Raw genomic sequence first — 57,671 nt, 5'->3', positions numbered from 1 at the left:
GACCGCTCGTAGTAGGCCATGTTGTGCGGGTCCAGCGAATCGTGGTCGTGGTCGTGGAGTTCGTGGAACTGGACGATCACGCGGGCGGTGTGGAGCGCCCAGGCATGACCATCGGAGCCTGGTACCCCCGCCACCAGGGCGTGGGCCGCTCGCGCCCGGTCGCACCAGGCCCGCCTGTGTGACAGGGCGCGGAAATGACGCGTGTGCGCAGGCATCTCGCCTTGCGGTCGCAGGTCGGCGTAACAGGACTCCAACTCGTCCAGCAGCTCAGGTGCGGCTCGGCGCACGTAGTCGGCCACCGTGTCGTATGCCGATGGACCCGTCTCGTGGGGGCTGACCCCAACGAAGCGGACGGGGTCGTGCGGGTGGGCCTCGTTGAAGGCGCGCATCCACCGGACGAGGGCCAGCACCTCAGCGGTACGGCAGAAGGGCTCCGCGGACATCAGCAACGCCACGGGATCTCCGGCGCCGGTGCGTACGTAGGTGTCGAGCCGGACGCCGAGCGTCCAGTCCTGGTCGAAGGCGACGGCGCGAAATCCGGCCTCTCCGACCAGAAGCCTGGCGATGCGCACCTGGAGTGCGAAGAGTTCATGCGCTCCACGTGTTCCGGCCCCGTATCCCACCACGGCCGTCCGCTCATCGAGCATGCCCAGGAGTGGCCTCAGATCATCCAGCGGTGCCGAGAGGCCCACGGTGGTCAGGGGGTGCGCCGTGCTCCTGATCCAGTTCTGCATCGCAGTGTGCTGTTCCGGTGAGATCGCCATGGGGCCACCTTCTGACCTCAAGTCCAGTTGAGGTCAAGCACGCTGTCGGACCCGACTGGGGCGCCCTGCTCGATCGCGACCGCCGCCGCGGGGGAGTACCGGAGCTGACCACCGCGCGCCGTTGCTGACAGCATCGTGGCTCGCAGACAAAACGGCTGATCACTGGTTACGTTCTCGGTATGGAGCGGATGCGCAGGATGCTGGGGACTGAGGACATCGTCGCGAAGGTACGCGGCGATATCACCGAAGGGGTGTACCGGCCGGGTGACGCGCTCCCCAGCCCGGAGAGCCTGGCTGCGGAGTTGCGCGTACTCACGCGGGCGGTTGAGGCCGCGTACCGGCAGCTTGCCGATGGCGGGCTCTTGATGGCGAACCTGCTGGGGCCGGGTGTCGTCGTGGCCGACCCGGAGCTTGACCCCACGATCCGCGCCGTCGTACAGGCCGTGCACACGATGCAGCACCAACTGGAGCGGTTCGAGAAGCAGCTTGACCACCTCAGCGAACGGGTAGACACCGTGCGGCGCATGGGCGAGGCCGGCCGTGCAGCCGAGAGCCAAAAGACCCAGCGGTACTGAGGACACTGAGGACACGAGCTCTGCCGGTGCCGGAAGGCCGCAATGACCGCTGTGCCGGCGAAGCGGCTCACCGGCGCTATCTCATCGCTGCAAGTTAGGTTAGCCTCACCTACACATTCCGCTCTGATGAGAGATGCACCGCTATGGGCTCCCCTCGCGCTGACACGCCGTTGACCTCCCGCCGACACCTGCTCGCCCTCGGCGGCGCCCTGGCCCTGAGTCCGCTGCTCGCCGCCTGTGGGAAGGACGACGCGAACGGCGACTCGAAGAGTTCGGGGTCCGGACAGAAGGGTGACGATGGCGCCTGGCACTTCAAGGACGACCGCGGCCGTACCGTCACCTTGGACCGGCGACCGCAGCGCATCGTCGCCTTCGTCAGCGCCGCCGCGGCCCTGTACGACTACGGCATCGAATGCACGGGCATCTTCGGGCCCAGCAAGCCAATCGACGGCAAGCCCAACCCGCAGGCCGGACGCCTCGACCTGGACAAGCTGACCAGCGTCGGCGAGCAGTGGGGTCAGTTCAACATCGAGAAGTACGTGGCCCTGCGGCCCGACCTGTTGGTCAGCACGATGTTCCCGCCGCCAGCACTGTGGTTCGTACCCGGGGAGAGTCAGAAGAAGATCGAAACCCTTGCGCGCACGGTGGGCATCGCGGGTGCGCACCGCTCCCTGCTGAAGCCGCTGGAGCGCACCGCCGACCTCGCGGTGGCGCTCGGCGCCGATCTGCGGGCCCAGCAGCCGGCCCAGGCCAAGGCCCGCTTCGAGCGCGCGGCCGAGACCCTGCGCGAGGCGGCCCGGGCCAATGGGGGGTTGAAGGTGATGGCCATGACTGGTTCCCCCGACCAGATGTACGTCGCAGTCCCCGATGCGTACTGCGATCTCCACTACTTCAAGGACCTCGGGGTGGAGTTCGTGGAGGGAAAAAAGAGCGATAAGTGGGGCTTTTGGGAGTTCCTGAGCTGGGAGAACGCCGACCGCTACCACGCCGACCTCATCATGATGGACAACCGCGCAGCCGCCATGCGCCGCAAGGACCTCGATCAAAAGCCCACCTGGCGCCAACTCCCCGCGGTCCGGGCGGGGCAGATCGTTCCGTGGTCGATGGAGGAGCGGTACAGCTATGCCGGGTACGCGCCGGTGATCGAGCACCTCGCGGCGGCCGTGCGGGACGCGAAGAAACTGCGATAACACACCACACCGGGCCCACCTCTGTGACCTAAGTCGCTCACGCGGCGCTCTTGTTCATCCCTTGGTTGTCAGGCCGTGGACCATCGGCTGATGCCCCGCCGCGCCGCTGCTTTCCACACTGGAGCCAGGTCGCACCGCCCGTAGGCGCGACCACTGGATATCCGACACGTGGGAGGCGCGGTGCGCAACGAAGGATTCAGCCGGGCACGGTTCTTGGCCGTGGCAGGGGCTGCCGGGGGCGCTGCGGCGACGGGGTCGCTCTGGGGAGCGGGCCAGGCGGCGGCGAGGCAGCCGGCGCCCGGCGCGGCGCAGCCAGCGTCCGGCGCGGGCAGGCGGCGCGGCCTGACCTACCGGGGGGTGTGCTACGAGGTCGGCGAGGGCATGACCGACGCGGGCTGGACCATGGCCACGATGCGTCAGGACATCCGGGCGATCAAGGACGAGCTGCACGCCAGCTCCGTCTCTGTCTGGGGAGATGGCATCGACCGTCTCGGGTCCACCTCCACCGAAGCCGCCGAGCGCGGGCTGCACGTCTGGCTCCAACCAAGGCTCGGGGACTGCCCGCCGAGAGAGATCCTCGACCATCTCGCGGAGACGGGCCGGCACGCCGAACAGTTGCGTCGGCAGGGCGCTCGGGTGCACCTCAGCGTCGGCTGCGAGTTCGTGCTCTACGTACCGGGGATCGTGCCGGGCGCCGATGTCCTGGAACGCATCGAGAACCTGCTCAGCGGCGCGTACGACCCGGAGCTCATGGCGCGGCGACTGCACGCGTTCATCGCCCGTGCGGCGGCCGTGGGCAGGTCCGTCTTCCGTGGCGAGCTGACGTACGGAGCGGCGGCCGATGAGGAGGTGGACTGGAATCTGTTCGACATCGTCAGTGTCAACTACTACGCGTACTTCCGTGACCGGGCCGACTACGTCCGGGAACTGCTGACGTTCCAGCGCTGGGGCAAGCCGGTGGCCATCTCCGAGTGCGGCACCTGCACCTTTCAGGGCGCCCCCGAGCAAGGCGGTATGGGCTGGAACGTCGTGGATTACGGCAAGGAGCCGCCGCAGATCAAGGGCGGTCTGGTCCGCAGTGAGCGCACTCAAGCCGCGTACCTCAGCGAAGTCTTCGACGTCTTCGAGTCGATGAATCTCTACGCGGCCATGGTGTACAGCTTCGTCAGCCCCGACTCTCCGCACGTCGCGGACCCGCTCTACGACCTGGACATGGCGAGCTACAGCATCGTCAAGACCATCAGGAAACGGCCCGACGACAAGGAGTCCGACTGGCACTGGGAGACCAAGGAGTCCTTCCACGCACTGGCCCGGCACTTCGAGCGTGCCTGCCGCGACCGCTGACTCCGGGGGGCTGCCCCACGGCCCCCCACGGCCCGGCGTGGCATGGGCGTCATGTCACCCGTTTGGCCTCTACGTCCCGTGCGTGGTTCGCGGTAGACAAAGGGATGCGCCCGCCGATGGTGTCCGATTGTCGATTGGGTGGCCGATCTTGCTCTCCTCCCGAACTTCCCCGAGCGCACGGCACGAGGGGCATCAATGAGTACACCGGCACCACTTCGCGTTCTGCGCGGCACCGACTTGCTGGACCTCACGTTCAGTTTCGTCGGACTGGTCTTCGACAACCGACTGGGGCGCCGCTATCTGGTCCGTGCTGACGAGGCCCTAGACGGGCTGTTGACCGTTGCCTTCGGACCGCAACACATCATCGAGGAGGCGTTCCAGGAGGAGAGCCCCACCCCGCCGGCGAACGCCCCCGTGGGCTCGTTGATCAGCGGCCGAAGCGTCCTCGTCTTCGAGGTCCGCGCAACGGACGCCATCTTGTACTCCGAAACGGGCCTGCTCGAAGCCATGCGGGACCTGCCGCTGCGCATCGTGGACGCGGCCCGCGAACCGGATACCACCACGTCCATCCAGCTCGCGGGCCCCGCACCAGCGCAGGCAGCCACCGAGGACGACAATCGCCTCGACGCAGACGCCCCGGCCAGGGCCACCGCGCTGGTGCGGCTGCTGCGTACCACCGCCGAGCTCAGTGCCCGCTACGGCACCGACGCGACACTCGCCGCGGCAGCAGCGGCCGGCGCCGTCATCGAGGTCACCGCACATGATCGGACTGTCACCGCACCCGAACCACCTGCCGCCGCACCCGAATCGTCCGTCAGCACACCCGAATCACCTGTCATCACAGCCGAACCGGCTGCCACACCCGAAGCGTCCGTCAGCGCCCCGGCGGCGGTCCGGCGCAGCCCGCAGGACCCGTTCGGCGACCCGGTCCACCCGTACACCGGCATCGAACTGCCCTATCGGCTGCTGCTCTCCCCCTCGCAGCGGGCGCAGTGGATTCACCGCGGAGCGATCGACCCGGAGCCGGGCGAGCGGGTCGAGCTGTGGCACACGCGGCTCACGCACCGGGCCGGGCTGCCGCAGGACCGGACCGTACGCGCGGTGTGGAACCGGGACCGCGGCCCCGACCCGGGCGCGCCCGAGACCTTCACCGCCTCGCTCAGCGCCGCCCACCGCAACGCGATCGTCGAACTGACATCCAACGACGGGCTGACCACCCCCGAGGGGCAGCCCTTTACGCCGCTACCTGTGGCGGTGGACACCCTCATGCTGTCGGCCGTGGGCGGCTGGCTCGACAGCCTCGGCCAGTGGCCGAGCCGGCCCAGCGGTATCACGCTCTCGGAGTGGCGGCACCGCGCGGCGATGGGCCGCGACCACTACGTCCGGGTGATGTTCTCCGGCTTTTTGTGCCCCTTCGGGCACCGGGCGGACCTCATTCAGGTCACGGAGCGAAAGTTCGACGACGCGCGCGCGGCCTATCTGTTCCAGCGGCGGTTCATCGTCGTACGGCAACCGCTGCGCACCTACGACGTGAAGCGCGCACTGCCCATCGGCGCGGCGGAGACCAGCCCCCTGGCCAATGTGCAGTTCCCCTTCACCTCCGTGCGCATTGACACGCTGGTCACACCGAACCTCACCAACGACATCCCCACGCCCGAGTCCTGCCATTTCTTCCCCGCCACGCGGGCCGAGACCCCCTTCCGCTTCAAGGTCACCGCCGTGGACCACGAGGGCCGGACCGTCGAGTTCCGTACGCCGCTGCTCTTCCTCACCGAGGACCGTGGGTCTCAGGGACAACTCGCCGCCATCGTCGCCGAGTACAACGCACTTGCCCCGATGCCGCTGGCGGCATCCGACGCCTCGTTCGAACCGGCCCCCGAGACCACGGCCGACCTCCTCGGCCAGGCCGTGGCGCTCGCCCCCAGCTTCAAGCCGGACGACACCAGCTTGGACGTGGCTCAGATGGTGTGGGGAGTGGAGGCGCCACCGGGGCTGCACACCCCCTCGCTCAGCGACACCCATTTCTTCCCCCAACTGCGCTGGGCCGCCGTCACGGTGCCCGCGGTCAGCCAGCTCAGCGGCAACGACTTCACCGTGCCGGTGACCTACGCCAAGCGGTTCACCGAGTCCGGCTTCAGCCAGATCGACCAGGGGCTACGCAAGGCCAATCTGGGCGAGGTCTTCGTCAACGTGCTTCCCGTACTGGGTGCGCCGGATCTGCCACTGGCCATGAACTTCGGCAAACAAAGCGACCGATCCGGCGGACTGGTCGCGCCGAGCTTCGACGTGGCCGGCCTGTCCCGTAAGACGGGGCCGGTCTCCGGCGTCGTGGCGGGCGGAGCCGACGCGCTGGAGTCGATCGCCAACGGCACCTTCGAACCCACCGACTTCTTCCACGCATCCGACGTCCTTGGCCTCCTGGGCGCCAACTTGCTCGGCATCCTCCCGCTGGCCGATCTGGTCAAAAAGGCCGGGCTCGACCAGCCCCTGAAGGTGCCCAACTTCTTCACCGAGAGCATCAACGCCGTCACCGGCTTCCTGTCCGAGCTACGCCGCATCCGCGACCTCATCGAGAACGAGGCCGAACGCTATTCACCGGCGGGCCGGCGGGTGCTGCAAACGGCGGAGGCGCTGGTCAAGGTGATCGGCGCCTATCTGGCGCAAGCCCTCTCAGGCAAGCCAGGACCCATCGACCTGGCCCAGATCGACACCGCCTTCAACGCTTTCGACGCCGCCCTCACCGAGCTGCTGAACACCCTGCCGCCCGGCGCCGACCCGGGGGTACGCGCCCTGCTGGACCGGGTACGGCAGACGGTCGCCACCTGGAACAACTCGGCCGGGCAGGTGCTGTCCTTGCGGCAGGCCGTGGAGAAGGCAGGCAAGGGTGCGAAGCTACCCGAGACGATCAACGCGCGGCTGGAGTGGAACCCGGAGATCAAGCCCTTCCCGCCGGGCGATCCCATCTTCGTTCCGCACGCCGAGCCGGGCAAGCCCACCGGGCGCTTCTCACTCGTCGTGGACCTACGCGGCTCGCTGCGCCCTGACCTGTCGTCCGGCGCCGATGTCACCTGTAGCCTCGAAGAGTTCGATCTGGTCCTGGTGCCCAGCTTCAACGCGATGCGGTTGAACTTCGAGCGCATCCGCTTCACGGCCCGAGCGGGCAAGAAGCTCGACGTCGAAGTGGCCTTCCGGGGCGTGGAGTTCATCGGCCCGTTGTCCTTCGTGGAGACCCTGCGCCAGCTCATCCCCTTCGACGGCTTCAGCGATCCGCCCGGCATCCAGGTCAGCAGCAGCGGCATCGTCGCCTCGTACGCGCTGCCGCTGCCCAACTTGGCGGTCGGCGTGTTCAGCCTGGAGAACCTGCGCCTTGCCGCGTATCTCAACCTGCCCTTCATCGGTAAGTCGCTGGAGGTCGGCTTCTCCTTCTGCACCCGGCAGGCCCCCTTCCGGCTGACCGTGTCCATGCTCGGCGGCGGCGGGTTCTTCGGCATCGTGCTCACCCCCAAACGGGTGGCGGTCCTAGAGGCGGCGCTGGAGTTCGGTGCCGCGGTCTCGATGAACCTCGGCGTCGCCAGTGGCAGCCTGTCGGTGATGGCCGGGATCTACTTCCGGCTGGAGCTCGACTCCGGAGAGGCCCGGCTGGCCGGGTACTTCCGGGCCCGCGGAGAGGTCGATGTGCTCGGCATCGTCTCGGCCTCCATCGAGCTCTACCTCGAACTGACCTGGCAGCCCGGCAAGGTCTCGGGCCGGGCCAAGATCACCATCAGCATCCACATCGGCTTCTGGTCCCAGTCCGTCACGATCGAGTGCGAGAAGACGTTCGTGGGCGGCGGCGAGAGCCAGGACGCGCTGGCGGGCCCGGCCCCAGAGGCCGTACGGCCGCCCACCTTCGCCCAGATGATGAGCCCCTACCCCGACCCGGTCACCGGCGCGCGGCGCGACCCCGTCGATGAATACTGCACCGCCTTCGCGGAAGTGAGCTGAGCCATGCCCGAGTCGATCCGGTGGACCGTCCTGCCCGACGGGCTCACGCCCGACGCCAAGCTGCGGCTGACCGTGCTGGTCAGCCCCCGACTGACCGGAGGAACCCAACTCGCCTCCTTCGGCAACTTCATCGACTGGCCCGCGACGCTGGCCCGGTACGCAGCCGCCCTCCAGGTGGAGTTCCGGGCACCGGGCGCCGCCGGCGTCGCCGTGTCCACCGCCCCGCAGCCGGACCGCTACCCGCCGGCCGACAGCGCGATCTGGCAGGAGTTGTTCCGTACCGACACCAAGGTCAACGCGCCCACCACGGCGGCCATCGTGGCCAGTGCGGAGCCGCTCACGCTGCGGTCGTTCCCCAGCAAGGCGGTCCACACCCAGGTCACCGGGTTGTACGAGACGGCCGTGACGGCGACCGCCGCGCGCAGGGCGTTCCCCGACCCGGGCGGCGAGGAAGCGCGCGCCGGCGGCCCGCCGAACCAGTCCGCTCCCCTCGCCGACGCCCCGCGAGGGCCAGCCGGGGCCGAGCCTGTCGAGAGCCCCAACGGCTTCGAGCCGCCGCAACCCCTGCCGAGTTGGGACCACCCATACCCGCATGATCTGACGGCGCCCCTCACCGAGCCCATCAGGGCACTCGCACGCTCCGTAGGAGCCTCGTACCGCCGCCTCGATGGCCTCATCGGTCGCCCCGCGGGCGGCGGGGGACCGGCCGCCACCGGCGGTGCGGCGGGCACACCAGCCGCCGACAACCCCTACCGGCCCCGCTACATCGACCGCTCGCACCCGGACTACGAGCCCTTCCACGCAGAACTCGGTTTCGCCGAGGCGTACCGGTTCTACGACCGCCGCTCCGGGCCCCCCACGCCGGGCGCAACCGCAGACCCACCACCACCCCCACCGGAGAAGCCCGACCTCGACTTCCACTCGGCCTGCGCCCTGCTCGCCGACTACCCGGAACTGCTGCGGCGCTTCGGCCTCGCCATCGACCTCCTGGTCACCCCGCCGGCCGGGCTCGCCGACCAGTGGCAGGCCCGGGTGTCCTTCGTCCCGCCCCACGACGGGCTCAACGCCGGCGAGGGGCTGCGGCCGTGGACGAGTCTGCGGTACGCCGCGGGGCAGCGGTTCGAGGCGTACGCGCAGGACAGCGGGCCGTACGGGCGCCGGATGCTGGGCCTTGGGGACAGCCGGGTGCACGTTACCGACCTCGATGTGGATGGCGCGGCGATGAAGTTCGTCGAGTTCTCCCGGATCTTCGACCAACTGGTGACGATCCCCACCGACCCGGCGAGCGCAACCGCCCCGGACAGCACGGCGCTGCCCGCCCTGCACGGCGCCGGGATCACCGTGCTCATCGAGGGCCGGGACGCGGCGCTCGCCGACCAGTTGGAGGCCGACGCCCGGCACACGGCCGGTGTCGGCGCGGATGGCGCCGCGGTCCCCGCCGCCATCTTGGACGCCGCGCACCTGGTCCGCGGCTACCGTGTGGACGTCGGTGTGGTGGACGACGCGACGGGCCAGGTCACCCGTTGGCAGTCGCTGTGCGCGCGCACCGGCAGCTATACGATCAGGCGGCAGGGCAGGCCCCCGCTCCCGATCCAGGCCGGGCCAGATGAGGGCCACGTCAAGGCCAGCACGGTGACCCAAGACCAGCTCGACGCCCGCCAACACTACGTACACCAGGCGCTGTTCGGCTGGCACGGCTGGAGTCTGGCCGCGCCCCCGCCTGGCCGCACCATCGGCGAGGACAATCAGCCGCACATTCCCGCACCCGAGATCTCGCCGGAATTCCCGCTGGACACCACGTTCAGGCCGCAGCGCGGCAGCCTCCCGGCGCTGCGCTACCAGCACACCTACCGGCTGCGTGCCCGGCTCGTCGATCTGGCGGGCAACGGCCTTGGCCCTGACACCGGCACCGTCGAAGGAACCTCGACGGGCCCGCTCACCTACGGTCGCTGGGAGCCGGTGCCACCGCCCGCGATCGTGCCCCGCTGGCCCTTCCTGGAGGGCGAGTCGGAGCCCCGGTTGGTGATCCGCAGCACCGTGTCCGACGAGGGAACGCCGATGCGCCCGGACGAGTGGGCCATGCGTCGCAACCGCGAGGTTCCCGACCATGAGCCCGATTCGCCGGTGGACGGGCTCAACCGGCAGTACCGGTCCTTCGACGAGCGGCACCTCAGCCCGCCCAAGACCTCGCTCCAGATGGCCGAGCAACACGGCGTATACGACGCGGTCTTCGGGCCGGACAAGCCGGCAGCACTGCGGCGGCAGTTCTTCGCCGCCGCGTCCCGCGAGGCGGGCAGCTACCTCGACACCAAGGTCAGCCTCCCGGAGAACCCGGACCGGGTGATCGACCTCAAGGCCACCCGGCAGATCCATGTCGCCAAGCACAACGCGCGCGACACCGAGCCGCTCACCGAGCTGCCGGTGCTGCGCGGCGACGGCCTGTCCCCCGGCGAGTACGTCGTCCACGACGGCCGCCAACTGATGCTGCCTTATCTGCCCGACGTCATGGCGCGCGGCCTCTCGCTACGCGGGTTGCCCGGCGCCAAGCCCAACGAGATCTACTCGTTCCCCGGCCCGTGGCCGCAGGCCAGGCCGCTGCGGTTGAAGATCGAGGAGGGCAGCGGCCCACCGGTTTGGCGCGGGCTGCTCGACCGCGAGCTGACCGTGTTCTTGCCCAAGGCCGAGTTCGCCACGGTCCGGATGAGCTGCCACATCCACCGTGACGATCTGGAGACCTTCCACAACTGGCGGCTGCTCACCGGCTCCTGGCTGTGGAATGACCCGACGAGCGGCCTGCCGCCGGCCAAGAAGGAAGAGATCACGGCCGCGTCTGCCGACGGCGAAAACTGGATGATCACCCCCTGGGTCGCACTCACCCTGGTGCACGCCGTGGAAAAGCCGCTGGAGCGCCCGGTCCTTGGCGAGTTGACGTTCCACCGCCGTGCCGAAGCAACCTTCGCCGACCTGAGCGGCAGTGTGCGCTTCCACGCCAAGAGCACGGGTCGGATCGATGTGAACGCCACCTGGCAAGAGTGGAGCGACGACGTCACCGAGTCAGCTCCGGAGCGCATCACCGGTCATGCCCACGTCGGTGATGTCACCGTGGAACCCGGGCAAGACAGCCGCTCGCTGTCGGGCGTACGGCACGAGTTCCGCGACACCCGGCACCGCAACGTCACGTACACACCGACCGCGACCACCCGGTTCCGGGAATACTTCCACCCGGCGATCACCGCGCGCACCGAACTGATCACCAGGGGCGGGCTGGACAGCACGAGCCCATCGGGCCAGGGCTGGTCGGTGCCCAGCACCCGCAGGCCGGAGCCACCGGAGCTGAGCCATATCGTGCCCACCTTCCAATGGGAGCGCACGGTCGATCACCGGCAGCACCGGGTGACCCGCACTCGCAGGCGCGCCGGGGTGCGCGTGTACGTCAAGCGACCCTGGTTCTCCTCGGGGGACGATGAACTGCTGGCGGTCGTGCTCGACCCGGGCGCCACCACCGGACCCGAGCTGCCGGACCAACTCGTCACCCGGTACGGCACCGACCCGGTGTGGTCCGATACCACCGCTTCGCCCTCGCTCACGGCAGCCAACTTCCCGAACGCGGAGGTCGCCGCAACCGGCCGAGTGCTGGCCGAACTGGTGGGAGGCCAGCCGGCGACGGTGGACATCGCGGCCTTCGTGCCCGAGTTCGATGAGCGGGTGGGGCTGTGGTATTGCGACATTGACGTGGCTTTGGGCGATACGGCGGACGGCACCGCCTACTTTCCCTACCTCCGGTTGGCCGTCGCCCGCTATCAGCCGCACTCCGTCGAGCCGCTGCACCTGTCCAAGGTGACGACGGCCGAGTTCACCCAACTGGTGCCCGACCGCACGGTGTCCGCCGCGATGGCCACCGGCGGCACGATCCAGCTTGAGCTGAGCGGCCCCGTCGCAGCCAACTCAGTCGGCGAGCGGGTCGGCGCAGGACTGCCCGGCATGGCGGCCAGCCGGCGGGTGCTGGCCACGTTCCAGCGTCGTGAAGTCGCCGGCTCTGACCTGAGCTGGGCCGATATGGGGTCCGCCGTGACCATCGACTGCGCTGTACGCGGTGGCGGCTTCGCCTGGTCGGGCCTGCTGACGCCGCCTGCGCCGCAACTCCTGCCGCCCTCGGTCTACCGGCTGCGGATCGAGGAGTACGAGACGTATCTGACTGACCGGACGACGGCCACCGGCACGATCACGGTGAACGGCACGGCGTTTCCGGTGGGCCGCCGGCTGATCCACGCCGACCACTTCGGGCTGGCTGTCTCACTGCTGGGGAAGATCGTTCTTGATGAGTGACCTGGAGGCTGCCGGGTCGGCGCTGGTTGGCAGCTGTGCGTTCCGGCCTGGCGTCCTGCGCCCGGCGGTGTGCAAGACCCTGACCGCGGGTGATCAGGGCAGCCAAGGGGGCCGGGCTGGCTCAGCTGGCTCAGGTGGCCAGGGCAGCCAGAGCGGCCAGGTCCGTGCTGGGTGAACGGCTTGCGGCCAGGCCCGTGGTGGACGGGGCAGGCCCGGCGGGAGGCGTGCCGGGCCTGCCCCAGCGGGAGGCGTGCTAGGCGGCGGCTCCGAAAGGGCCCGGCCCAGCCGCTGCTGCCGTCGAGGGTGGACGGGAGCGAACTGCAAGATCAGCCGAACCGCACGCCCTGCGCCACGGTGAACGTGGGAACACCGTCCCAGGTGCCGCCGCGCGCCGCCACCGTGGCGATCGCTCCGGAGGGGCGACAGTCGGCGAACCGGTTGACGGTGGCCACGGTGTCCGTACGGTTACTGGCGTTGGCGGCACCACCACTGATCGCCCGACAGCCGTTGGGCGGATCGGAGATGGTGTCCGGCCTGTTGTTGTCTGCTCTCAGGTACTCGAACTCTCCCGTAGCCGCCTGGGCGCTGAGGGACATGGAGCCCAACAGCAGTGACGCCATCGCCGAAACCAGCGCGGACCGACCCATGCGTCTCGGGATCTTCGGCGTCTTCGCCATGGGGGTATCTCCTCGTCTCGTCGGTGTCCGTCCCCTCGCGAGGCGCCAGCCGGCGGCAACAGGTGCTGCGAGATAGCCCACAAGGGATGTGAAGCTCGATGCCCTCTCAAAATGGCATCAATCCGTACTCACTCCAATGGACCACTGCATAGGTGCGCGAGCGGCTGCCGCGACACGCGTGAGTGAACGGGCTCGTTCCCCGCAGGCGAGTGAACCGGGTCCACTCCCCAAGCCAGCGTGCGCCAGGCACCAGCCCATCGCCACCCGGGCCCCGCGCGAAGGGCGAAGGCGGCTCCGTGTCTCTCGGCGACTTTCACAAGTACGCACTCTTATGTGAAAGGCGGTTCGGTAAACGGTCATCGCGCGGCCTACGGGAGTTTGCGCGGGAGTCGCAGGTCCGCGCACTCATCGGCATCCAGCGGGGATCGCGTGAAGGGGAGACGCTCCCGCGCAGGCGCGCATCACTGTGGAAAACGGCTCCCCGGTGCGCCCTTGTGTCATGTACGCGGAATACGCCAAGGTTCAGCAACGGCAGTCCGCCACCCCCGCGCCGACCGCACACCATGCGGTCGGACTCCCCACCGGACCCGGCGGTCTCCGTGTGATGTCACAGCACCCACCGGTGAGGGCCCCTGCTCTCCACCCTCGCCATGACGCGGCAGCACGGCTCAGGGACGAATCCCCTCGTGGCCCCACAGATCCGCCACTCCGTCCCGGAGCCAGCACAACAAATGCGCACGCATACCCCCGCACCCCCCATGCGCGTGTACCGCAGCGCGCCCCGATGAGGAGGACCCCTCACCATGGCAACACCCACCCGCAGGACCCGACTGGCCACGGCGATCACCGCGGTGGCCGCCGTTACCGCGCTCGGAGCGATCACCGCGCTCCCCGCCGAGGCCCATGAGGCCAAGGCGGCCGAGGGCCGGATCGTTGACGCGGACAAGGCCGGTGCCATCAAGGGCAGTTACATCGTCACCCTGAACCAGGCCACCGGACTCAAGTCCGCCTCCGTTGAGGGCAAGAGACTGATAGCCGAGTACGGCGGCACGGTGAAGTTCACCTACACCGCGGCGCTCAACGGCTACTCCGCTCAGCTCAGCGAGCGCGAGGCCAAGAAGCTTGCTGCTGACCCGGCCGTTGACCAGGTCATCCAGGACTCCACGGTCCACGCCACCGGCACCCAGAACAACCCGCCGTCATGGGGCCTGGACCGCGTTGACCAGGCGAACCTTCCGCTGGACCAGAAGTACAACTACCCGGACAGCGCGGGCAGCGGTGCCACGGTCTACGTCATCGACACCGGCGTACGCATCAGCCACCAGGACTTCGGTGGCCGCGCCGTGAACGGTTTCGACGCGGTGGACAACGACAACGTCGCCCAGGACGGTCACGGTCACGGCACCCACGTCGCCTCGACCACCGCCGGCACCTCCTACGGCGTCGCGAAGAAGGCCAAGATCGTCGCGGTCCGCGTGCTCAACAACCAGGGCTCGGGCACCAACGCGCAGGTCGTGGCGGGCATCGACTGGGTCACCAAGAACCACAGCGGCCCCTCGGCGGCCAACATGTCCCTCGGCGGCGGCGCCAACACCGCCACGGACACCGCGGTGCGCAACTCCATCCGCGCGGGCGTCACGTACGCCGTCGCGGCCGGAAACGACAACCGCGACGCCCGCAACACCTCGCCGGCCCGAGTTGGCGAGGCCATCACGGTCGGCTCGACCACCAGGACCGACGCCCGGTCGAGCTTCTCCAACTACGGTTCTGTCCTGGACCTGTTCGCTCCGGGATCGGACATCACCGGCGCCTGGCGGACCAGCGACACCGCCACCAACACCATCTCCGGTACCTCGATGGCCACCCCGCACGTAGCGGGCGCGGCTACCGTCTACCTCGCCGGCCACCCCGACGCCACCCCGGCACAGGTGGCCGCCGCGCTCGTGAACGGTGCCACCTCTGGCAAGGTCACCGGCCCGGGCAGCGGCTCGCCCAACAAGCTGCTGCGCATCGTCCCGTAATTCCGTTAGCCACTAGGCACATCGGCACTTCTTCCCCCACACAGCACGTCGAGCACCACACGGCGCACCGCGCCCGCGGGTCACGCCCGCGGGCGCGGTGCGCCGTCGCGTACGCGGTGCACACCGCGGGCGGCAGCTCAGCGCTCAGCCAGCTCAGCGCTCAGCCAGCTCACGCTCGGCTACCCGACTGGCACAGCTAGCTCAGTTACTCGGCCAGCGCAGTGCCGCAGCGACCGCAGTAGCGGGCGTCGGTCTCGGGGGCCAGGCGTCCGCACGCGGGGCAGACGCGGTGCAGCAGACAGGCCGCCTCACCACCCTCCCGCTCGGCGGCGACGGGGGCCGGTAGTGCTGCGGGCGCGGGGGAGCCGATGGTGAGGCCGGGGCGCCGGCGGTGCACGGTGAGGTAGGTGAGACCGGTGGGGCCGGCGGACACGGCCCGCCGGGCGCCGTGCGGCAGCCACACCACGGCACCAGGCCGCAACGACTGGCCGCGCTCGCCGTCTAGCACACCGCTTCCGTCGTCCCGCTGCCCCGCGCCATCGCCCGCCAGCACGCCGCCGCCCAGGCCCGGCTCGTTGCCCGGCGACTCCGGTTGGCCGCTCTCGCCCTTCGTGCCCTCGCGCTCGTTCGCCGGCAGGCCGACCTCGCTCGCAAGGTGTCCGCTCCCGTCGATGACGTACAACAGCACGTCCAGGCGCGCTTCGAGGTGCGCGGCGACATGCGCTCGCGGCGGCAGGTGAATGACGTTGGCATCCAATTGTCGCTGGTCAGCGGAGAGCCGCCAGAGTGCTCCGCGGTGCTGTTCTGGCATGCCACGGATCAGCTCGCCGACCCGGGTCAGCACACGGGGCTCAGAAACCGGTCCCACGGCAGTCCTTTCTGTTCTTGCTCCGCGCCGCGCCGTACCGCACGGAGCACGCTCCGAAGCAGTGCTCAGCATGAGTCCGGATCGTACGAAGAAAGCGGATGCTACCCCCGTCCTGGCGCCCGCCGAGTCGCACCACGGCACCCACCGAGCGCCGGCCATCGCTGCGGCTGGCGCGAGCGCCCCGACCGCTGCCGCCCGACCCCGGCATCGAGATCGCCAGGGTCGGGCGCGTGCCGGTGAGTTTCGGGGACCGGGTGGCGCAGCGCGCGAGGGCCTGTACGGGTGGTGGGTCGCTGGCCAGCCGCCGGGTTCCGCGGCCCGGCGGCCAGGAGTGCCGCATGATCACAGCGCGGTGATCGCGGTCGGCGGTGACTGGCGACGAAAGATCGGGGCATTCGTCCAGCGGCGACGACAGCCGCCGGACGGTGCGCCAAAAGGGCGGAGGCTGACGATGGTGGACGAGGACCGGATCGCCGCGCCGTGGGGTGCCCGTACGCCGTATGCGCCGGGTGAGCCGTGGCCGGTGCGCGTGGACGGCCAACTCCAAGACGGCATCGGCCCGGACGACGTTGAACGGTGGGTGCCAACCGCCTCGCTTCTCCACTCCAATGGCGACGCCATGGACATCGCCGTACGCGACGGGCGGATGGTCGGTGTGCGAGGGCGTGCTGGCGATCGCGTCAACCACGGGCGCCTGGGCCCCAAGGACCTGTTCGGCTGGCAGGCGGGCGCCTCGCCCGACCGGCTCACCCGGCCGCTGATCCGGGAGGGCGGTCGGTTGGTGGAGTGCGATGGGGAGACGGCCATGGGGCGGGTCGTCGCCCGGTCCAAGGAGTTGCTGGACCAGCGTGGCCCCGGCTCGATCGGCTTCTACACCACCGGCCAACTCTTCTTGGAGGAGTACTACACCCTCGCTGTGATCGCTCATGCCGGGATCGGCACCAACCATCTGGACGGAAACACCCGGCTGTGCACCGCCACCGCGGCCGAGTCGCTCAAGCAGACATTCGGCTCGGACGGCCAGCCCGGCTCCTATACGGACATCGACCACGCCGACACGATCGCGTTGTTCGGCCACAACATGGCCGAGACGCAGGCGGTGTCGTGGATGCGCATTTTGGACCGGCTGGCAGGGGCGAGTCCGCCGCGCCTGGTGTGCGTGGACCCGCGGGCCACCCCCGTGGCCCAGCGGGCGACCGTACATCTGGCGCCGCGGGGAGGCACGAACGTGGCCCTGCTCAACGCCCTGCTCCACGAGATCATCCGCACCGATCGGGTGGACCATGCCTACGTGCGTGAGCACGCCGTCGGTTACGAGGAACTGACGAAGTGCGTCGCGCCGTGCACCCCGGCCTGGGCCGCGGAGATCTGCGACGTCCCGGCACGTGCCATCGCCGAGGCCGCCGAGATCCTGGGCGCGTCACAGCGGCTGCTGTCCACGGTGCTCCAGGGCGTCTACCAGTCCCACCAGGCGACGGCTGCCGCGGTCCAGATCAACAACCTGCACCTGTTGCGCGGCATGCTGGGCAGGCCCGGCGCGGGCGTGCTCCAGATGAACGGTCAGCCCACCGCCCAAAACACCCGCGAGTGCGGCGCCAACGGCGACCTGCCGGGCTTTCGCAACTGGCAAAACGAAGCCCACATCGCCGACCTGGCCAGGGTATGGAACGTCGAACCACTCTCCATCCCGCACTACGGACCGCCCACCCACGCCCTACAGATGTTCCGCTACGCGGAACAGGGGTCGATCGGCATGCTGTGGATCAGCGGCACCAATCCGGCCGTCTCGCTGCCCGAACTGGCCCGTATCCGCGCCATCTTGAGCGGCGAGGGACTGTTCACGGTCGTGCAAGACCTGTTCTTGACCGAGACGGCGCAGCTCGCCGACGTCGTGTTGCCCGCCGCCACGTGGGGCGAGAAGACCGGCACGTTCACCAACGCCGACCGCACGGTCCATCTGTCGGGTAAGGCTGTCGAGCCGCCCGGCCAGGCCAGGCCCGACCTCGAAATCTTCCTCGACTACGCGCGCCGCATGGATTTCCGCGACAAGGACGGCGCCCCGCTCGTGTCCTGGCACGACGCCGAGTCCGCCTTCGAGGCGTGGAAGCGGTGCAGCGCCGGACGGCCCTGCGACTACACCGGGCTGAGCTACGCCAAGCTGCGTGGCGCCGATGGCATCCAGTGGCCATGCACCGAGCAGGCTCCCGGCGGTACCGAGCGCCTGTACGCCGAAGGCTTCACCTGGGCCCACTCGGAGGCCGCCGAAAGCTACGGCAAGGACCTGGTCACCGGCGCGGCCTTCGAGGAGGCCGACTACCGGGTCCGCAACCCGGACGGCAAGGCCATGCTGCGGGCCGCTGAGTACGTCCCCCCGCACGAGGAGCCGACACCGCAATTTCCGCTGCGGCTGACGACGGGGCGTACTCTCTACCATTTCCACACCCGCACCAAGACCGGCCGCGTACCGCAACTCAACGCCGCAGCCCCCGAGGTGTGGGTCGAACTCTCCGCCGCCGATGCCGCTCGCGATGGCCTCGGCGAGGGCGACCTGGTCGAGGTGGCCACGCCTCGGGGACGGGTGCACGCTCGATTGCGGATCAGTGGCATCCGCGAGGGCGTGGCGTTCTTGCCCTTCCACTACGGCTACTGGGACACCCCGCTTGGCCACCGGCCTCCCGATGGCGCGGGGCGGGCCGCCAACGAGACCACCATCACCGACTGGGACCCGGTGTCCAAACAGCCGCTGTACAAGACGAGCGCCGCCCGCGTCACCCTCATCGCCCGCAGCGAAGGCCAACCGTCCCCGGCCCCGACCGCCACGGCATCCGCGCCCGTCCGCGCCCACCGCACGCACGGGGGCCAGCGATGAACGGCGTCACCCTGACCCTACGCACGCTGTACCACGGTGAAAGCGCACTGGCCAGGGAACTGGTCGCCGCGGCCGATCGCCACCGCGCCGAGCACGAGGTGCACCACGTCGCCACCGACCTCGCCGGCTGGTCCCGTGAACACGTCGGGCTTTTGGCGCGGACCGGCCTCGACTACGGCCTTGACCTGGCCACCGACGCGCAGCCCAGCGCGCCGGGGCTGCCGTTCGCCGACCCGCAGCGGGCCACCGGCGACCGCACCGTACGCGATGTGGCCGCCGAGGTCATCGGGCCGCACCCCGAATCCGGGCCGCTGCTCCTGCTCGACCTCCGCGCGCTGTACCTCACTGCATCCGGCAACTTCCTGTCCTGGGAGATGCTGGCGCAGGTGGCGCAGGCCCGTAAGGACGGCCGTCTGCTGGGGCTGGCCACCGCTTGCCACCCGCGTACTCTCCGGCAGCTTCGCTGGGTCAATACCCAGCTCAAGACGCTGTCCCCACAGATCTTGAGCAGTCTGTGACCACGCAGATCTTGATCAGCCTGTGACGATTTCGGGCGCGGCACTTGGGTAGTTGACGCAAAGCGGCGCCGGTGCGCCTGCGGCGGCTCATCGGTCTGGGCCCGGCTGGTTCTTGCTGCCGCGGCTGGCCCAACCGGCCATGCCGCGGTGCGGCGACCCGTCAGCCGCGGTCGGTACGCAGCACCCGCAGCACCTCGTCGTCGGTGAGCTGAGCGAAGTCCTCGTACCAGGAGCCGACCGCGTGGAATGAGGGTGGCTGCTCCAGGCAGACGATGTCGTCCGCCTCGTCGCGCAACGACCGCACCGCATCGGGAGCACACACCGGCGCGGCGAGCACAAGCTGGTCCGGACCCTGGCGCCGGGCGAACCGCAGCGCGGCGCGTGCGGTCGAGCCGGTGGCGAGGCCGTCGTCCACGACGATCGCGGTGCGGCCGGCGAGCTCGGCCTCGGGCCTGCCTTGGCGGTAGAGCGCGGTACGCCGTTGCAGTTCCTGCCGCTCACGGGCGAGAATCGGTGCCAGATCGTCCTCGGTCAGCCCGAACTGCACCAGCGCAGCCTGGTCATACAGCGGCGGGTCATCGCCCGCTACCGCGCCGAGGCCCACCTCCTCGGCAAACGGCGCGCCGATCTTGCGGACGACGATGACATCCAGCGGCGCGTCAAGCGACCGGGCCACCTCGTCCCCGATCGGCACCCCGCCCCGGGGAAGCGCAAGCACCAGCGGATCGGGACACCGACCGCCCTTGCGATAGGGCAGCAGGTGCTCCGCCAACGCGCGTCCCGCCGCTCGGCGGTCTTGAAAGCGCATCATCGGTCGCACTCCTTTCCACGGCCGCGGTCCAAGGCACCGGGACACCCCCGAAACACCCAGGCCAGGCAGCCACCGGGACATCCGCGGCGCGCTCGATGGCCGCGCGGATCATCCCTACCCCATTCCGCCTTCCCACCGCGCCGGCGTCCGGGTGGTGCACTGGCCGAAGCCGCGAACCGTAGCCAGGCCCGGCCGTGGCAGCAGATCAGCCGGATGGCACCGCGCATGTCGCGGCGCCATCCGGCTGTGGAAGTGGCCTGATCAGTTGCCGCGTAGGCGTTCCAGTTCTCGCCGGTCGCGCTTGGTGGGGCGGCCCGTGCCCCGGTCGCGCACGCCGAGCACCGCGACCTCCTCGCGCGGCGGCGGGGGCGGGCTCTTGTCCACGTAGCACTCCGCGGCGACGGCAGCGCCGACCCGCTTACGGACCACGCGCGAGACAACAACGATGCGCTCACGCCCCGCATGGAACAGCCGCACCTCGTCCCCCGGGCGCACCACAGCGGCGGGTTTCACCCGGTCGCCATTGACCCGGACGTGGCCACCCCGGCAAGCCGTGGCGGCCACGGAGCGGGTTTTCGTCAGCCGCACCGACCAGATCCAGCTATCGATTCGTACGGTCCCCTCGTCTGCCGTCATGCCTGCGACTGTAGCGCCGGGCCTGGGATCACCGAGGTGGGTTTTACGCCAAGGCCACGCGCCACCCGGTGGCTCGGCGCCTGGCCGGCGCGGTTCCTGGCCGTCTCGACCAGGTGGCATGCATGCGATCGGGCGGGCACGGTACCCGCGTCCTATGGGGTGCGTATGGGGTGCGTATGGGGCGTCACAGGTCATAGCTCGCTGGATCTGCTGGGTGGAATCCACCAGGACGGCCCGCCAAGACCACGCACCAGGGGAATGTAGGGATGCAGGGGATGCAGGGGAATGTTGAAGGGCAACTCGCCAAGGAGGTGAGCCGATGAGCGCACGGGCGATACGGCGCGGCCTGCGGCGTTGGCTGTGGCGCTGGCGACGCAATCCGCTACGCCGCCGTACGGACGTGATCGAGGCGTGGACCGTATTGCTCACGGCCGTGATCATGGTGGTGGGAGGGGCGGCGTTGGGGGCAACGACGGCTGTGACCGTGCAGGAACCGCTCATGGAGCAGCACGAGCACCGGCACCAAACGCAGGCCGAACTCGTCAAGGACGTGCCGGCGCGCCCCACCGAACTGGGTGACCCCGGCGTCAACCGGGTGCACGCCACCGTCCGCTGGACGACCCCAGATGGAGCCACCCATACCGGAAAGGCGCGGGTGGAGGAGGGGCGTAAGGCCGGTGCGAGGGTCACCGTGTGGACCGACGCGCGCGGCGAGCTAACCTCGACGCCGCTTAGCCCCGAGCAGGCGACCACTCGGGCGGCGGTCCTTGGCGCGATGGCGGCGACCGGGTTCGGCTGCGTCACGCTGATCGCCCGCCACCTGGTGCAGCGCAGGCTGGAGCGGGATCGCAACGAGCAGTGGGAGTGCGCATGGGCCGAGATCGGTCCGAAGTGGAGCGGTCGGGTCTGAGGCGCGCGAGATGGCGTAGGTCAAGCAAGCCGGGCTAGCTCAGTCATGAAGAGCATGGAGAGCCATGAACGGTCATGAACAGCCATGAACAGTTCTGCCCGTGCGGGTCGTCCACGGCATGCAGACCACCCACAGCGCGCTGGACGAGAGGCAGCGGACAGGACGCGACCACCTGCCCGCCATTCCGTGCGTCTCAGTGCCAGCCCGCCGTTCCGTGCGTCTCAGTGCCAGCCCGCCGTTCGGTGCGCCTCAGCGCTTGCCCGCCGTTCCGTGTGCTTCAGCGCCTGCCCGCCGTGCCGAAGAGTTGTGTCCAGTACGTGCCAGCCAGGCTGCCCGTGGCGTATCCGATGCCGATCTCGTCGAAGCCGGCGGCCAGAATGTTGGCGCGATGGCCCGGGCTGTTCATCCAGCCGCGGACGACGTCAGTGGGGCTGCGCTGGCCGCAGGCGATGTTCTCGCCGATGCCCCGATGGGGGCACCCGGCCGCCGCTGCTCGGTCCCAGGGCTCGCGACCATCGGGCGTGGTGTGGGCGTAGAAGCCGCGGGTGACCATGTCGGCACTGTGCGCTTGCGCGGCCATCGTCAGGCGCGGATCGACGGCCAGCGGGCGCAGTCCGGCCGCGACCCGCTCGGCGTTGGTGAGCGCCACCACCTCCGCCGCCGTGCGCGCCAGGCCCGCCCGCGAGAACGGCTCGGCCCACAGCACTGTCCAGTAGACATCGCCCGACGCCGCTCCGATGGCCTGGCCAACTCCGGCGTGGGCGACCGACGCATCGCGGAACGGAGCGCCGCGCCTGGCATCGGACTGGCAGTAGTCCACGAATTCGGCCGCCGTGCGCGGCCCGGAGACCAGGTGCTCGGCGATGGTGAGGCAGACATAGCCGGTGCTCGATATCCGGTGGAAGACCGAGGTGCCGTTGGGGGCTTCGATGCCCAGGCGCTCCTGCGCGGCCATGGCCGCGGCATGTGCTTGCGCCGCGCTGCTCAGGCGCCCGTCGAGCGTGACGAGGCGGGCGCCGACACGTGACCGCAGGGCGTTGACCCGCGTGAGGACGTCACCGCCCGCGCTCGGTCCGCCGGCCACCGGCGATCCGAGCGCAGGGCGGGCGCCCACCGCCCACGCCCCGGGTGCGGGGCTGCTCGCCGCCGGGGCGAACGGAGCCGAAGGCCGCCGAAAGGAACCGCCGGGCGGCGCCGGCGGGGGAGCGGGGGCCGGCGGTGGTGGGGCCTCGTCCAGCACGTCTACGCCGAAGTCGCGGGCCACGCCGGCCAAGCCATCCGCGTACCCCTGGCCCAACGCCCGCACCTTCCAATGCCCGCCGCGCCGATAGATCTCTGCGAGCAGCAGCACCGTCTCGGGACCCAGGCGCGGTGGGGTGAAGCGGGCGAGGGGTGCGCCGTTGCCCTGTGCGATGCTCAGCGCGGGCACCGGCAGGCCGCCGAGCGGGGCGCCGGGCTCGGCCGGGCTGACGGCCACCGTGACCCGACTGGCGCCCGGGCGAAGCTGCTCAGGCGACAGCGTGACGGTGTCGCCGTGCAGTTGGGCGCCGGGTGCGGACGGCTGGTTGAAGAAGACGAAGTCCGCGTCGCCGCTGACCTTCCCGCTGTCGTCGGTGATCAGAAGCGATACGTCAAAGGGTCCGCGGACCCGGACCGTCAGCGCCCCCGCGGGCAGGACCTGATTGCCACCGGAAACCAATTCGTTCATTGCGCACCCCCGCTACGGCCGTCGCCGTTCATGGGGGCAACGTGCGCGCCGCGTGGCGGGTTCCAGCGGCTGCGAACGGGTGGACCCCATCACCCGAGCGTGTGCCGGGCGCGCGTCTATGGACCGGGCCCGGCTCGTACGGGGTTGGCTGCTGGGGCACGTACGGCCAGACCACGGTCACCTGCGCCGGCACGGTCGGACGCGTTCGCCCGCGGCATGCCGTGCGACCAAGGCCACCAGCGAAGCCAGGCCCGCGACGGCCGGACCAAGCCGGACCGCTCCGCGCGCCCTGCGGACAACGGGAAGAAGAGGCCGACCTCGCCCCACCCCTTGACCGCTTCGGCGCAGAAAGGCACAAGAAGGCGAAGGCACAAGAAGACGAAGGGCTTCAGCGTCTTTCGAAGAAAACACGTCGCACAGTCAGTCAACTTCGTTCAGAGGATGCATGGTATGGACGGCATGCGAAGGCGCACCGTGCTCGCGGTCATCGGCGGCACGGTCGCCGCGGGCGGCGCGACGGGAGGCCAGTTGGCCACAGGACAGTCGGCTCAAGCGGCTGCGGGGCAGGGCACGGCGGGCCACGAAACGGCGAACCAGCGCACGGCGGGCGCGGTCCCACCGGCGGCCCGGCGCACCGGCCCCCACGAAGGCGGCCCCCACGAAGGCCAGATCAAGAAGCTACTTCGCCGGATGACGGTGGAAGAAAAACTTGGCCAACTCCAGCAACTCTCCTGGAACGGGGACACCGGCCCAGGCGGTGGCCAAAACGAGGAAGCCGAACGGGCCGCACGCAGCGGCCGACTCGGCTCCGTACTCAACCTCTACGGGGCGGCCCACACCAACGCCCTTCAGCGGCTCGCCGTCGAGAAGTCCAGGCTTGGCATTCCGCTGATCTTTGGACTCGACGTCATCCACGGCTTTTGGACGACGTTCCCCATCCCGCTCGCGCAGGCCGCCAGCTTTGACCCATCGATGGCCGCCAAGGACGCCCGAGTGGCCTCCGCCGAGGCGCGTTCCAACGGGGTGCACTGGACGTTCGCCCCCATGATGGACGTCACCCACGAACCGCGCTGGGGCCGCATCGCCGAAGGCGCGGGCGAGGACCCGCATCTGACCGAGCGGTTCGCGGCGGCCAAGGTCACTGGGCACCAGGGCCGGGCCGATGGCAGCGACCTGGCGGCCAGGGACCGGATGGCCACCTGCGCCAAGCACTTCGTCGCGTACGGAGGGGCCGAGGGCGGGCGCGACTACAACACGGTGGATGTCTCCGAGGCCCGGCTGCGCAACCTCTACCTGCCGCCCTTCAAGGCCGCCGTGGCCGCAGGAGCCGCCACCGTCATGGCGTCCTTCAACACCATCAGCGGTGTGCCCGCACACGGCAACGCGCACACGCTCACCGATGTCCTCAAGCGCGAGTGGGGCTTTTCGGGGTTCGTGGTCAGCGACTGGGCCGGCGTGCAGGAGATGATTCCGCACGGCTTCGCCGCGGACGGCACGGATGCGGCCCGGCTCGCGCTGAACGCCGGTGTGGACATGGAAATGGTCAGCACCCACGTCCGCGACCAGGGGCCGAAGCTGCTCGCGTCGGGCGAGATCAGCCGAGAACGACTGGACGACGCCGTCGCCCGCATTCTGCGGATCAAGTTCCAACTGGGGCTCTTCGACCGTCCTTACGCGGACGAGGACGCCGTCCTCAGCGGGCCCACCGCAGCGGCGCGCACAGCGGCGCGCGAGGTCGCCGGCCGCTCCATGGTCCTGTTGAAGAACGAGCGCCACACGCTTCCGCTGCACCGCAGCACCTCCTCGGTCGCGGTCGTTGGACCCTTCGGCGACTCGACCGATCTGCTCGGGAGCTGGGCCGGTCCCGGAGCCAAGAAGTTCCCCGCCACCACCGTGCTCGACGGCATCAAGAAGGCCGTGCCCAAGGCCAAGGTGACGCACGCCCAGGGCGTGCCCCCGCAAGGCGGCGACACCGGCGGCATCCCGGCGGCAACGGCCGCGGCACGGGCCGCCGATGTGACGGTCATCGTGGTCGGCGAGCCTGCCGCGCTCAGCGGCGAGGCCAGCTCGCGCAGCGACATCGGGCTGCCCGGCGCACAGGCGAGGTTGATCGCCGCCATCGCGGACACCGGAAAGCCGTTCGCCGTTGTCTTGTTGGCCGGCCGGCCGCTGACCAGCGGCGACTGGGTGGCCTCCGCGCCCGCCGTAGTGGCGGCATGGCAACCGGGCATCGAGGGCGGAAACGCCATTGCCGATGTGCTGTTCGGCGCCGTCAATCCCGGCGGCAAGCTGCCCGTGTCCTTCCCCCGCGCCGTCGGTCAGATTCCCATCCACTACAACCACGAGAACACCGGGCGCCCCTACGATCCGGACAACAAGTACACCTCGAAGTACCTCGATCTGCCGCCCGGCCCGCAGTTCCCCTTCGGCCACGGCCTGAGCTACACGACCTTTGAGATCGGCGCCCCAAAGCTGAGCACCGACCGGATCGGGGCGGATGCGCTGCGCGATGGCGCGACCGTCGAGGTGACGGCCACCGTCCGCAACACCGGTGATCGCTCGGGAGATGAGGTCGTGCAGCTCTACATCCACGATCCGGTCGCGAGCATCGCGCAGCCCGTCCGAAGGCTGCGCGGCTTTCATCGGATCACCCTGGGCGCGGGGGAGAGCCGCACCGTACGGTTTCGGATCGGCGCCGATGACGTGGGCTTTTGGACCAACGACACCGCGGGCCGATTCATCGTCGAAAAGGGTGACATCGAGGTCTACGTAGGCGGCGACTCGACGGCCCGCGGAAGGGCGCTGCTGCGGGTCACCTGACGGCTCGTGTCACTGGCCCCAGGGTTGGCCCGACCCGCCGCCCCTGGGGCGCGCCCGTGAACCGCCAGGTCACCGCAGGTCAGCTCAGGTCGCTCAGGCGCTGGCCAGCCGGGCCCGGCAGCCCGTTGGGCGACGGGCCAGGGCCCGAGCCAGGGTCCTGGCCCGAGCCGGCCAGGCTTGGGCCGAAGTGGCCTGGCGCCGCCCAGCGGGCCAACTCTTCGGGCGTACGCGGTGCCGCCGCGCCCTTGGGCAGCAACCCGCCCGCCGTCAGCACCTCGGTGACGGCCATGCTCCAGGGTTTACGCAGCCGGGCGGCGTCGAGCAGCTCCTGCCGGGCCAGCAGCGTCGCCACCGACCCGGTGCGCAATCCCTCGTCGGTCAGCACCGCCGCGTCGTCCGCCCAGCGCAGGGCGAGGTCCACATCGTGGGTGGCCATCACGATCGTGGTGCCCGTGGTGCGCAGCCGCGCCAGCACGTCAAGGAGCCGTTCTTGCCCGTGCGGATCGAGGCCGGCTGTGGGTTCGTCCAGCACCAGGACCCGAGGTCGCATCGCCACCGCGCCAGCGATGGCCGCCCGCTTGCGCTGCCCATACGAGAGCAGATGCGTGGGCCGATCCCTGAGCCCCGCGATGTCCAGTGCCTCAAGGGCGTCGCGCACCCGGGCGCGCACCTCCTCCTCCGGTAGCCCCAGGTTCATCGGCCCGAACGACACGTCCTGCTCAACGGAGGCCGCGAAGAGTTGGTCGTCGGGGTCCTGGACGACCAGTTGCACCGTCGTGCGCAGCCGGGTCAGCCCCTTGCGGTCGTAGCGAACCGGGCTGCCCTCCAGCACGAGTTGGCCCGGCGCGCACCGCAGGCCACCGCTCAGCAGCCGCAGCAACGTGGTTTTGCCTCCACCGTTGCGGCCCAGGAGCGCCGTCGCCCGGCCCTCGTGGATGGCGAAGCTCACCGCGCTGAGCACGGGCGGCCCGTCCTCGTACGCGTAGTCCGCCGCCACCAGTTCGACCACCGGCGGCCCAAAGCCCCGAGCGGTGTCGGGGCGCTGCGAGGTCATGGGAGGAACCTTTCGAGTACGAGGGTGAGCACGGTGAGGGCCACCAACAGCGCGGCCGTCGCGGCCAGAAAGCGGCGGGACATCGTCGTCTGGGGCACCAGCACCCGCAACGTGCCGTCGTAACCGCGCCCGGCCAGCCCGTCTTGGAGTCGGGCCGCCCGATCGAAGGCGCGGACGAAGGTGGTCGCACCGAGACCGGCCAACGACCGCCAGGCCGCGCCCCGCGTGGTGTGGCCGAGCCGGGCCGCTTGTGCTTGCCGAACCTGAGCCATCGAGTCGAGCAACAAAAAGCTCATCCGGTACGTCACGAGCGCGACATCCACTACCGCCGGCGGCACCTTGGCTCGTACCAGCCGGGGCAGCACATCGGACAGGGGCGTGGTGAACGCGAACAGCAGCACGCCGAGCGAGGCGGCCGAGGTGCGGGCCAGCAACTGGCCCGCGATCACCGGGCCGCTCGGGGCGAACGAGACGAACCCGTCTGCCCCACCCACCGCGAACAGCAACGGCAGCGCCCCGGTCACACAGAACCCGAGCGGTACGCGCCACGCCCGCCACAGCCGTCGCGGTGGCACTCCTGCTGGGCCGAGCAACACCACCAGCGCGGCGATGCCCACGAGCGGGGCACCCGGCCAGGCCGGGAGAGAGATCGCCAGGATGGTCAGTCCCAGTCCCAGGCATGCCTTGTCCAGGGGATGGCGGCGGCGCCAGCGACTGCTGTGCGCCGCCGCATCAATGGGCAGCACCGGCGGCTACGTCCCGGGCCGTGACGGATCGGGAGTGACGCCCGGGTCGGCGGCGGCGTCTTCGGCGGCCCGGTGCACGCTCAGGCCGATGGCACTGCCCTGGCCCGCGGCTGTGCCTGTGCCTGCGCCCGCGGCTGTGCCTGTGCCTGTGTCGAGGTTGAGGCCGATGGCGTCGGACTCGTCTTGGACCGCTGTCAGCCGTTCCTCGCCCTGGCGGCGGCCCTTGCGCAGCCCGAAGTAGTACGCCAGGACCCCTGCGCCGATCGCCGCCTGTAGGGCGAAGAGCGCCGATTCGATCTCCCCGGACGCCGGTTCGTACAACGGCGTGAACCAGGGGTCGTAGTCCGGTTTCAGCTCGATGATGGCGGTCTCAGCCTGGGCGTCCGCGCCCGCGAACGGCTCTTCCTCGTCGTCGCCGAGCCCGAGTATCACCGGCAGCGCGGCCAACGCCGCGACGATCAAGAGCAGCAGTGCGTTGATCTTCGTATTGCGCTTCATCCGGTCACGGCACCCTTGTTCGTGTTGTTTTCCGTGCCGCTGCCCGCGTCCGCCCGGCGCGGCACCAGGACACCGAGCCGCGTCAGCTCGCCCCGGCTCGACTGGGTGAGCAGCCGCATGACGAGCACGGTGAGCAGCCCCTCGCTGACCGCCAGCGGAACCTGCGTCACGGCGAAGATGCCGCCGAACTTGCCGAGCGCCCCCAGGAAGCCGCTGTCCGGGTCGGGGAAGGCGAGGGCGAGTTGGACGCTGGTCATGCAGTAGGTGCTCAGGTCGGCGGCGAAGGCACCGACGAACACGCAGGCCATCAGCGGTGCGCCGAACCGGCGGAGCAGGCAGTAGCTCGCGTATCCGGCCCAGGGGCCGACAACGGCCATCGAGAACGCGTTGGCGCCCAACGTGGTGAGCCCGCCGTGGGCCAGCAACAGGGCTTGGAAGAGCAGCGTGATGGTGCCGAGCACCGCCATGATGGGCGGCCGGAACAAGATCGCGCCGAGCCCCGTACCGGTCGGATGGGAACAGCTCCCGGTCACCGAGGGGATTTTGAGCGCGGACAGGACGAACGTGAAGGCGCCGGACGCGCCGAGCAGCAGGGTGCTCTCGGGATGTGCCTTGACTTCTCGGGTCAGGGCCCGGACCCCGTGGACAACGAAGGGAGCGGATGCGGCGCCCCAGGCGACCGCGTGCAACGGGGGTAGATACCCCTCAGCTATATGCATGACGAGCGGGACCTCTCCAGCACCTCGTGGATGGACGACGCGCCTTGGCCGGTCTCCTGGCTTACGGGTGATGCCGTCCGTGCTCCGCCTTCCCAGACCGTCCTTTCACAGACGGTCCAGTGGCTTCGCGGGGGATGGAGCTGGACTTCCCGATCACAGTGGCGAGGGCCGCACCGGTACTGCACCGGTTTCCCGTCACCAAGGCGTTGTGACAGTAGCGGGCACTCCGGCCTGCGACAACCCGCGTGCGTGGGGGCGCCCCGGTTCGTTACCGGGCGCCCCTCGCTGGCCCTCGCCCCCGCGCGGCCACAGGCCCATGGGTTTACCAGCGCCTCCCGTGTGGCACCCGATGCCCTACGGCCAGGCAGGAGGTGGGCGCCCACCCATCCGCGCTGGTCAAGCGCTGTGGTGAGCACTGCTCGGGGTGGGCACAAGATGAGCGGAGCCAAACGCAGAGGATGGGAGCGAAGGCGGGCGCCACGGGCGATGAACGGGGTGGGGCACCACGCTGTACGTGCGCGACCGCCAGGGAGTGAGGCACATGAAGATCGGCTACAAGCTGGCCGCCGAGGCGTTTGGACCGGCGGAGCTCATCCGGCAGACCGAGCGAGCGGAGGCCGCCGGTTTCGACTTTGTGGAGATCAGCGACCACTTTCACCCATGGCTGGACAACCAGGGGCATTCGCCCTTCGCCTGGACCGTGCTCGGTGCCCTTGCCGAGCGCACCGAACGCATCGGCCTGGCCACCGGTGTGACCTGCCCGACCGTCCGCTACCACCCGGCGATCATCGCGCAGGCGGCTGCCACTCTCGCGCTGGTCTCGGAAGGCCGGTTCACGCTTGGCGTGGGCTCAGGCGAGCGGCTCAACGAGCACGTGGTGGGCAGGGAGTTCCCCGCCGTCCGGGTGCGGCACGAGTTGCTACGTGAGGCGCTGGAGATCATCCGGCTGCTGTGGCGCGGTGGCTACCGTTCGTACGACGGCAAGCACCTGAGGCTTGAGGACGCACGCGTCTTCGACCTGCCCGACGAGCTGCCGACGATCGCGGTAGCGGCCAGCGGCCCGCCCTCCGCGCGCATCGCCGCCGAACTCGGTGACGGCCTGTTCGCCACGGAGGACAATCCGCAGATCGTGCAGCGCTACGGGGAGGCCGGCGGCACCGGCCCGAAGTATGCCGAGGTGCCGATGGCCTGGGCGCCTGACGAGCACACGGCGGCCAAGGCGGCACTGGACACCTCACGCTGGGCGCTCACCGGCTGGAAGGTGATGAGCGAGCTCCCCAACCCGGTCAACTTCGACGCCGCGACCACCACCGTCACCGAGCAGGACATCATCGAGAAGTTCGCCTGCGGCCCCGACCCGACCCGTTACGTGGCGGCGGCGCGCAGCTTCGCCGACGCTGGGTTCGACCATCTGGTCATGCAGAACGCCGGCCCCGACCCAGACGGCTTCATCGACTTCTACGCGAGCGAACTCGACGGTCCGCTACGCGAGCTGACACCGAGCGCACCCGCCTGAACCGACGTGGCCTCGGCGGCTTGCGCCGACAACCGGCAATGAGCGTGCGGTACGACGCGTCGCCGCAGCTTGCGGGCGACGCGTCGCCGCGGCTCGCGCCATCGAGGGGAGCTACACCATTACGGACACCGTGCCCCGGATGCCGAACAGCGATTTCCCGTAGATCTCGGTGGCCACCTCGGGGTTGAGGATGGCGTGCCGGCTCGCGGTCTCGATGTCGCGCCACATGCGCTGGAGCGGGTTGGACTCACCGAAGCTCGAAGCTCCCTGGGCCGAGCACACGATGCGGACCGCCTCACGCGCGTGGACCGCCGCCATCCCCGCGTCCATCCGCATCCGCGCCCGGGCGTCGTAATCGGGGAACACCCCGGCCCGCGAGGCCTCTTCGATGTCGGCTGCTGCGCGGTAGGCGTGCAGTTGAGCGGAGTCGGCAAGCGACGCCGCGTGCGCGGCGGCGAGTTGGATGGTGGGCGCCTCGGCCTGGGAGGCGTAGCTCGTCATGGTCAGCGCTCGCCGCGGGGCTCTTTCCACCAAGAGATCGACAGCGGCAGCGGCCAGCCCGAGTTGGGGCCCGATCAACGAAAGTGTGGCGGCTGGCACGAGCGGCGCCCGGTAGAGCGCCTCGTCGGTGAAGGGTGTGGCGCAGCGACCCTCGACTGCGTCGGGGACGGAGTGGAAGCGGTGCGCGGGAACGAACAAGTCCTCGCCGATGAGCGTGTTCGACGCGGTCCCGCGCATGCCCGTCACGAACCAGGTGTCTTCGACGGTCAGTTCGGGCATCGGCGCGAGCACGATGCCAACGGCGTCCGACGTGCCCTCGGCGGCTGGCCGGGTGACCCCAAGAACCGCCCAGTTGGCGCTGGCGCACCCGGAGGCGGGACCCCAGCGCCCGCTCACCCGGTATCCGCCATCGACGACATGCGCGGTACCCAAAGGAGTGATGACGCCGGCAAGTCGGGCGTCGGGGGTGTCGGCCCAGACGTCGTCCTGGGCCTGGGAGGGGAAAAGCCCGACGAACCACGCATTGACATTGTGCAGCGAGGTCACCCAGGCGGTGGAGCCGCAGGCGCGCCCGACCTCACGGCTGACCTCCAACAAGGTGCGGTAGTCGGTTTGCAGACCGCCGTAACGGGCGGGCTGCAGCAACGACAGCAGGCCGGCTTCGGCCAGGGCGCCGATGCTCTGCACGGACACTTCGCGCTCGCGGTCGGTTAGATCGGCGCTGCCGGCCAGCAGTGGTCGCAGTGTGGCGGCGCGCTCGACGAGGTCGGCCCGCAGCGTGCGCGCGGCGTCGGTAGTGCCGGGGGCGTCCATGCTGATGCTCATCGTCGTCACTCCGGTGTCGGGGGTCATGCACAGTACGGGGCAGGCAGCGTAATCCGGTGCGACGTCAGGTGACGCAGTCGAACTACAGCCCCGGGCGCCGGTGTTGACAGCCCCAACCAGCGCGCCGGCCAAGGAGTGCTCAGGAGTGTGTGGGTACCGGCGTCGCGTCGAGCGCCAAGGTCACCCGATCCTCGACGGTGCGGTAGCCGAGGCGCTGATACAGGGCGTTGCTGGTGGGATTGGTGAGGTCGGTAAAGAGCAGCACTCGCTCCACTCCCGCGTCCAGCACACCCTGGGACACGGCAGCGGTGGCGGCCCCCGCGTATCCGCGTCGCCGCTGCTCATTCGGCGTGTAGACGCCGCCGATGCGGACCATGCCGCTGCTGGGGCGGGTCACCGATGCCATCGCGACCGGCACACCAGCCACCTGCCACAGCGTGCAACCGCCATAGCTGAGCCGTTCGGTCAGCGCCCGCTCGCTGTCCGTGGGGTCCTCTTCCATATCGCGGTGATAGGCCGCGAACCAATCGAGCAGCAGCCCGCGGTCTTCCTCCGTGGCCAGCCGGGCCGCGCCCGGGGGCGCCGGTGACGGCGGCACCAACTCGCCCAGCCGATACAGCCGTTGGTGCGCGGTGACCCGCGCAACCCCGCCGGTCTCCTGCGCCCAGGCCGCCGCGAAGGCCGTGGCCGCCGACTCGCGCCCGCCCGCACCGGTGATCGTCCGCTGCCCGCCCAGCAGCGTCCTCGCAAGGTCCGCCGCGGCCTCCTGCGGCATCGGCGAAAGCTGTACGGGATAGGGCGGCGTCCAGATGAACGCCGCTGACACGGCCCCCCTTGGCCCGCGCCACCAGCCGTAATACGGCACGCCGTCGCCGTACCGGCCGGGACCTGCGGTACGCAGCGAATCGGCGAGCGACAGCAGCAAGGTGTTCTCGTCGGGCCGCTCACGTACAAAGGGGCCCGCGTTGTCGAGGAAAGCGTCGTTGTCATCCGTAGTTGTCCACGCCATGGCTCAGCCTCTCCCAACGAGGGCGCGCGGCGCACGCTATTTCTGCTGCTCGGCGGCGGTGCGCGATGGGTGGCGCTCTGGCGCGCGGCTCTCGGCGGTGGACGCCGCAGCGCGCGTGCCCGCGCCTGCAACCGGACATCGTCAGGCCGTGGCGACGGCGCCGAGATAGGGGGAGCTGTCCCGGTAGATGGTGCCGTCCCAGTCCCCGTACAGCTGGACGGCGGCGAACCCGGCCTCGCGACACAACTCGGCGAATTCCTCGGCGCGGTAGATACGTACGTCGTATGCGGCTCGTCCGCTGCCCCCACCGGGCGGGGGCACTGCCGTTAGCGCACCGACGTCACCTTGGCCAGCAGCTCGCCGCCTGACCACCGCCGGCCCGCCCCGGGGCCGGCCGCCTCCATGCGGCGTACGAGGGAGATCAACTCTGTGTTCACGGGGGCGGGCAGCGCATGGCGGGCCGCCAGCGCGACCACCTCACCTTGCAGCGAATCGATCTCGGTGGGCCGCCCGCGCTGAAGGTCTTCCCAGGTGGACGACCTGGCCTGGGCATCGACGGCGAGCGTGGCAGCGGCAAGGCGCCGAAAGAGCCCGTCCGGCAGCCGCAGCAGCCGTGGCGTGAGCCTGGCCGGGACGGGGCCAAGCCGTGCTGGTCGTATCCCCTCCGCTTGGTAGGCGGCCAGCGCCTCGCACTGGCTGAGCGCCAGGCACTCCCGGTAGGCGCGCTGGCCGAGCTGGTCACGCAGCGGAAGCCCGGACAGGGCATTGATCGCATTGTTGAGGTTCATGAGGAGCTTGGCGTACTGCACCTCGCGCATGTCGCCGCGCGCCTCGATGCGCAGCCCCGCCCCGGCCAGGGCTCGCACCAATGGCCCGGCACGCGGTGTGTCCTCCACCATGAGCGTGCCACCCGAGCCCTGGTGGAAGGCGCCGGGAGAAGTCCGCAGCACGTTGTAGGGGACCATGCCGGCGAGCACGGGATGTCCGTCGAGTGCGGAGTCGAGGATCTGGGTGTTACGCAGCCCGTTTTGGAAGCTGACCACCACCGTGCCCGGGGTGAGCTGCGGGGCGAGCAGCCGCGCGGCGTCGGCCGTCGCCGCGGACTTGACCGTGACGAGTACGAAGTCAGCCCCGGCCGCCGCGTCGGGACGGGTGGCCAGGCGCACATCGGCCGGGCCGCCCGATGAACCGACGCGGAGCACTCGCCGCCCGCCACCGGTGAGGGACAAGCCGTGCTCACGCAGCGCGTCCATCGCGGCAGGACGACCGATCAGCGTGACGTCGGCGGCGCCCGCGAGGCTGCCGCCGAGGTGGCAGCCGATGCTGCCCGCACCCATGACGGCGATCTTCGGACGGTGACGGGAGTGGGGCGCGGTGGGTGGCATGGGAGCCGATCTCCTGGCAGTCGTGGCGGCCGTGGCACGACGGGGGTGCCTCATCGGTTGTCGTCCGCCCCGGCTGTCCCCACCCACCGCTCGATCTCCTGCGAGCCAGGACCGTACGGCCGTGTGCGCAGGCGGTAGGCGCCCGAGCCGGGTGACGGAGATCGGTGGGGCGGGGTCTGCCCGGTGCGGACGGACAGCGCACCCTCATCAACGCTTCCAGCGCCGAACCTACCGCTCGGTATGGAGCGACGTCCAGGTGCGGGCGGGCGCTGGGGGCGCGTGTGCCGCACTCCCACGGCGCTGCCTGGCCGCGTGCGCCGGTCGCACAAGCCGACGCGCCGGGGCGGGCGGCGAACCGGTCTCCACCGGCTCGGTACTGGCCCGATGCCGGCCCGATCACGCCAGTCCCAGCGCCCGTCTGCCCGGTGCGCAGTTGTCGCGCAGCGCCGACAGGTCCGCATCCGGCAGGAACCGGGCCGTGCCCCGGCGATTGGCATGCAAATGCTCGCGGCCGGCCGCCAGCCACTTCGCGGTAGCTTCCACCCCGGCGAAGTGAGCCAGCCGGGTCAGCTCGCGCTCCGGCGCCTCCAGCAGGTCCTCGTAGGCGAGCGACATGCGCCGTGGCTGCGGAACCTTCGCCAGCAAGGTGACGCCCTCCGTGATCAGCTCGGACCACAGCGCGCCGAAGTCCGCCACCGGCATCGGCCGGTCCATGACCAGCCGCTTGCCGTCGAAGCGATCGGCGAGCAGCGCGGACAGGTCCGATGGCAGCGCCTTGATGTGCTCCTCCGTCAGTTCCTCCATGGAGGAGATCTGCGAGCGTTCCATGACGTCGCGCAGCAGTGCGATCACCCGGTAGCCGGGGTGGCGGCTCATCGACAGGGCGCAGTCCGGGCCGTCCCGGAAGAGATGAACGAAGCGCGCCGTGGGGAACGCGCTGGTGAGTCGGGGCACCCAGTGGAGTGAGTATCCCGAGCGTTCGATGACCGCCCTGCGGCCGAATCGAGTGCACAGCAGCTCGAACAGTGCCTCGTAGTGACGCGCGGCCGAGCGCTGCGGCCAGCTCTCCACCTGGTCCGCCAACTCGTCCAGCAGCCTGTCGGGGTCGTCCGTGAGGTGGGGCAGGACCATCAAGGACAGCGCGGGAATGCCGGTGGTCTCGGCCGAGTAGCGCCCGGGCTGCCGGATGTACAAGAACTCAGGAAGCGGTACGCCGCTGCGGGTCATGGTGTCGAACACCGGATTGGGGTCGGTCAGCAGGCGCCGGAACTGGGGCCCGGTCAGTGGCTCGGATGGCAGAGCGCCGGCGCCGACCGAGGCGTACAGCTCATTGAGACTCAGAATGTCGGGGTGGAAGTTAACGATCCGCGATAACGCGCTCGAACCACTACGTCCGGTACCCACGATGAACGTCAAGGACTGCATGTGCTCCACCCCAAGCTGACGGCTGCGCTGCCGATCACAGCGTACGGCGGGTGGCATGGCCGACGAGGGGCGGTAACCGATGCCGGGTGATCGAGGCCGGATGGCGGCTATCGGCGGTCGGACGCCCATCGGCGCGGCCCGTGCGGGGCGGGTGCCCCCGCACCTCGGCCCCCGTACTCCGACCTCGGCCCCCGTACTCCGACCTCGGCCCCCGTACTCCGACCTCGGCCCCCGTACTCCGGGACCCTCACATTGGGCCCCGCACACCGGTTTCCGCACACCGGATCGCGCGTGCCGAGTCGCGGCGCGGGCCGGATGCAGACCGGTCCGGTGGCTGAAATGAGGCGCTGGTCTGGCTGTGACCACGGTAACGATTGGAGATCACCCACGGCCTGCCGCACCGTGCTACCTTGGGATCAGTTGCAGTTGTGGTTCCCATAGACGTTGTGTGCGCCTGCTGGTTCTGGACCTTCAGGCGCATTTTTGTTTTCCGGTGGGTATTTTCTCCGGGCGGGTGATCAGCGCGACTAATGTGAATTCGCAAGGTGCGGATTCTCGTAAAACCCGTAAGGAGTCGATATGACTACCGGTACCGTGAAGTGGTTCAACAGCGAAAAGGGCTTTGGCTTCATTGCCCAGGACGGTGGCGGCCCGGACGTTTTCGCCCACTACTCCAACATCGCCTCGCAGGGTTTCCGCGAGCTGACCGAGGGGCAGCAGGTGCAGTTCGACGTCACGCAGGGCCCGAAGGGTCCGCAGGCTGAGAACATCAGCCCCGTCTGATACGTCGCGGCCTTACGTGCCGCGCGGCGGGCCCGCACCGCAGGGTGCGGGCCCGGCCCATGCCGCCGTCCCGACGAAGTGACGGCGGCGTCTTATATACGGCATCTGCCCCGGACGCCCGGATCGCTTTTGCAGTGCGCGTGATATTTTCTATCGCCGTGTGCCGCGCAAGATATTCAAGGCAATCGAGTGCGGGCGCCAACCCCCGACATATATTCCGGGCGTGCTGGCTTTCTGCCTGCGCCTTATTTTCATCACTTCGGTTCGTTCTTGCGATTCCTGTGCGGCCAAGTCGCCGCCGGGACTTCCTCGATACGCGCCGTTTCGAGGAAGGTTCCGCATGAACCGCTCCATCCGCTCTACCGAGCGCTCCCCCCGTTCAGGCCAGGGCCGCAGCCAAGGCCAGAGCCAGAGCCAGGGTCAGCCCCGCACCGGGCGCCCCCGTCCCCGCCCGCAGGGCCAGGGCCAGGGCCGCCGTAGGTCCGCCCCCTCCACCGGGCACGCCGAGTTCGCGCTGCCCGTCAGCACCACGCCCTCGCTGCCCGCCGTCGAGGCATTCGCCGACCTGGGCATGCCCGACGCGCTGCTGACCGCACTTGCTGACAACGGGGTGACCACGCCTTTCCCGATCCAGGGGGCTACTCTCCCGAACTCGCTGGCCGGGCGTGACGTGCTGGGCCGTGGCCGAACCGGCTCCGGCAAGACCCTGGCCTTCGGCCTTGCCCTCCTGGCCCGTATGGCAGGACAGCGGGCGCAGGCACGGCAGCCGCTTGCGCTGGTTCTGGTTCCCACCCGAGAGCTGGCCCAGCAGGTCACCGATGCGCTGACGCCATACGCCCAGGCCGTACGGCTGCGGCTCGTCACCGTCGTCGGCGGGATGTCGATCTCCCGTCAGGCGAGCATGCTGCGCGGTGGTGCCGAGGTCGTCGTGGCCACTCCGGGCCGGCTCGCCGACCTCATCCAGCGCGGCGACTGCCGTCTGGACCAGGTGCGGATCACCGTGCTCGACGAGGCCGACCAAATGGCCGACATGGGCTTCATGCCGCAGGTGACCGCGCTGCTCGAACAGGTGGTCCCCGATGGGCAGCGGATGCTGTTCTCGGCCACGCTCGACCGCAACGTTGACAAGCTGGTGCGTCGTTACCTGTCCGACCCGGTGGTCCACTCCGTCGATCCGTCGGCCGGGGCCGTGACCACGATGGAGCACCACGTGCTGCATGTGTCGGACACCGACAAGCAAACCGTGGCCACGCACATCGCCGCTCGCGATGGCCGGGTCATCATGTTCATGGACACCAAGCACGCCGTGGACCGGATGGCCAAGCGCCTGCTGGCCAGCGGCGTACGGGCGGCGGCGCTGCACGGCGGCAAGTCCCAGCCGCAGCGCAACCGCACGCTGGACCAGTTCAAGAGCGGTGGCGTGACCGCGCTGATCGCCACCAACGTGGCGGCCCGCGGCATCCACGTGGACGGCCTGGACCTGGTCGTGAACATCGACCCGCCCACCGACCACAAGGACTACCTGCACCGAGGTGGCCGCACCGCCCGCGCGGGGGAGTCCGGCAGCGTTGTCACGCTGGTCCTGCCCGAGCAGCGGCGGGAGATGACCCGGCTGCTCGCCGCCGCCGGCATCACGCCGGAGACCGTGCGGGCGCGTCCCGGCGATGACGACCTGGCCCGGGTGACCGGTGCCCAGGAGCCCTCCGGGGTGCCCGTCACCGTCGCTCAGCCCCCCGCCGCGTCGCCCGCGCAGCGCGGCGGCAACTCCTCGCGTGGCCGGCGCAGCAGTGCCGCCCGCGTACGCCGCGGCAGTGCCCCGCACGGCAGCGGCAGCGGTGGCAACACGGGCCAGCGCGGCGGTGGCGACCAGGGCGGCGGCAACGGCGGCCAGGGCCGCCCGTCGGGTCGCAGTGGCGCCCCGGGCCGGGGCGGTGCCCGCCGAGGCCCTGCCGCGTAACGGATCGCTGGTCGGCAACGCGCGGTGACGCGCTGCGCCGCCAACCAGAGCGCGAAGTAACAGCAGAGCGGCCACGGGTGAGCCTGTGGCCGCTCTGCTGTTTTGGTGGCCCTACGCGCGCGAACCTGTGCCCCGGCCGGGCGTGGGTTTGTGGCTCAGGCTGTGGTGATCACATGGGCAGGACCCGGCGCCGGGATCGACCAGATCGGCCTCCAGAGCGGTGGGAAAGGCCGCCAAGTTGATCTCTCGGATGGCGGCGCGGTCGGCGGCGCCGCTCTCGACGCGGGTGATCCAGATGGGGCTCATGGGGTGCCCGTTGTCCCCTCCTTCGCTGTTCTGCGCGCTCGGAGTGCCCTGGCCAGGTGTGCTGTCGCGGTGTCAGCTGTCGTACGAGGGCTGTTGCTGCGGGCGGTCCGGCGCGGTGGTGTCCGTCGGGGTTGAGGTGCTGTCGTCCGCTGCTTGCGGTGGCGGGGGCGTGTCGCCGGCTGTCGGGCGCCAGCCGCCGACCCCGGCCATGATGGCCGCCACGAGTACCAGGCCGGCGGCGATCAAGGGCACCTGTCCATCGCCGACGATGCGCAGCCCCAGCGCCCCGATGACTCCTGCCAAGGAGATCGCCAAGTAGAGCGCGGATTGGTAGAGCGAGGTGAGCAGTGGCTGCCCGTTCTTGGGGGCCAGGGCGATGATTTGGTGCTGCTGTGGCGTGGTGACCGAGAAGGACGCGACGCCACTGAAGACGATGAGCGCCAGGGCGGCCGGGTATGCCTCCCGAAACAGCGGCATCACGGCGAAGATCACCGTGAGCGCCAGCGCGGCGATGGCCACGATCCGGCGCGGCGGTATGCGATCGGCCAACTGGCCCGCCATCAGGTTGCCGGCCGTGGCCGCCAATCCGAAAGTCATGAGCAGCAGGGCGAGAAGGGTGCCTGAGCCGTCGGTGGCCGGGTCGAAGATGGCGCTGATGTAGGTGTACGGGATGTAGATGCCCGTAAAGATCACCAGCGTGGTGGCGAGGACGCGCAGTACCCGGCGGTCGCGCAGGGGAGCCAGGCGCTGCCGCAGGTCCGTGCGGGTCGCGATGATGTCGGGCTCCGGCAGCCGCAGCGTGATCAGGGGGATCACCACGAGCGCCAGCGCGGAGACGAACCACATGGTCGAGCGCCAGCCCAGCCAGGAGCCGAGGACGGTACCCAGCGGCGCGCCGAGGACGAGCGAGGATGTCATGCCGAGCATGACGATGGAGATGGCCTTGCCTCTGCGACTGTCCCCGGCGAGCGCGGCGGCGGTGGCGCTGGCGTTCGAGGTGAACATCGCGGCGCCCGCGGCGGCCACCACCCGGGTGGCTAGGACGAGGCCGTAGCCGGGAACGAGCGCGGTCGCCACGTTGCCGACCGCGAATATGGCGAGCGCGGTCACCAGCACCGTACGCCGAGGCCAGTGGGCGGTGAGCGCCGTCAGCACGGGGGCTAAGAGCGCGTACGCGATGGAGAACACCGTGACGAGTTGCCCCGCCGCGCCCACGCTGACCTGCACGGAGTCGGCGATTTCAGGCAGTACGCCGGAGATGACGAATGCGTCGGTGCCCACCGCGAAGGCGCCGAGGGCGAGCACGGCGGCATGGCGTCGCCAGTGCTGAGGAGGGGCGGAGTCGGACATGAGCCACCTATCATTCACATGGACATCGGAAACTACGATGAGCATCGTAACCATAATCCGATGGGTATCGTAGGCTCCGATCTACGAAGGAGGGCGTGATGGGTCGGCACGAGGAGACCTGGCTGCCGCAGCCGGAGCTGGATGAGATCGATGTGGGCACCGTTTTGCAGTCCCTGGCCGACCCCATGCGGCTGCGGATCGTACGACTCCTCGACGAGGTCGGCGAGTCCACCTGCACGGCCCTCGACCTGCCCGTCAAGATCTCGACCGTCTCGCACCACATGAACCAGTTGCGGCACAACGGCCTGGTATCGACCCGATTGCTGGGCGCCAGCAGGCCCAGCCGACTGCGCCGCGCCGACCTGGAGCGACGCTTCCCCGGACTGCTCGACGCCATCATCAAGGCCGCGCCACCCCGCCCCGCGGCTACGCACCAGGCGGAGCCCGACCCGCCCCCGCGCGGCGCTGCCGCAGCGCCCCACGGGGTGGCGTAGCGGCTCAGGCGGCGGCACAGCGCCGCCCGTTCGCTCCCGGCGGTGCCGCGCTCAGGCGCGCGACAGGGTGCGGGCCCCCGGTGTGTGGCCAAGGGTCCGCCGAAAGGTGTCGATGAAGGCGCTCGCAGACGCCCAGCCGCAGCGGTGGGCCACGGCGGTCACCGACATTCCCTCGGCGAGCAGAAGCAGCGCGCGATGGAGCCGCAGTTGGGTGCGCCACTGTGGGAACGTCATGCCCATCTCCGCTCGGAACAGTCGGGCCAGCGTCCGATCGCTCGCCCCGACCGCTGCCCCAAGGGTGGTGAGCGTCCGGCCATCGGCCGGGTCGTCCATGAGCAACGCACACACCGCCGCCAACCGAGGATCGCGCCCGGTGGGCAGATGGATGGGGCGTTGGGGCGAGTGGCGAAGCTGATCGAGCAGCACGGCCAGTAGCCGCCGCCGCTCCGGGCTCTGGTCGGCCGGATCGCGGGTGTACTCCAAGATCAGCTCGCGCAGCAGCGGCCCCACCGCGAGCACGGCGGGCCGGTCAAGGCCCAGCGGGTTCACCGTCGCGGGCAGCCCCACCGTGTGTAGGTCCGTCTCGCCGCAGGCGCGGGGCTCGTGAACCGTTCCGGCCGGAATCCACAGGGCACTGGTCGCCGGCGCGACCCAACTGCCCGCGTCGGTCGTCACAGACAGCACGCCGCGCCCGGCGTAGACGATCTGATGGTCATCGTGGTGGTGCGCCCCGACACCGAAGCCGGACGGCAACCGCCGCACGGCGGTGTTGGCACGCGGCCGGTGGCGGATATTCGACATCAGTTGTCACTTTATCGGAAGCAGGCCACGCTGCGCCCGTCGATGATCGTCACATGACACCTCTCCTGCGCGCCGGCCGTCGGCCGTCGGCGATCGGCCTGCTCGCTGCGGCGCACGCCTGCAATGACATATATCAGGGCGCGGTGTTGGCGCTGGTGCCCTTTTGGGTGTCCGAGCGTCACTACGGTTATGTGGGGGTTTCGGGCATCGTGCTCGCCGCCACCCTGCTGTCCTCCGTGGTGCAACCAGCCTTCGGGGCGCTCACCGACCGCAAGCCGATGCCGTGGTTGATACCGGGCGGCATCGCGGCGGCCGGACTGGGCATCGCGGTCTGCGGGCTCGTTGAGTCCTACACGCTGACCTGGATCGCGGTCGCGGTCTCCGGGCTCGGCGTCGCCGCGTACCACCCGGAGGCCGCCCGCATGGCGCGAGCCGTCACCGGCGGCAACCACGTCGGCATGAGCTGGTTTTCCCTCGGGGGCAACGTCGGTTGGGCGCTCGCCCCCCTCTTCGTCACCCCCGTGCTGGCCTTCGGCGGGCTGTCCGCCACACCGCTGCTGATCATCCCCGCCGCCCTGGGGGTCACCCTGCTGATGCTGACGCGAAGCTCGGTCGGCGGACTCGGCGCCGGCGGCACCAAGGAGCGGGCCGGCGAAGACGACTGGCCGCTGTTCCTGCGGCTCTCGGCGATCGTGATTTGTCGGTCCATCGTGTACGTGGGGCTGAGCGCATTCATCTCGCTCTATGTGCGGCAGCACCTGGATGCCGGCGACACGGCCGGGGCCGTGGCCCTGTTCATCCTCTTCGGGGGCGGCGCGGTCGGCACGCTGCTCGGCGGCAGGCTCGCCGCACGCTGGGGCCGGGTGCGGTCGCTGCGCCTGGCGTACGCGGTGGCCATTCCCTCCGTCGCGGGCATCCCCTTCGCGCCAGGGCCGCTGGTGTACGGATGCATCGCGCTTACCTCCGTCGCGCTGTACGTGCCGTTCTCGCTGCACGTCACCTTGGGGCAGGACTACCTCCCGCGCCGCGTGGGCACGGCCAGCGGCGTCACGCTGGGCCTCGCCGTGAGCATTGGCGGCATCGCCAGCCCGCTGATCGGCGCCCTCGCCGAGGCGACCTCGCTTCGTTGGGCACTGGCGGCGCTGGTGGCGATGCCGATCGCCTGCTGGGCGCTGTCGTACACGCTGACCGAACCCGCCGCGATGGAGGGCAAGCGGGTCGAGCCCAAGGCACGGGTCGCGGAGTGAGCCGGGGGCACCCGCGCGCCCGCGGTGGCGAGTCAGCGGCAATGGCCGGGCGGTGGGCCTCGTCAGCGCGCGGCGCCGTCCCGTAGCGCGATGCTGCCGCTTCGTGTCATGTGCATGTCCCGTATTGTCCGTTGAAGCTGGAACATAACGGTGTGAGCCACTTATGCGGACCATTACCTGACGCTATCGGGAAGTGACATGCTCCACGAAACCGGGAAACTCCCCGAGACTCAGCACCACAACTGAGCTGTATCCGGAACGCCTTCACCGCTATCCGGGCGGTCGGACGGTGTTTCGGGTCGGAAAATGGAGTTCCCCACATGCAGCGCTCCAAGATATTTCTGACGGCTTCGCTCGGCCTCGGTCTGGCCACCGCGGTCGCGTCCCTGCCTGCTTCCGCATCGGCCTCATCCACCAAGGCCGCGGAAACTCACGTCAGCACCGCCGCGACCATCGCGGCTTACAACGGATCGGGCGAGAACCAGGCCCAGACAAAGGCGTTCTTCGAAGCCGTGATGAAGTCGGCCAAGGCCAAGCAGGCCAAGACCGGCGCCGCCGCCGTCACCGTCACGTACAGCGCGAGAAACGCCCCCACGTTCAAGTCGCAGATCGCCCGTAGCACCCAGATCTGGAACAGTTCAGTCAGCAATGTGCAGCTTCGCGAGGGCACGGGAAGCTACGACTTCGATTACCGCGAGGGCAATGACTCCCGCGGCTCGTACGCCAGCACCAACGGCCATGGTCGCGGCTACATCTTCCTCGACTACCGGCAAAACCAGCAGTACAACTCCACCCGCGTCACCGCCCACGAGACTGGACACGTGCTTGGCCTGCCCGACCGCTATTCGGGGCCGTGCAGCGAGCTGATGTCCGGCGGTGGGCCGGGGACCTCCTGCACGAACGCGTACCCCAACGCGCAGGAGAAGTCGCGGGTCAACCAGTTGTGGGCCAATGGCCTCACCGCTTTCGACAAGGGCTCGTACCTCAAGGCAGTCCGCTAACGCGTAGCGCCTTGACCGTTTGACGCGGCGGCGGCGGCTCGGCTCACGGCGGTGAGCTGGGCCGCCGCCACTGCTGTGCCCCGCTGCCTGGGCCTAGTCGCCGGGTGTGCCTGGGCACTTGGGCCTGATCGCCCGGGCCCGGTTGGCCGGGCCCGACATGTGGGCGCCTGGCCGCTGGGTCCGACATGCCGCCGCCTGGCCGGGCCGGGTAGGTCAAACGTGTTCCGGATAGCCCAGCAGCCGCAGGGCGTTGGCGACCACGAGCAGCGTGGAACCCTCATGCACCAGCACCGCGGGACCGATGCCAAGGCCGAGCACCGTGGCCGGCACCAGTACCGCGACGATGCCAAGGCTCAGCAGCAGGTTCTGCTTGATGACCGCGCTGGTGCGCCGGCTGAGGCCGGTGACCAGCGGCAACTTGCTAAGCCCGTCCGACATGAGGGCAATGTCGGCGGTCTCCAGTGCCACTGCGGAACCCGCGGCTCCCATCGCGATGCCCACCGTGGCGCTGGCCATCGCCGGAGCGTCGTTGACGCCGTCGCCGATCATGGCCGTACGGTGCTCATCAGCGCACAGCCGCTCGATGGCGGCCACCTTGCCCTCGGGCAGCAGGTCCCCCCAGGCGTCGTCGAGACCCACCTGATCCGCGACGGCGTCGGCGACCCGCTGATTGTCCCCCGAGATCATCACGGCCCGCCGGATGCCGAGCGCCCTGAGCTGGGCCACGACCCTTGCCGCCTCGGGGCGCGGGGTGTCCATCACACCGATGATTCCCAGATAGCACCCGCCATGCCGTACGACCATCGTCGTACGCCCCGCGCATTCCAACCGCTCGGCCTGCACCCGGATTTCCGCAGGCAGCGGCGGCCCGGCCACGGCAATCCCTTCCGCTTTTTTCGCACTTAGGGTTTCTTCGGTTCTCTCTGTTTGCTTGAGGTCCTTAAGATCCTTGAGTTTCTTAAGTGCTACGGGCTCTACGGGTACTTTTGCCTCTCTTGGGCCTTCCTCGCGTGCTGCGTTTCCTGCGTTTCCTGTGCTTGTTGTGTGTTCTGTTCTTTTTGCGTTTGCTGCTCGCACGCACACCACCCGTACGCCAGGCCCCCGTGCCTCGGGCTTTCGCGGCTCGGGCCCCCGCACATGGGCGAAGAAGGACGTGCTGCCGATGGCCACCGGCACGCCATGGACCCGGGCCAACACACCGCGCCCGACGATGGCCTGCAACTCCTCGGCAGTGGGCACGGACGCGTCACCGAGCCGCTGAGCCAGGTCGCGCACGACCGCCTGGGCCAGCGGATGGTCGCTGAGCCGTTCCACGGCTAGCGCGGTGGTCAGCAGCTCGCGTTCGGGTACGCCGGGGGCCGGGAGCACATCCGTGACCCGTGGCTGGCCTTCGGTGAGGGTGCCCGTCTTGTCGAATGCGATCGCCGTGAGCTTCCCCAACTGCTCCAACGGGCCACCCCCCTTGATTAACACCCCGCTGCGGGCCGCCCGGCCCACCGCGCTGAGCACGGCGGCTGGGGTGGCGATGGCCAGGGCGCAGGGGCTGGCAGCGACAAGCACGGCCATCGCGCGGTAGAGCGAGGCCGAGAACGGTTCGTCCACCACAAGCCCCGCGCCTAGCAACGCGACCACGGTGCCGATCACCGCAGGCACGAAGACCCGCTGGAAGCGTGCGGTGAACGCCTGCGTCGGGGACTGCCGGGTCTCCGCATCGCGCACCATGGCCACCACACGGGCCAGCGTGTTGTCCTGGGCCCGGCTGGTGACGGTGACCTCCAGCGCGCCTGCTCCGTTGACGGTGCCCGCAAAGACTCGGCTGTCCCGCGCAACCGCGTCCGGGTCGCGCAACGCCGTCCGTACGTCATCGACCGGCACCTTGTCCGCCGGCATGCTCTCGCCGGTGACCGCGGCCTGGTTCACGGCGCTCTTGCCACTGCGCACGATGCCGTCGGCGGGCACCAGGGCGTGTGGTCTGACCACTACCGTGTCGCCCACCACCAGGTGTTCCACCAAAACCTCACTGGATCGGCCGTCCCTGCGGAGCAGCGCGGTTTTGGGGGTGAGCTCGGCCAGTGCCTCGATGGAGCGCCGGGCGCGCCCCATGGCGTACTCCTCCAGCGCGTGCCCGAGGCTGAACAGGAACAGCAGGACTGCCCCTTCCGCCCACTTTCCGATCGCCGCGGCCCCGACTGCCGCGACCAGCATCAAGAAGTCAACCTCGAACCGGCCCGCCCTGATGGTGGTGATCGCCTCGCGCACGGTGAAGAAGCCGCCGAAAGCGTAGGCGGCGAGGTAGCAGAAGAGGGGAATCGGCTCGGCGACCTCGGTGGTGAGGTCGAGCAACAGCCCCGTCAGATAGGCGAGCCCGGACAGCAGCGCGAAGACCAACTCGGCGTGCTCACCGAGGAAACCGAGCCCGTGTGCATGGCTGTGGTCATGGCTGTGAACATGCCCATGCCCATGCCCATGACCGGGGCTGCGGTCTGCGACCTGCGGAGTGTCGTCCTCCGCGTCGTCGTAGCCGCCTGCTGGGTCGCCGGCATCGCCGGCATTGTCGGCATCAGTGCCACCGTGTCGGCTGGTGCCGTGGTCGAGGCGGGTGTGGTCGCTGGCGGTGCGTGCCGCCTGGTGGACGTCTTCCACGGCGAGGGCAGCGGCGTCGAAGTGCACACACACCGTCCCGGCCCCGCCGGTGCGGTCGGGGGCCCGGTGTACGGAGCCCACGGCTTTGCTCTGCCCGAGCGAGATGACGATGCGCTGGACACAGGGTTCACAACGCGCAGGCGGGCCCGGCAGCAGGTCGGCAATGTTGAGGCGCAGTGTGTCCGCGCCGGCGCACTCATCCTGCGAAGTCATGAGCTCAAAATATCATGACCTCGTGATGTATTGAGGTGGGGAAAATCAGCCACCAGGCTAGTCACATGATTACCGGTACCATTTGCGGTATGGGACCAGGGAATACAGGCGAATTGATCTCTCAGGAGCAGGCTTTTGCCGTAGCCGAGGTCATGCAGGCGCTGGCCTCGCCCGTACGTGTACAGATCCTGGATCGTCTTCTCCATTCCCCCTGTCCAGTCGGGGAACTGGCCGCTGAGGTGGGCATGGAGCAGAACACGGTCTCCAATCATCTGCGCATGCTGCGCCATCTCGGTCTCGTCGCCGGGCTTCGTGACGGCCGCAGGGTGCTCTACTCGCTCCATGACGATCACGTTGCGACACTCATCGAACAGGCTCTCACTCATGTCGGACATCACCGGCCGAACGGCGTCAGTGGCGCCATGACGCGGAGGGCTGGATAGCGCCGCCGGGTGGCGCGACCCCAGGGTGTTCCGTTCGACCGATGCGTTCGTTTCGTCCGGCGTGCTGGCTCGGGGCGTTCGGCTGGCTTGTTTGGCTGGTACGCCTTCGTACACTGGTGCGCCTTCGCACAGAGCCCGTTCTTGGTGCACGGTGTTGTGTGTCCTCATGTGCCACGTGTGAATCGGTGACGTCTTCCTGTCCCGTGTCTGTTGCCGTGTCTGTTGCCGTGTCTCCATGGTGTGCCTTCGGGCGGCACACGTCCGGGCGCGACACGTCCTCGCCGGGCATGCCCAATATCGGCGTAAAACCCGCACGATTGAGCCCCCATCGGATAGTTGAGGCCGCGGGGGAAGCGGGCGTTCCCGTGAGATGGGGCTCCTCGTACGGTGCCGGAACCCCCCGTACGTCCTGCCCTTCGCCGATGGCGACCTGCGCTGGCTCGACGCCGTGGAGCGGGTGCTGAACACCGCGATGTCCGATGCGGCCGACCGAGATGGCGGGGCCCGATACATCGACACCTACGCGATCTCACGTGGCCACGACGCCTGCACGCCACATGACCAAGCGTGGACTCAGGGCGAGGACATCGATCCGCTGGCGGCGGCCTCCTACCACCCCCGCCGGGCCGCCATGGTGGGTGTGGTGGCGCAGGTCAAGTGCGTGCCGGAGGTCGAGGCGCGGGCGAGCGGCTGAGCGGCGGCACGTCGCCATCCGCGCGGCGCCCTCGTGCTGCCCCTCTTGTCGTGCGCAGCGGCGGCGCCTTCGGGCGCGCCTCCGCGTCCCCGCGCGGATGCGCGAGCCGGCAGGGGGGACAACGGTGTCCGCGATGGGCATGGCTGGAAGGGAAACCCGTGGGGTCCTCGGGTGCCGGCCGTTGGTTTTGGCTGGGTTCGCCGGGCCGCACGCCACGAGCAACGGTTCTGCGACGAGAGGACAATCAATGCGTCTGCGATCCCACTCGCGAATATGGCTGGGGACCGTGTTCGCCGCGGCCACCGTGCTGACGGCCTCGCTCACCACCGCCGTGCCCAGCAGTGCGGGGTCGAGCTCGACCAGCTCGCACAAGACGTTCGTGCGGCCTGCCGAGCGCGGTGGACCGGGGCGGCCCGATGCGCGCGATGTCGTGCTGGCCGTGCACGGCGGCGCCGGAACAGCCCTCGATCCCGACACGACCAGCCCGCAACAAGAACGGGCCTATCGCAAGGGCTTGACCGATGCGTTGCGCGCCGGGCAGCGGGTGCTGCGCCGCGGAGGCGACAGCGTGGCGGCGGTCGAGGCTTCCGTGCGTGTGCTGGAGGACAACGAACTGTTCAACGCCGGCAAGGGCGCGGTGTTCACCGCGGATGCCGGGCACGAATTGGACGCCTCCATCATGCGCGGCTCCGACCAGGCCGCGGGCGCCGTAGCCGGGGTGCGTAGCGTACGCAACCCCATCTCCGCGGCCCGCCTGGTGATGGAGAAGACCCGGCATGTGCTGCTCGCGGGGGAGGGCGCCGATGACTTCGCCGCCCGCAACGGCCTGCCCACCGTCACCCAGGACTACTACTGGACGCAGAAGCGCTGGGACCAGCTCATGGCGGCCAAGGAGAAGGCCCGCAACGCCAAGAGCGCTCCGGGCGAGGGCACCCGGGGCCCAGGCGGGGGCGCCACGGCGTCCGACGACGAGCAGACCAAGGGCACGGTCGGCGCCGTCGCCCTCGATGGACGCCACAACCTGGCCGCGGCCACTTCGACCGGCGGCATGACCAACAAGATGCCGGGCCGGGTCGGTGACTCGCCGATCATCGGGGCCGGTACGTACGCGAACAACGGCACCGTCGCGGCCAGCGCCACCGGGCACGGCGAGGTGTTCATCCGGGGCGCCGCGACCGCGACCATCTCCCACCTCATGGAGTACGGCGATCTCGATGTGGCCCAAGCCGCATACCGGGTGTTGGTCAAGCAACTGCCCCAACTCGGCGGCGATGGCGGTGTCATAGCCCTGGATGGCGAGGGAGTATTCGACGCGCCGCACAGCAGCCCGGGGATGTTGTACGGCTACCTCACAGGCGACGGGAAGATCATTACCAAAATATTCCCCAGCGAATCCCCGGCCAACGAATGAGAGTTCTCCAGGAAGGGAACCGGTGACATTTCCCCAGCAATGGGGACCTCGGGCCCTAATGCGTCCATCGGCCCGCTGAGGTCGTTTCCCTGAACTTCGGGCCCTGGCCCGCTCTCCAGGGCCCGCACCTGGGCGTATGGAGGGGATGCCCCGACGATACCGTGAAGCGATTCGCTCCCCAAGGAGCGCAAGGGCCGCATCTCGCCGATGGCGAGGTGCGGCCCTTCGCGTTTCGTCTTCGTCATCATCTGGCAGCACGGGAATAACCGCACGGACACTACGACTTTCGCGGCGTTGGGAATACTAGCGAACGTCAGCGAGATTCCTACCCAAGACCGAAACTCGGGTCGCCGGCGAGCTGGGCATTCTATCGACGCATGAAACAACAACAAATAGCCGGGCAGCAAACAATTACCGACCGAGACCGACGACGCTGCTGAATTCCCCCTGAACGGAGACCAGAAATGCCTACGCTCTCGACGTCCACCGTAACGGCGGCCACCAACTCGTACATCACTGCCATAGCGGACACGCCGCAGCAGATCGAGGCCGCGCAGCGCCTGCGCTACCAGGTGTTCGGCGAGGAGAAGGGGGCCACGTTGCAGTCGTCGGCCACCGGGCTCGACGTGGACGAGTTCGACGCCGTGATGGACCACCTCATCGTGAGCGACAGGGCCACCGGCGAGGTGGTCGGCACCTACCGGTTGCTGCCGCCGGGGCGCGGGAACCGGCTCTTCTCGGAGGGCGAGTTCGACCTGCGCGGACTGCCGCTGGACGTCCGCTCCTCCCTGGTCGAAGCGGGCCGCGCCTGCGTGCACCAGGACCACCGGTCCGGCGCGGTGATCAACCTGATGTGGGCCGGGCTCGCCCGCTACGTACTGCTCTCGGGCCACCGCTACCTCGCGGGCTGCGCCTCCGTACCGCTCGCCGATGGCGGCCAGGCTGCCAGCAACGCCTGGTTGCTCGGCACGACTCGGCACGCGGCACCGCCGGAGCTGCGGGTCCAGCCGCGTGTGCCCTGGTCACCGTCGCTGTCGCCGTCACCGTCGCCGGACGCTCAGCCCAGCTATGCCACCTTGCCGCCGTTGCTACGCGGCTACCTGCGCGTCGGCGCGTGGATGTGCGGCGCCCCCCACCACGAGCGAGACTTCGATGACGCCGACTTCTTCGTCGTCCTGGACACCGAGCGGATGAACGACCGCTACCGCCGCTACTTCCTCGGCGAAGCCCAGTGAACGCTTGGGCCCCCACCTCACCCTGCGACCAACGCTGTGTGGCGCACGCCGCCGCCCGGGTCACCGTGCCGCGTGCCGCTCGCCGCTCGGTGGCCTTCGCTCGCCGTTTGGTCAGTGCACTGGGGACGAGTGAGGCCCTGGCCGACCCGGCGAACGTGCAAGCGTGCGCGCGGGGTGTCCTGGATGCGCTCGGCATCCGCTTGGAGTACCACGGTGGACCGCTCAGCGTGCTGGGGGCCAAGGCAGCGCCGTACGGTGTGCCTGCCCCGGTCACCCTCCCGTACGCTCCGATTCCGCACCCGGCCGCTATCTCGCACACCACCGGCGCGGCCCCCGCACACGAGCCGCCCGCTGGCTCCTCGTACGACCCGAATCCGCATCTCACGAATTTGAGCCCGAACCTGAGCCCGAACCTGAACCCGGACGTGGGCGCTTCGCACGACGCGTGGCGGGCCGGGACGGGAACGTTGATCGTGGCGAACCACATCTCCTGGCTCGATGTGATGGCCCTGCTCGCCGTGGAGCCGGTGACCATGCTCGCCAAGCGGGAGGTGGGCAACTGGCCGGTGATCGGCACCCTGACCCAGCGGGCCGGTACCCGCTTCATCGACCGGGACGGCATGCGGGCACTGCCCCAGACGGTGAGCGAGATCGCCGAACTGCTGCGCTCCGGGCGCTCGGTCATGGTCTTCCCACAGGGCGCCACCTGGTGTGCGGGCACGACCGGCGGCTTTCGCCGGGCAACCTTTCAAGCCGCAATCGATGCGGGAGCGCCCGTACGCCCGGTGACCCTCGGCTACTTCCAACACCACGCCCTGAGTACGGTGGCCGCGTTCGTCGGCGATGATGACTTCGGCAGCTCGCTGCGCCGGGTCATGAGCGCGGACGGGCTCACGGTGCGCGTTCAGGCACACCCGCCGATCCCGTCGTCGGCCGCAAGCGACCGCAGGGAGTTGGCCGCGCTGGCCCGGGAAGCGGTGCGCGACGGCGGCCCGGTTGCCACCACGTCGCCGGTTGCCGCTACCTTGCCGGTCGATGCCGACGCGACGGGTGTGCGGGGCGCGGCCTGCGGGCGTGATCTGCTGGCCCCCGTCGGTGCGGTACGCGATACGGGCGTGGTGCGCGACCCGAACTCTTCAGCCGGCGTTGCGAGCGCGGCGAGCCCGGCCGGCTCCTGGCGCGGTCCGTTGGCTGCGCGCCGGCGGCTGCGCGCCGCGGCCACCGAGGAAGGGGCCGTTGCTCGCTAGCGGTGGATGCTTGCGCCGCTGACCTATCGTGCGGTGCTGTGGGCGGGGGACCGTGCCCGGGCGCGTCCCCCGCCCACAGTGACGGTCAGGCGGTCGTGGTCGCCTTGTTCATGGCCTCGACCAGGCTGCGGGGCCGTAGGTCGGTCCAGTTCTCCTCGATGTAGGCGATGCACGCCTGATGGGTGTCGGCCGGGTGCGCGATCTTCCAGCCCGCCGGCACGTCGGCGAACTCGGGCCATAGGGAGTGCTGACCCTCGTCGTTGACCAGCACCAGATAGGTGCCGTTCTCGGTGTCCTCGAAGGGGTTCGACATCAGTGGTTCTCGCCTTCTGGGTGGGTGGTGGTGTCGCCGATGGCCTGCCGCAGCCGCGCCTCGATGACAGGGCCGAGTTCTCGCAGGGTGTCGGGGGTGACGATGGTGTTGTGCTTGCAGGTGACGGTGTGGTGGGTGATCTCGCCGTCGATGTACGGGCGCCACAGGTCCGCCGTCAGGAGCGGGCCCTCCTTGTCGGAGGCCGCGAAGAGCAGCATGTTGGTGGCCGCCCTTTCGTGCCGGTAGCCCGTGCTGACCTGGCCGTTGGTCTGGAGCAGCGCCATCATCGCCGCGAACTCCTTCTCGGACATGCTGCCAAGGACCGTGCTCGTGGTCCTGGCCACCGTCGTGAACTGCTCGTAGGTGAGCGATGCGGCCGGGATGTCGCGCGGGTCCACGCCCAGGAGTTCCAGCATCCCGGCGTACATCCGCCCGGTGTCCGCAATCGCCGCCCTCTCCTCCTCGGTGATGGGCCGGGAGGGCTCCGAGTCCAACGAGACGATCAACTCCACGCGCTCGCCGCGCTGTTCCAGCAGCGTCGCCATGACGTGGGCCAACGTGCCGCCGAAGGAGTGGCCGAGCAGATGGTAAGGGCCTTGCGGCTGGACCCGCTGCATCGCCTCGATGCAGTCTTCGGCGATCTCCTCCATGCTCTGCCGCAGCTCATCGGGGTGCGCCAGACCGTGTGACTGAAGCCCGTACACCGGGAAGTCCGGACTCAGATGCGGCAGCAAAGCCGCGTACGTCCAGCACATGCCGTTGCCCGCGTGCACACAAAACAGCGGTGGCAGCTTGCCTCCGGTGCGTAGCGGAAGCAACACCTCAAGCGCGCTGTCCGAGTCCCCGTCACCGGTGAGATGGGCGCTGACCTGGGCGATGGTGGGGTTCGCGAACAGGACGCGCAGGGGGATGTCGAGGCCAAGAACCGTGCGGATGGTGCTGATCAGCTTGGTGGCGAGCAAGGAGTGGCCGCCGAGGTCGAAGAAGTTGTCATCGATGGTGACGGCGGGCAGGCCCAGGGTCTGCGCGTACAGGGTGCACAGGACTTCTTCCCGTGGGGTACGCGGCGGCCGGCCGTTGGTGCGGGGGGTGTGGTCGGGGAGGGGCAGCGCCGAGTAGTTGATCTTTCCGTTGGGGGTGAGGGGGATGTCGGTGACGGGGGTGATGGCGCTCGGGAGCATGTGCGCGGGGAGGTGGCGGGCGAGGTGCTCGCGGAGTGTGGTCGTGAGGCGTGCGGTGGCGTGGGTGGTCGTGGGGGAGTTGGTGAGGGTGGCCTGTGGCCGGTGGGTGCGGGCGGGGGTGTAGGTACCGGTGTAGCCGGCGCCGGTGCGGTGGGCTGGGATGAGAACCGCGTCGAATGCGTCGGGTGCGGTGTCGTTCCAGGTGGTGCGGGCCTGCATGCCGTGGCCCGCGGCCCACTCGTGCAGGGCCTGCGGATCGACGGCCGCCGCTTCGCCCGGGTACTCGGCGCGCAGGAGGGCCCGGATCTCCTCGATGGGCGCGTTGCGCTGCGCGGCAGCTAGGGCCGCGGTCTCCGCGGTGAGGCGTGCGTTGGGGATGCGGGTCAGACGTACGGGCCCCGCCTGCGGGTCGAGCGCGTACCGCTCGGTGAAGTCGCGCAAACTCGCGTACGTCCAGGGGCGGGCAGGCACGCCGTCGAGCACGGTGGGTTGGGCGGGGCTCTTGTGGATGATGGCGTCGTAGCGGTGGCGGGTCAGCTCGTTGTGCGCGGTGCCGTGCTTGAGCCGAACGTCGGCGCCGCAGACGTCGGGGTGGCGTTCGGCGTACGCGGTGAAGTAGGCGGGATCTACCAGGAGTTCTTCCTCGTTGATGAGCGACTGCTGTGTGCTGTGCTGTAGCGCCGCGGTGTGCGGAGCGGCGAGGGCGTGGATGGCGTTGTGGAAGGTTCGGTGCAGACCGTAGTGGCGGACGTCGCCGACGATCAGATGCCCACCGGGTGCTAGATGTGCGAGGGCCTGATCGATGACCGCGGTCAGATAGCGCTGGTTGGGGAAGTATTGGCTGACGGAGTTCACGACGATCGTGTCGAAGGAGCCGGTGGGAATTCCGGTGAAGTCGTCGGCGGGCTGGCAGCGGACCTGGACGTGTCGCCAACCCTTCTGCTGAGTTCGCGCGGCGAGGTTGCGGGCCGCGCTGTGGGACAGGTCGGTGGCCCAGTACGCCTCCACGGTCGGCGCAAGCGGCGCCAACAGCAGCCCCGACCCTGCGCCGATCTCCAACAGCTGGCGGGGGCCGCTCTCCCGAATGAGGGCGACGGTGGCCCGCCGCCATTCCTCCATGTCGGCCAGCGGGATGGGTTGTCCCGTGTAAGAGCTGTTCCACCCGTGGAAGTCGCTGCCGAGATCCGCTTCGGTGGGCTCGCTGTAGACGGTGTCGTAGATGTTTCGCCACTCCTCGACCTGGTCGTCACCCGCCGTGAGATCGGCGGCGGGCACCACATAGGCGATGAGCCGGGCATCGCCGTCACCGGGCCGATGCGTGGTGACCACGGCCTGGGCCACGTCGGGGTGCGCCACCAGCGCCGCTTCGACCTCGCCCGGCTCGATGCGGAAGCCGCGCACCTTCACCTGGGCGTCGGTGCGGCCGAGGTACTCCAACTCCCCGCCGCTGGTCCAGCGGGCGAGGTCCCCGGTGCGGTACATCCGGGAGCCGGGCGGGCCGTACGGGTTGGCGACGAAACGGCGCGCGGTCAGCCCTGCGCGGCCCAGATAGCCACGGGCCAGGCTCGGGCCCGCCGCATACAGTTCGCCGGGCGTGTTGACCGGCATGGGACGCAGCGCCCCGTCCAGCACATAGAGCCCGGTATCGACGGTCGGCGTACCGATCGGGACCCGTTCGTCGGTGAGTGGGCCGCTGGTGGCGGCGCAGATGGTGGTCTCGGTCGGCCCGTAGGCGTTGATGAGCGTACGGCCCGGGGCCCACAGCTCGGCCAGGTGAGGTGGCAGCGCCTCGCCCGCCAGCGTGAGCACCCGCAGCCCGGTGAGGCTGGCCGCGCTCGGCGCGGGGAGCGTGGCCAGCACCGAGGGCGGCAGCGTGGCGTGGGTGATCCGCTGCTCCGCCAGCGTGTGCGCCAACTCTTCGCCAGCTAGCCGATGTTGCTCGGGAATGACCAGCGTCCCACCACTAGTGAGGGCCATGACCAGCTCCCACACCGCGGCGTCGAAGCTCGGTGAGGCGAACTGGAGCACCCGGCAGCCGACGGCCGGCGCACAGCGCTGGGTGTGCGTGGCGCGCAGCGCCGCGAAGCCGGTATGGGTGACGGCGACGCCCTTGGGCCGCCCGGTGGAGCCTGATGTGTAGATGACGTACGCCGGATGCGCGGGAACCAGTGCGGTCACCGGATCGGTGTCGGCCGCCGCCCGCCACGCATCCAACGTCTCGACGGCGTCGATGAGCACCAGGTCCGCCACCAGCTCGCGGGGCAGGCTCGGGGCCGTTTCGGTGTTGGTGAGCAGGAGCGCGGGCCGCGCGTCGGCGGTCATATAGCCGATGCGGTCGGCCGGGTAAGCCGGGTCGATGGGCAGATACGCGGCGCCCGCCTTCAGCACCCCGAAGATGACCGCGATCTGTTCAGCCGAGCGCGGCAGGGCGACGCCGACGAGCTGCTCGGGGCCAATGCCGCGGCCGATGAGCCAGTGCGCGATCTGGTTCGCCCGCGCGTTCAGCTCCGCATACGACCAGCTGGTCGAACCGTCCGACACCGCCGCCGCCCCGGGCGATCGATCGACCTGTGCCTGGAAGAGATCGGGCAGTGTCTGCTCGGCCAGGGCCCGGCTGCCCTGGCGGCCTTGACCGTACGCGTCGATGAGCCGTTCGCGCTCGGCCGGGCTCAGTAGGTCAGGGCTGCCGATGCGCAGCGCGGGATCGGCGACCAGCGCCCGCATCAAGCGGGCCCAGCGGGCGATGAACGCCTCGACCGTCCCCCGGTCGTACAGCGCGGTGGCGTACTCGACGGTGATGTCCACGCCGTTCGGCTCGACCCGGTCACGGAAGCTCTCCGAGACGCTGAGCAGCATGTCGTAGCGGGCCGTGCCAGTATCCGCGTGCTCGGCCGTGACCCGCAGTTCCGGCAGGTCGAAGTGCGCCTCTTCGTTGTTTTGGAGCACCAGCGCGATCTGGAACATGGGGTGGTACGCGGTGGAGCGCTGCGGGTTGAGCCGCTCCACCAGCGTGTCGAACGGAACGTCCTGGTGGGTGTAGGCGGCCAGCGCGCTCTCGCGGACCCGGGCGAGCAACTCGGCGAACGCCGGATCGCCCGCGGTGTCCGTCCGCATGACCAAGGTGTTGACGAAGAGGCCGATCAACTCGCCCAGCTTCTCATCGGTGCGGCCGGCCACACCGCTGCCCACGGGGATGTCGGTGCCCGCGCCGAGCCGGGTGAGCAGCGCGGCCATGGACGCCTGGAGGACCATGTACACGGTGGCGCCGGAGGCCCGGGCCAGGTCGCTGACCGCCCGATGGAGCTCGGCATCCAGGCGGAAGTGCGCGGCGTCACCGGCGTAGGAGATGACGGCCGGGCGCGGGCGGTCGGTGGGCACCGTGACCTGCTCGGGCAGCTCGGCCAACTGCCGCTCCCAGTACGCGTACTGCTGCGCGAACAGGCTCTTGGGATCGCTCGGGTCGCCGAGGAGTTCGTGCTGCCACAGGGTGTAATCCGCGTACTGCACCGGCAGCGCGCTCCACGCCGGCTGCGCACCCGAGTGCCGGGCGGTGTACGCGGTGGCCAGGTCCTGGGCCAGCGGGGCGACCGACCAGCCATCGCCCGCGATGTGGTGCAGCACCAGCATCAGCACCGACTCGGTGGGGCCGGTCTCCACAAGCCAGGCACGCAGCGGGATCTGCGCCGACAGATCGAACGCGAAGCGCGCCACCTCCGTCAGTACCACCGCCAACTCGCTCTGCTCAACCCGTCGCAAGGGCAGGTCGATCCGCGCCTCTTCGGGCGCCACAATGTGCTGGTAGGGCGCGCCGTCCAGCTCGGGGAACGTGGTACGCAGCGTCTCGTGCCGCGCGATGACGTCATGCAGCGCCGCTTCGAGCGCCCGATGGTCCACGTGTCCGCTCAGCCGCAGGGCGAAGGGCATGTTGTACGTGGCGGACGGGCCCTCCAACTTGTGTAGGAACCACAGTCGCTGCTGTGCGTAGGACAGCGGCAGCCGCTCGGGCCTGGCGGCCGGCGCGAGGGCCTGCCGGGGCGGTGTGGTCTCGTCCAGGCCGGCGATCTGCTCGGCGAGTCCGGCGACGGACGGAGCGGCGAACAGGGTCCGTAGCGGGATCTCGACACCCAAGGTGGCGCGGATGCGGCTGGTCAGCTTGGTGGCAAGGAGGGAGTGGCCGCCGAGGTCGAAGAAGTTGTCGTCGATGCTGACGGCCGACAGGCCCAGGGCTGCGGCGAACAGGGCGCACAGGATCTCCTCCTGCGGCGTGCGCGGCCCGCGCCCGTCCTCCGAGTCCGCGTGGTGCTCGGGTGCGGGCAGCGCCTGGTAATCGATCTTGCCGTTGTGTGTCAGGGGAAGGGTGTCGATGGCGAGCACGCTGGCCGGAACCATATAGCCAGGCAGCTGCTGGCGCAGTGCCTCGCGCGCCCTGGCGGGTGCGAACGTCGCAGGCTCGGCCGGTACGACGTAGCCGACCAATTGTGTGTCGCCCGCGTCGCTTTGGTAGGTGGTGACGATGGCGTGGGCGACGTCGGGTTGTGCGGTGAGGGCGGCTTGGACTTCGCCGAGTTCGATGCGGAAGCCGCGGATTTTGACTTGGGTGTCGGTGCGGCCGAGGTAGTGGAGTTGGCCGTCGTGGTTCCAGCGGGCGAGGTC

General features: G+C 69.8%; 42 protein-coding genes and 1 riboswitch (1 of these 43 running past the window's edge). Of the genes, 20 read left to right on the top strand and 22 right to left on the bottom strand.

Annotated features, from left to right (window positions below; genetic code table 11):
* On the bottom strand, positions 1–764 hold the 5' portion of the coding sequence (locus FHS42_RS32400) for an erythromycin esterase family protein (protein ID WP_184579199.1). It extends 541 nt beyond the left edge of the window; only the first 764 of its 1,305 coding nucleotides appear in the window; its start codon is at positions 762–764; its stop codon lies beyond the left edge, outside the window.
* 197 nt (positions 765–961) lie between these two features.
* Between FHS42_RS32400 and FHS42_RS32395 the strand changes: the two genes are divergently transcribed.
* The 5 genes from FHS42_RS32395 (at position 962) to FHS42_RS32375 (ending at position 12,183) form a co-directional block, all read left to right on the top strand.
* Positions 962–1,339, top strand: coding sequence for a GntR family transcriptional regulator (locus FHS42_RS32395; protein WP_184579196.1), 378 nt, complete (start codon positions 962–964; stop codon positions 1,337–1,339).
* 143 nt (positions 1,340–1,482) lie between these two features.
* On the top strand, positions 1,483–2,529 hold the full coding sequence (locus FHS42_RS32390) for an ABC transporter substrate-binding protein (RefSeq protein WP_184579193.1): 1,047 nt from the start codon (positions 1,483–1,485) through the stop codon (positions 2,527–2,529).
* 180 nt (positions 2,530–2,709) lie between these two features.
* Positions 2,710–3,873 (top strand): glycoside hydrolase family 113 protein, encoded by a 1,164-nt coding sequence (locus FHS42_RS32385; protein WP_184579189.1) that lies wholly within the window; start codon positions 2,710–2,712, stop codon positions 3,871–3,873.
* Between the two features lie 195 nt (positions 3,874–4,068).
* Positions 4,069–7,857 (top strand): hypothetical protein, encoded by a 3,789-nt coding sequence (locus tag FHS42_RS32380; protein ID WP_184579186.1) that lies wholly within the window; start codon positions 4,069–4,071, stop codon positions 7,855–7,857.
* A gap of 3 nt (positions 7,858–7,860) precedes the next feature.
* On the top strand, positions 7,861–12,183 hold the full coding sequence (locus FHS42_RS32375; protein WP_184579183.1) for a hypothetical protein: 4,323 nt from the start codon (positions 7,861–7,863) through the stop codon (positions 12,181–12,183).
* 326 nt (positions 12,184–12,509) lie between these two features.
* Here the strand turns inward: FHS42_RS32375 and FHS42_RS32370 are convergent, their stop codons facing one another.
* A complete protein-coding gene (locus FHS42_RS32370) occupies positions 12,510–12,860 on the bottom strand; it encodes a hypothetical protein (RefSeq protein ID WP_184579180.1) in 351 nt (116 codons plus the stop codon).
* Positions 12,861–13,663: 803 nt separating this feature from the next.
* Between FHS42_RS32370 and FHS42_RS32365 the strand changes: the two genes are divergently transcribed.
* Positions 13,664–14,881: a S8 family peptidase gene (locus tag FHS42_RS32365; RefSeq protein WP_184579177.1), complete on the top strand. Its 1,218-nt coding sequence runs from the start codon at positions 13,664–13,666 to the stop codon at positions 14,879–14,881.
* Positions 14,882–15,086: 205 nt separating this feature from the next.
* Here FHS42_RS32365 and FHS42_RS37810 read toward each other — a convergent pair whose 3' ends face one another.
* Positions 15,087–15,749: a zinc ribbon domain-containing protein gene (locus tag FHS42_RS37810; RefSeq protein WP_312867135.1), complete on the bottom strand. Its 663-nt coding sequence runs from the start codon at positions 15,747–15,749 to the stop codon at positions 15,087–15,089.
* 451 nt (positions 15,750–16,200) lie between these two features.
* Here FHS42_RS37810 and FHS42_RS32355 point away from each other — a divergent pair, with 451 nt between their 5' ends.
* On the top strand, positions 16,201–18,618 hold the full coding sequence (locus FHS42_RS32355) for a molybdopterin oxidoreductase family protein (protein WP_184579174.1): 2,418 nt from the start codon (positions 16,201–16,203) through the stop codon (positions 18,616–18,618).
* Positions 18,615–19,136, top strand: coding sequence for a hypothetical protein (locus FHS42_RS32350; protein WP_184579171.1), 522 nt, complete (start codon positions 18,615–18,617; stop codon positions 19,134–19,136). Before FHS42_RS32355 ends, FHS42_RS32350 begins: the two co-directional genes overlap by 4 nt.
* Positions 19,137–19,296: 160 nt before the next feature.
* On the opposite strand, the gene FHS42_RS32345 is transcribed toward FHS42_RS32350, so the two are convergent.
* Both FHS42_RS32345 and FHS42_RS32340 read right to left on the bottom strand, forming a co-directional pair.
* Positions 19,297–19,944 (bottom strand): phosphoribosyltransferase, encoded by a 648-nt coding sequence (locus FHS42_RS32345; RefSeq protein WP_184579257.1) that lies wholly within the window; start codon positions 19,942–19,944, stop codon positions 19,297–19,299.
* Between the two features lie 264 nt (positions 19,945–20,208).
* Positions 20,209–20,703, bottom strand: a complete 495-nt coding sequence (locus tag FHS42_RS32340; RefSeq protein ID WP_376772770.1) for an Hsp15 family ribosome-associated heat shock protein — start codon at positions 20,701–20,703, stop codon at positions 20,209–20,211.
* A gap of 199 nt (positions 20,704–20,902) precedes the next feature.
* On the opposite strand from FHS42_RS32340, the gene FHS42_RS32335 reads away from it, so the two are divergent.
* Complete coding sequence (locus FHS42_RS32335) at positions 20,903–21,493, top strand: type IV pilus modification PilV family protein (RefSeq protein WP_184579165.1); 591 nt, start codon at positions 20,903–20,905, stop codon at positions 21,491–21,493.
* Positions 21,494–21,770: 277 nt separating this feature from the next.
* On the opposite strand, the gene FHS42_RS32330 is transcribed toward FHS42_RS32335, so the two are convergent.
* Positions 21,771–23,201, bottom strand: coding sequence for a CAP domain-containing protein (locus FHS42_RS32330; protein WP_184579162.1), 1,431 nt, complete (start codon positions 23,199–23,201; stop codon positions 21,771–21,773).
* Positions 23,202–23,651: 450 nt separating this feature from the next.
* Between FHS42_RS32330 and FHS42_RS32325 the strand changes: the two genes are divergently transcribed.
* Entirely contained in the window at positions 23,652–26,021 is a 2,370-nt protein-coding gene (locus tag FHS42_RS32325) for a glycoside hydrolase family 3 N-terminal domain-containing protein (RefSeq protein ID WP_184579159.1), read from the top strand.
* A gap of 79 nt (positions 26,022–26,100) precedes the next feature.
* On the opposite strand, the gene FHS42_RS32320 is transcribed toward FHS42_RS32325, so the two are convergent.
* The 4 genes from FHS42_RS32320 to FHS42_RS32305 are packed head-to-tail and all read right to left on the bottom strand — an operon-like array spanning position 26,101 to position 29,038.
* Positions 26,101–27,075, bottom strand: a complete 975-nt coding sequence (locus FHS42_RS32320) for an energy-coupling factor ABC transporter ATP-binding protein (protein ID WP_184579156.1) — start codon at positions 27,073–27,075, stop codon at positions 26,101–26,103.
* Positions 27,072–27,821, bottom strand: a complete 750-nt coding sequence (gene cbiQ, locus FHS42_RS32315) for a cobalt ECF transporter T component CbiQ (RefSeq protein WP_184579153.1) — start codon at positions 27,819–27,821, stop codon at positions 27,072–27,074. Before cbiQ ends, FHS42_RS32320 begins: the two co-directional genes overlap by 4 nt.
* A 6-nt stretch (positions 27,822–27,827) precedes the next feature.
* The gene (locus tag FHS42_RS32310; RefSeq protein ID WP_184579150.1) at positions 27,828–28,319 is read right to left on the bottom strand and encodes an energy-coupling factor ABC transporter substrate-binding protein; all 492 of its coding nucleotides are present in this window, start codon (positions 28,317–28,319) and stop codon (positions 27,828–27,830) included.
* Positions 28,316–29,038 carry an energy-coupling factor ABC transporter permease gene (locus FHS42_RS32305; protein ID WP_184579147.1) on the bottom strand — a complete coding sequence of 241 codons (723 nt, stop codon included), beginning with the start codon at positions 29,036–29,038 and terminating at the stop codon, positions 28,316–28,318. The genes FHS42_RS32310 and FHS42_RS32305 overlap by 4 nt, the downstream gene beginning before the upstream one ends.
* A 29-nt stretch (positions 29,039–29,067) precedes the next feature.
* Positions 29,068–29,256: riboswitch (cobalamin riboswitch) on the bottom strand.
* Between the two features lie 323 nt (positions 29,257–29,579).
* Between FHS42_RS32305 and FHS42_RS32300 the strand changes: the two genes are divergently transcribed.
* Positions 29,580–30,554 carry a TIGR03557 family F420-dependent LLM class oxidoreductase gene (locus tag FHS42_RS32300; protein WP_184579144.1) on the top strand — a complete coding sequence of 325 codons (975 nt, stop codon included), beginning with the start codon at positions 29,580–29,582 and terminating at the stop codon, positions 30,552–30,554.
* Between the two features lie 111 nt (positions 30,555–30,665).
* On the opposite strand, the gene FHS42_RS32295 is transcribed toward FHS42_RS32300, so the two are convergent.
* The 5 genes from FHS42_RS32295 to FHS42_RS32275 all read right to left on the bottom strand — a co-directional run bounded on the left by FHS42_RS32295 (position 30,666) and on the right by FHS42_RS32275 (position 35,699).
* Positions 30,666–31,907, bottom strand: a complete 1,242-nt coding sequence (locus FHS42_RS32295; protein WP_221477080.1) for an acyl-CoA dehydrogenase family protein — start codon at positions 31,905–31,907, stop codon at positions 30,666–30,668.
* Between the two features lie 112 nt (positions 31,908–32,019).
* Entirely contained in the window at positions 32,020–32,889 is an 870-nt protein-coding gene (locus tag FHS42_RS32290; RefSeq protein ID WP_184579141.1) for a GNAT family N-acetyltransferase, read from the bottom strand.
* A 141-nt stretch (positions 32,890–33,030) separates the two neighbouring features.
* The gene (locus FHS42_RS32285; protein ID WP_184579138.1) at positions 33,031–33,210 is read right to left on the bottom strand and encodes a hypothetical protein; all 180 of its coding nucleotides are present in this window, start codon (positions 33,208–33,210) and stop codon (positions 33,031–33,033) included.
* A gap of 5 nt (positions 33,211–33,215) precedes the next feature.
* A complete protein-coding gene (locus FHS42_RS32280; protein ID WP_184579135.1) occupies positions 33,216–34,274 on the bottom strand; it encodes a 2-dehydropantoate 2-reductase in 1,059 nt (352 codons plus the stop codon).
* A gap of 396 nt (positions 34,275–34,670) precedes the next feature.
* A complete protein-coding gene (locus tag FHS42_RS32275; RefSeq protein WP_184579132.1) occupies positions 34,671–35,699 on the bottom strand; it encodes a sulfotransferase in 1,029 nt (342 codons plus the stop codon).
* Positions 35,700–36,278: 579 nt separating this feature from the next.
* On the opposite strand from FHS42_RS32275, the gene FHS42_RS32270 reads away from it, so the two are divergent.
* Together FHS42_RS32270 and FHS42_RS32265 are read left to right on the top strand one after the other, a co-directional pair.
* Positions 36,279–36,482: a cold-shock protein gene (locus tag FHS42_RS32270; protein WP_184579129.1), complete on the top strand. Its 204-nt coding sequence runs from the start codon at positions 36,279–36,281 to the stop codon at positions 36,480–36,482.
* A 340-nt stretch (positions 36,483–36,822) separates the two neighbouring features.
* Positions 36,823–38,439 carry a DEAD/DEAH box helicase gene (locus FHS42_RS32265; protein ID WP_184579126.1) on the top strand — a complete coding sequence of 539 codons (1,617 nt, stop codon included), beginning with the start codon at positions 36,823–36,825 and terminating at the stop codon, positions 38,437–38,439.
* A 111-nt stretch (positions 38,440–38,550) separates the two neighbouring features.
* Here FHS42_RS32265 and FHS42_RS37805 read toward each other — a convergent pair whose 3' ends face one another.
* Together FHS42_RS37805 and FHS42_RS32255 are read right to left on the bottom strand one after the other, a co-directional pair.
* Positions 38,551–38,745: a hypothetical protein gene (locus FHS42_RS37805; protein ID WP_246495720.1), complete on the bottom strand. Its 195-nt coding sequence runs from the start codon at positions 38,743–38,745 to the stop codon at positions 38,551–38,553.
* A 72-nt stretch (positions 38,746–38,817) separates the two neighbouring features.
* Positions 38,818–40,095, bottom strand: coding sequence for an MFS transporter (locus tag FHS42_RS32255; RefSeq protein WP_184579123.1), 1,278 nt, complete (start codon positions 40,093–40,095; stop codon positions 38,818–38,820).
* Between the two features lie 98 nt (positions 40,096–40,193).
* Here FHS42_RS32255 and FHS42_RS32250 point away from each other — a divergent pair, with 98 nt between their 5' ends.
* Positions 40,194–40,589 (top strand): ArsR/SmtB family transcription factor, encoded by a 396-nt coding sequence (locus tag FHS42_RS32250; RefSeq protein ID WP_184579121.1) that lies wholly within the window; start codon positions 40,194–40,196, stop codon positions 40,587–40,589.
* A 51-nt stretch (positions 40,590–40,640) separates the two neighbouring features.
* On the opposite strand, the gene FHS42_RS32245 is transcribed toward FHS42_RS32250, so the two are convergent.
* Entirely contained in the window at positions 40,641–41,390 is a 750-nt protein-coding gene (locus tag FHS42_RS32245; RefSeq protein ID WP_184579119.1) for an AraC family transcriptional regulator, read from the bottom strand.
* Positions 41,391–41,443: 53 nt separating this feature from the next.
* On the opposite strand from FHS42_RS32245, the gene FHS42_RS32240 reads away from it, so the two are divergent.
* Positions 41,444–42,637 carry an MFS transporter gene (locus FHS42_RS32240; protein ID WP_184579117.1) on the top strand — a complete coding sequence of 398 codons (1,194 nt, stop codon included), beginning with the start codon at positions 41,444–41,446 and terminating at the stop codon, positions 42,635–42,637.
* Positions 42,638–42,957: 320 nt separating this feature from the next.
* Positions 42,958–43,638: a snapalysin gene (gene snpA, locus FHS42_RS32235; RefSeq protein ID WP_184579115.1), complete on the top strand. Its 681-nt coding sequence runs from the start codon at positions 42,958–42,960 to the stop codon at positions 43,636–43,638.
* 213 nt (positions 43,639–43,851) lie between these two features.
* On the opposite strand, the gene FHS42_RS32230 is transcribed toward snpA, so the two are convergent.
* Together FHS42_RS32230 and FHS42_RS39445 are read right to left on the bottom strand one after the other, a co-directional pair.
* Positions 43,852–46,494, bottom strand: coding sequence for an HAD-IC family P-type ATPase (locus tag FHS42_RS32230; RefSeq protein WP_184579113.1), 2,643 nt, complete (start codon positions 46,492–46,494; stop codon positions 43,852–43,854).
* Positions 46,491–47,051 (bottom strand): hypothetical protein, encoded by a 561-nt coding sequence (locus FHS42_RS39445; RefSeq protein ID WP_446696889.1) that lies wholly within the window; start codon positions 47,049–47,051, stop codon positions 46,491–46,493. Before FHS42_RS39445 ends, FHS42_RS32230 begins: the two co-directional genes overlap by 4 nt.
* Positions 47,052–47,307: 256 nt before the next feature.
* On the opposite strand from FHS42_RS39445, the gene FHS42_RS32220 reads away from it, so the two are divergent.
* The 4 genes from FHS42_RS32220 to FHS42_RS32205 all read left to right on the top strand — a co-directional run bounded on the left by FHS42_RS32220 (position 47,308) and on the right by FHS42_RS32205 (position 51,524).
* Complete coding sequence (locus FHS42_RS32220) at positions 47,308–47,631, top strand: SGNH/GDSL hydrolase family protein (RefSeq protein WP_184579111.1); 324 nt, start codon at positions 47,308–47,310, stop codon at positions 47,629–47,631.
* A 247-nt stretch (positions 47,632–47,878) separates the two neighbouring features.
* The gene (locus FHS42_RS32215; RefSeq protein WP_184579110.1) at positions 47,879–49,042 is read left to right on the top strand and encodes an isoaspartyl peptidase/L-asparaginase family protein; all 1,164 of its coding nucleotides are present in this window, start codon (positions 47,879–47,881) and stop codon (positions 49,040–49,042) included.
* A 464-nt stretch (positions 49,043–49,506) separates the two neighbouring features.
* Complete coding sequence (locus FHS42_RS32210) at positions 49,507–50,277, top strand: GNAT family N-acetyltransferase (protein ID WP_184579107.1); 771 nt, start codon at positions 49,507–49,509, stop codon at positions 50,275–50,277.
* A gap of 38 nt (positions 50,278–50,315) precedes the next feature.
* On the top strand, positions 50,316–51,524 hold the full coding sequence (locus tag FHS42_RS32205; RefSeq protein WP_312867133.1) for a lysophospholipid acyltransferase family protein: 1,209 nt from the start codon (positions 50,316–50,318) through the stop codon (positions 51,522–51,524).
* Positions 51,525–51,609: 85 nt separating this feature from the next.
* On the opposite strand, the gene FHS42_RS32200 is transcribed toward FHS42_RS32205, so the two are convergent.
* The gene (locus tag FHS42_RS32200) at positions 51,610–51,837 is read right to left on the bottom strand and encodes an MbtH family protein (protein WP_281392913.1); all 228 of its coding nucleotides are present in this window, start codon (positions 51,835–51,837) and stop codon (positions 51,610–51,612) included.
* The coding region (locus tag FHS42_RS32195) for a non-ribosomal peptide synthetase (protein ID WP_184579104.1) at positions 51,837–57,671 on the bottom strand (5,835 nt) is incomplete at its 5' end. The genes FHS42_RS32200 and FHS42_RS32195, both read right to left, overlap by 1 nt.

It is taken from the genome of Streptomyces zagrosensis, from assembly GCF_014203645.1.
Classification (GTDB): Bacteria; Actinomycetota; Actinomycetes; order Streptomycetales; family Streptomycetaceae; genus Streptomyces; species Streptomyces zagrosensis.
The sequence above is the reverse complement of the archived record's forward strand: the minus strand, read 5'-3'. Positions and strand labels throughout refer to the sequence as shown.

Bases quoted from the DNA above. Each gene is read 5' to 3' on its own strand.
- FHS42_RS32395 (WP_184579196.1), top strand. From the start codon at position 962: ATGCTGGGGACTGAGGACATCGTCGCGAAGGTACGCGGCGATATCACC.
- FHS42_RS32390 (WP_184579193.1), top strand. From the start codon at position 1,483: ATGGGCTCCCCTCGCGCTGACACGCCGTTGACCTCCCGCCGACACCTG.
- FHS42_RS32380 (WP_184579186.1), top strand. From the start codon at position 4,069: ATGAGTACACCGGCACCACTTCGCGTTCTGCGCGGCACCGACTTGCTG.
- FHS42_RS32375 (WP_184579183.1), top strand. From the start codon at position 7,861: ATGCCCGAGTCGATCCGGTGGACCGTCCTGCCCGACGGGCTCACGCCC.
- FHS42_RS32370 (WP_184579180.1), bottom strand. From the start codon at position 12,860: ATGGCGAAGACGCCGAAGATCCCGAGACGCATGGGTCGGTCCGCGCTG.
- FHS42_RS32365 (WP_184579177.1), top strand. From the start codon at position 13,664: ATGGCAACACCCACCCGCAGGACCCGACTGGCCACGGCGATCACCGCG.
- FHS42_RS32355 (WP_184579174.1), top strand. From the start codon at position 16,201: ATGGTGGACGAGGACCGGATCGCCGCGCCGTGGGGTGCCCGTACGCCG.
- FHS42_RS32350 (WP_184579171.1), top strand. From the start codon at position 18,615: ATGAACGGCGTCACCCTGACCCTACGCACGCTGTACCACGGTGAAAGC.
- FHS42_RS32345 (WP_184579257.1), bottom strand. From the start codon at position 19,944: ATGCGCTTTCAAGACCGCCGAGCGGCGGGACGCGCGTTGGCGGAGCAC.
- FHS42_RS32340 (WP_376772770.1), bottom strand. From the start codon at position 20,703: ATGCCACCTGGTCGAGACGGCCAGGAACCGCGCCGGCCAGGCGCCGAG.
- FHS42_RS32335 (WP_184579165.1), top strand. From the start codon at position 20,903: ATGAGCGCACGGGCGATACGGCGCGGCCTGCGGCGTTGGCTGTGGCGC.
- FHS42_RS32330 (WP_184579162.1), bottom strand. From the start codon at position 23,201: ATGAACGAATTGGTTTCCGGTGGCAATCAGGTCCTGCCCGCGGGGGCG.
- FHS42_RS32325 (WP_184579159.1), top strand. From the start codon at position 23,652: ATGGACGGCATGCGAAGGCGCACCGTGCTCGCGGTCATCGGCGGCACG.
- FHS42_RS32320 (WP_184579156.1), bottom strand. From the start codon at position 27,075: ATGACCTCGCAGCGCCCCGACACCGCTCGGGGCTTTGGGCCGCCGGTG.
- FHS42_RS32310 (WP_184579150.1), bottom strand. From the start codon at position 28,319: ATGAAGCGCAATACGAAGATCAACGCACTGCTGCTCTTGATCGTCGCG.
- FHS42_RS32305 (WP_184579147.1), bottom strand. From the start codon at position 29,038: ATGCATATAGCTGAGGGGTATCTACCCCCGTTGCACGCGGTCGCCTGG.
- FHS42_RS32300 (WP_184579144.1), top strand. From the start codon at position 29,580: ATGAAGATCGGCTACAAGCTGGCCGCCGAGGCGTTTGGACCGGCGGAG.
- FHS42_RS32295 (WP_221477080.1), bottom strand. From the start codon at position 31,907: ATGACCCCCGACACCGGAGTGACGACGATGAGCATCAGCATGGACGCC.
- FHS42_RS32290 (WP_184579141.1), bottom strand. From the start codon at position 32,889: ATGGCGTGGACAACTACGGATGACAACGACGCTTTCCTCGACAACGCG.
- FHS42_RS32280 (WP_184579135.1), bottom strand. From the start codon at position 34,274: ATGCCACCCACCGCGCCCCACTCCCGTCACCGTCCGAAGATCGCCGTC.
- FHS42_RS32275 (WP_184579132.1), bottom strand. From the start codon at position 35,699: ATGCAGTCCTTGACGTTCATCGTGGGTACCGGACGTAGTGGTTCGAGC.
- FHS42_RS32270 (WP_184579129.1), top strand. From the start codon at position 36,279: ATGACTACCGGTACCGTGAAGTGGTTCAACAGCGAAAAGGGCTTTGGC.
- FHS42_RS32265 (WP_184579126.1), top strand. From the start codon at position 36,823: ATGAACCGCTCCATCCGCTCTACCGAGCGCTCCCCCCGTTCAGGCCAG.
- FHS42_RS37805 (WP_246495720.1), bottom strand. From the start codon at position 38,745: ATGAGCCCCATCTGGATCACCCGCGTCGAGAGCGGCGCCGCCGACCGC.
- FHS42_RS32255 (WP_184579123.1), bottom strand. From the start codon at position 40,095: ATGTCCGACTCCGCCCCTCCTCAGCACTGGCGACGCCATGCCGCCGTG.
- FHS42_RS32250 (WP_184579121.1), top strand. From the start codon at position 40,194: ATGGGTCGGCACGAGGAGACCTGGCTGCCGCAGCCGGAGCTGGATGAG.
- FHS42_RS32245 (WP_184579119.1), bottom strand. From the start codon at position 41,390: ATGTCGAATATCCGCCACCGGCCGCGTGCCAACACCGCCGTGCGGCGG.
- FHS42_RS32240 (WP_184579117.1), top strand. From the start codon at position 41,444: ATGACACCTCTCCTGCGCGCCGGCCGTCGGCCGTCGGCGATCGGCCTG.
- snpA (WP_184579115.1), top strand. From the start codon at position 42,958: ATGCAGCGCTCCAAGATATTTCTGACGGCTTCGCTCGGCCTCGGTCTG.
- FHS42_RS32230 (WP_184579113.1), bottom strand. From the start codon at position 46,494: ATGACTTCGCAGGATGAGTGCGCCGGCGCGGACACACTGCGCCTCAAC.
- FHS42_RS32220 (WP_184579111.1), top strand. From the start codon at position 47,308: ATGGGGCTCCTCGTACGGTGCCGGAACCCCCCGTACGTCCTGCCCTTC.
- FHS42_RS32215 (WP_184579110.1), top strand. From the start codon at position 47,879: ATGCGTCTGCGATCCCACTCGCGAATATGGCTGGGGACCGTGTTCGCC.
- FHS42_RS32210 (WP_184579107.1), top strand. From the start codon at position 49,507: ATGCCTACGCTCTCGACGTCCACCGTAACGGCGGCCACCAACTCGTAC.
- FHS42_RS32200 (WP_281392913.1), bottom strand. From the start codon at position 51,837: ATGTCGAACCCCTTCGAGGACACCGAGAACGGCACCTATCTGGTGCTG.